46 protein-coding genes and 1 riboswitch (2 of these 47 running past the window's edge) are annotated in these 57,671 nt (G+C 64.1%); of the genes, 26 read left to right on the forward strand and 20 right to left on the reverse strand.

All coding sequences use genetic code 11. The features are described 5' to 3' along the window. The 3 genes from ligB to CAG34_RS02725 form a co-directional block, all read right to left on the reverse strand. Positions 1-364, reverse strand: partial view of an NAD-dependent DNA ligase LigB gene (gene ligB, locus CAG34_RS02715; RefSeq protein WP_085587834.1) — the start only. The gene continues 1,337 nt to the left of window position 1, outside the view; 364 of the gene's 1,701 nt are visible here — the first part of the coding sequence; it begins with the start codon at positions 362-364; its stop codon lies beyond the left edge, outside the window. A gap of 145 nt (positions 365-509) precedes the next feature. Beyond that, positions 510-1,700 (reverse strand): methionine adenosyltransferase, encoded by a 1,191-nt coding sequence (gene metK, locus CAG34_RS02720; RefSeq protein ID WP_015272060.1) that lies wholly within the window; start codon positions 1,698-1,700, stop codon positions 510-512. 18 nt (positions 1,701-1,718) lie between these two features. Beyond that, a complete protein-coding gene (locus CAG34_RS02725) occupies positions 1,719-2,711 on the reverse strand; it encodes a metalloregulator ArsR/SmtB family transcription factor (protein ID WP_085587836.1) in 993 nt (330 codons plus the stop codon). A 344-nt stretch (positions 2,712-3,055) separates the two neighbouring features. On the opposite strand from CAG34_RS02725, the gene tkt reads away from it, so the two are divergent. From tkt to CAG34_RS02770, 9 genes are all read left to right on the forward strand, one after another. Beyond that, positions 3,056-5,053, forward strand: a complete 1,998-nt coding sequence (tkt, locus tag CAG34_RS02730) for a transketolase (protein ID WP_085587838.1) — start codon at positions 3,056-3,058, stop codon at positions 5,051-5,053. 180 nt (positions 5,054-5,233) lie between these two features. Further along, positions 5,234-6,295, forward strand: a complete 1,062-nt coding sequence (gene epd, locus CAG34_RS02735) for an erythrose-4-phosphate dehydrogenase (protein ID WP_013974502.1) — start codon at positions 5,234-5,236, stop codon at positions 6,293-6,295. A gap of 12 nt (positions 6,296-6,307) precedes the next feature. Next, on the forward strand, positions 6,308-7,471 hold the full coding sequence (locus CAG34_RS02740) for a phosphoglycerate kinase (RefSeq protein ID WP_085587840.1): 1,164 nt from the start codon (positions 6,308-6,310) through the stop codon (positions 7,469-7,471). After that, entirely contained in the window at positions 7,471-7,722 is a 252-nt protein-coding gene (locus CAG34_RS02745; RefSeq protein WP_025340881.1) for a hypothetical protein, read from the forward strand. The genes CAG34_RS02740 and CAG34_RS02745 overlap by 1 nt, the downstream gene beginning before the upstream one ends. A gap of 160 nt (positions 7,723-7,882) precedes the next feature. Continuing rightward, complete coding sequence (locus CAG34_RS02750) at positions 7,883-8,212, forward strand: MliC family protein (protein WP_013974499.1); 330 nt, start codon at positions 7,883-7,885, stop codon at positions 8,210-8,212. 98 nt (positions 8,213-8,310) lie between these two features. Further along, the gene (gene fba, locus CAG34_RS02755) at positions 8,311-9,375 is read left to right on the forward strand and encodes a class II fructose-bisphosphate aldolase (RefSeq protein ID WP_016712383.1); all 1,065 of its coding nucleotides are present in this window, start codon (positions 8,311-8,313) and stop codon (positions 9,373-9,375) included. 323 nt (positions 9,376-9,698) lie between these two features. Then, positions 9,699-11,831 (forward strand): bifunctional diguanylate cyclase/phosphodiesterase, encoded by a 2,133-nt coding sequence (locus CAG34_RS02760; RefSeq protein ID WP_085587842.1) that lies wholly within the window; start codon positions 9,699-9,701, stop codon positions 11,829-11,831. A 39-nt stretch (positions 11,832-11,870) separates the two neighbouring features. Then, positions 11,871-12,371 carry a M48 family metallopeptidase gene (locus tag CAG34_RS02765; protein ID WP_084785286.1) on the forward strand — a complete coding sequence of 167 codons (501 nt, stop codon included), beginning with the start codon at positions 11,871-11,873 and terminating at the stop codon, positions 12,369-12,371. Between the two features lie 12 nt (positions 12,372-12,383). Then, entirely contained in the window at positions 12,384-12,680 is a 297-nt protein-coding gene (locus CAG34_RS02770) for a helix-turn-helix domain-containing protein (protein ID WP_085587844.1), read from the forward strand. Between the two features lie 86 nt (positions 12,681-12,766). On the opposite strand, the gene CAG34_RS02775 is transcribed toward CAG34_RS02770, so the two are convergent. Then, positions 12,767-13,219 carry a GNAT family N-acetyltransferase gene (locus CAG34_RS02775; RefSeq protein ID WP_075046569.1) on the reverse strand — a complete coding sequence of 151 codons (453 nt, stop codon included), beginning with the start codon at positions 13,217-13,219 and terminating at the stop codon, positions 12,767-12,769. Positions 13,220-13,374: 155 nt separating this feature from the next. On the opposite strand from CAG34_RS02775, the gene CAG34_RS02780 reads away from it, so the two are divergent. Next, positions 13,375-14,112, forward strand: coding sequence for an ABC transporter substrate-binding protein (locus tag CAG34_RS02780; RefSeq protein ID WP_085587847.1), 738 nt, complete (start codon positions 13,375-13,377; stop codon positions 14,110-14,112). 131 nt (positions 14,113-14,243) lie between these two features. Here CAG34_RS02780 and yccS read toward each other — a convergent pair whose 3' ends face one another. The 7 genes from yccS to CAG34_RS02815 form a co-directional block, all read right to left on the reverse strand. Next, positions 14,244-16,427, reverse strand: coding sequence for a YccS family putative transporter (gene yccS / locus CAG34_RS02785; RefSeq protein ID WP_013974492.1), 2,184 nt, complete (start codon positions 16,425-16,427; stop codon positions 14,244-14,246). Positions 16,428-16,662: 235 nt separating this feature from the next. Continuing rightward, positions 16,663-17,844 carry an NAD(P)/FAD-dependent oxidoreductase gene (locus CAG34_RS02790; RefSeq protein ID WP_085587849.1) on the reverse strand — a complete coding sequence of 394 codons (1,182 nt, stop codon included), beginning with the start codon at positions 17,842-17,844 and terminating at the stop codon, positions 16,663-16,665. A 145-nt stretch (positions 17,845-17,989) separates the two neighbouring features. After that, on the reverse strand, positions 17,990-19,327 hold the full coding sequence (dbpA, locus tag CAG34_RS02795) for an ATP-dependent RNA helicase DbpA (RefSeq protein ID WP_230396947.1): 1,338 nt from the start codon (positions 19,325-19,327) through the stop codon (positions 17,990-17,992). Positions 19,328-19,439: 112 nt separating this feature from the next. Further along, positions 19,440-20,867 carry a multidrug transporter subunit MdtD gene (gene mdtD / locus CAG34_RS02800; RefSeq protein WP_085587851.1) on the reverse strand — a complete coding sequence of 476 codons (1,428 nt, stop codon included), beginning with the start codon at positions 20,865-20,867 and terminating at the stop codon, positions 19,440-19,442. 137 nt (positions 20,868-21,004) lie between these two features. Beyond that, positions 21,005-22,330 carry a TldD/PmbA family protein gene (locus CAG34_RS02805; RefSeq protein ID WP_085587852.1) on the reverse strand — a complete coding sequence of 442 codons (1,326 nt, stop codon included), beginning with the start codon at positions 22,328-22,330 and terminating at the stop codon, positions 21,005-21,007. Beyond that, positions 22,330-23,772 carry a TldD/PmbA family protein gene (locus tag CAG34_RS02810; RefSeq protein ID WP_025340872.1) on the reverse strand — a complete coding sequence of 481 codons (1,443 nt, stop codon included), beginning with the start codon at positions 23,770-23,772 and terminating at the stop codon, positions 22,330-22,332. The genes CAG34_RS02805 and CAG34_RS02810 overlap by 1 nt, the downstream gene beginning before the upstream one ends. Positions 23,773-23,804: 32 nt before the next feature. Next, a complete protein-coding gene (locus CAG34_RS02815) occupies positions 23,805-25,607 on the reverse strand; it encodes an acyl-CoA dehydrogenase (RefSeq protein ID WP_085587855.1) in 1,803 nt (600 codons plus the stop codon). 368 nt (positions 25,608-25,975) lie between these two features. On the opposite strand from CAG34_RS02815, the gene CAG34_RS02820 reads away from it, so the two are divergent. Then, positions 25,976-26,539, forward strand: coding sequence for a hypothetical protein (locus CAG34_RS02820; RefSeq protein ID WP_085587857.1), 564 nt, complete (start codon positions 25,976-25,978; stop codon positions 26,537-26,539). Between the two features lie 362 nt (positions 26,540-26,901). Here CAG34_RS02820 and CAG34_RS28830 read toward each other — a convergent pair whose 3' ends face one another. The 3 genes from CAG34_RS28830 to CAG34_RS27485 form a co-directional block, all read right to left on the reverse strand. After that, positions 26,902-27,201, reverse strand: coding sequence for a hypothetical protein (locus CAG34_RS28830; RefSeq protein WP_158091088.1), 300 nt, complete (start codon positions 27,199-27,201; stop codon positions 26,902-26,904). Positions 27,202-27,570: 369 nt separating this feature from the next. Continuing rightward, positions 27,571-31,524 carry a trifunctional transcriptional regulator/proline dehydrogenase/L-glutamate gamma-semialdehyde dehydrogenase gene (gene putA, locus CAG34_RS02830; protein WP_025340865.1) on the reverse strand — a complete coding sequence of 1,318 codons (3,954 nt, stop codon included), beginning with the start codon at positions 31,522-31,524 and terminating at the stop codon, positions 27,571-27,573. 94 nt (positions 31,525-31,618) lie between these two features. Continuing rightward, the gene (locus tag CAG34_RS27485) at positions 31,619-31,807 is read right to left on the reverse strand and encodes a hypothetical protein (RefSeq protein WP_143493363.1); all 189 of its coding nucleotides are present in this window, start codon (positions 31,805-31,807) and stop codon (positions 31,619-31,621) included. A 74-nt stretch (positions 31,808-31,881) separates the two neighbouring features. On the opposite strand from CAG34_RS27485, the gene putP reads away from it, so the two are divergent. The 9 genes from putP (at position 31,882) to CAG34_RS02875 (ending at position 42,731) form a co-directional block, all read left to right on the forward strand. Beyond that, positions 31,882-33,360, forward strand: coding sequence for a sodium/proline symporter PutP (gene putP / locus CAG34_RS02835; RefSeq protein ID WP_085587861.1), 1,479 nt, complete (start codon positions 31,882-31,884; stop codon positions 33,358-33,360). Between the two features lie 185 nt (positions 33,361-33,545). Then, positions 33,546-34,382, forward strand: coding sequence for a 23S rRNA (adenine(2030)-N(6))-methyltransferase RlmJ (locus CAG34_RS02840; protein WP_025340863.1), 837 nt, complete (start codon positions 33,546-33,548; stop codon positions 34,380-34,382). A 211-nt stretch (positions 34,383-34,593) separates the two neighbouring features. Continuing rightward, the gene (locus tag CAG34_RS02845; protein ID WP_013974482.1) at positions 34,594-36,351 is read left to right on the forward strand and encodes a carbamoyltransferase; all 1,758 of its coding nucleotides are present in this window, start codon (positions 34,594-34,596) and stop codon (positions 36,349-36,351) included. Continuing rightward, positions 36,335-37,465, forward strand: a complete 1,131-nt coding sequence (locus tag CAG34_RS02850; protein WP_085587863.1) for a glycosyltransferase — start codon at positions 36,335-36,337, stop codon at positions 37,463-37,465. Before CAG34_RS02845 ends, CAG34_RS02850 begins: the two co-directional genes overlap by 17 nt. Next, a complete protein-coding gene (locus CAG34_RS02855; RefSeq protein WP_085587867.1) occupies positions 37,465-38,361 on the forward strand; it encodes an antimicrobial resistance protein Mig-14 in 897 nt (298 codons plus the stop codon). Before CAG34_RS02850 ends, CAG34_RS02855 begins: the two co-directional genes overlap by 1 nt. Then, positions 38,358-39,761 (forward strand): PIG-L deacetylase family protein, encoded by a 1,404-nt coding sequence (locus CAG34_RS02860; protein WP_085587868.1) that lies wholly within the window; start codon positions 38,358-38,360, stop codon positions 39,759-39,761. The genes CAG34_RS02855 and CAG34_RS02860 overlap by 4 nt, the downstream gene beginning before the upstream one ends. Positions 39,762-39,809: 48 nt before the next feature. Next, positions 39,810-40,766 (forward strand): glycosyltransferase, encoded by a 957-nt coding sequence (locus CAG34_RS02865; RefSeq protein ID WP_075046554.1) that lies wholly within the window; start codon positions 39,810-39,812, stop codon positions 40,764-40,766. A gap of 66 nt (positions 40,767-40,832) precedes the next feature. Then, on the forward strand, positions 40,833-41,606 hold the full coding sequence (locus CAG34_RS02870; protein WP_085587870.1) for a glycosyltransferase family 2 protein: 774 nt from the start codon (positions 40,833-40,835) through the stop codon (positions 41,604-41,606). A gap of 33 nt (positions 41,607-41,639) precedes the next feature. After that, positions 41,640-42,731 (forward strand): glycosyltransferase, encoded by a 1,092-nt coding sequence (locus CAG34_RS02875; protein ID WP_085587872.1) that lies wholly within the window; start codon positions 41,640-41,642, stop codon positions 42,729-42,731. 3 nt (positions 42,732-42,734) lie between these two features. Here the strand turns inward: CAG34_RS02875 and CAG34_RS02880 are convergent, their stop codons facing one another. Further along, positions 42,735-43,340, reverse strand: a complete 606-nt coding sequence (locus CAG34_RS02880) for a toluene tolerance protein Ttg8 (protein WP_015272032.1) — start codon at positions 43,338-43,340, stop codon at positions 42,735-42,737. A 101-nt stretch (positions 43,341-43,441) separates the two neighbouring features. Between CAG34_RS02880 and CAG34_RS02885 the strand changes: the two genes are divergently transcribed. The 3 genes from CAG34_RS02885 (at position 43,442) to hldE (ending at position 47,993) form a co-directional block, all read left to right on the forward strand. Continuing rightward, the gene (locus tag CAG34_RS02885) at positions 43,442-44,617 is read left to right on the forward strand and encodes an O-antigen ligase (protein ID WP_085587874.1); all 1,176 of its coding nucleotides are present in this window, start codon (positions 43,442-43,444) and stop codon (positions 44,615-44,617) included. A 15-nt stretch (positions 44,618-44,632) separates the two neighbouring features. Beyond that, positions 44,633-46,441: a lipid A export permease/ATP-binding protein MsbA gene (gene msbA / locus CAG34_RS02890; RefSeq protein WP_085587876.1), complete on the forward strand. Its 1,809-nt coding sequence runs from the start codon at positions 44,633-44,635 to the stop codon at positions 46,439-46,441. Between the two features lie 130 nt (positions 46,442-46,571). After that, positions 46,572-47,993: a bifunctional D-glycero-beta-D-manno-heptose-7-phosphate kinase/D-glycero-beta-D-manno-heptose 1-phosphate adenylyltransferase HldE gene (hldE, locus tag CAG34_RS02895; protein WP_061550410.1), complete on the forward strand. Its 1,422-nt coding sequence runs from the start codon at positions 46,572-46,574 to the stop codon at positions 47,991-47,993. 133 nt (positions 47,994-48,126) lie between these two features. Here hldE and CAG34_RS02900 read toward each other — a convergent pair whose 3' ends face one another. From CAG34_RS02900 to CAG34_RS02915, 4 genes are all read right to left on the reverse strand, one after another. After that, on the reverse strand, positions 48,127-49,095 hold the full coding sequence (locus CAG34_RS02900; RefSeq protein ID WP_075046548.1) for a metal ABC transporter ATPase: 969 nt from the start codon (positions 49,093-49,095) through the stop codon (positions 48,127-48,129). 48 nt (positions 49,096-49,143) lie between these two features. Further along, the gene (locus tag CAG34_RS02905; protein ID WP_085587878.1) at positions 49,144-49,956 is read right to left on the reverse strand and encodes an aldo/keto reductase; all 813 of its coding nucleotides are present in this window, start codon (positions 49,954-49,956) and stop codon (positions 49,144-49,146) included. Further along, a complete protein-coding gene (locus tag CAG34_RS02910; protein ID WP_085587880.1) occupies positions 49,953-51,128 on the reverse strand; it encodes an FAD-binding oxidoreductase in 1,176 nt (391 codons plus the stop codon). Before CAG34_RS02910 ends, CAG34_RS02905 begins: the two co-directional genes overlap by 4 nt. A gap of 161 nt (positions 51,129-51,289) precedes the next feature. Then, positions 51,290-51,622 carry a multidrug efflux SMR transporter gene (locus CAG34_RS02915; protein ID WP_085587883.1) on the reverse strand — a complete coding sequence of 111 codons (333 nt, stop codon included), beginning with the start codon at positions 51,620-51,622 and terminating at the stop codon, positions 51,290-51,292. Between the two features lie 87 nt (positions 51,623-51,709). Between CAG34_RS02915 and CAG34_RS02920 the strand changes: the two genes are divergently transcribed. After that, positions 51,710-52,600: a LysR family transcriptional regulator gene (locus CAG34_RS02920; protein WP_025340850.1), complete on the forward strand. Its 891-nt coding sequence runs from the start codon at positions 51,710-51,712 to the stop codon at positions 52,598-52,600. An 11-nt stretch (positions 52,601-52,611) separates the two neighbouring features. Next, a complete protein-coding gene (gene waaA, locus CAG34_RS02925) occupies positions 52,612-53,883 on the forward strand; it encodes a lipid IV(A) 3-deoxy-D-manno-octulosonic acid transferase (RefSeq protein ID WP_085587885.1) in 1,272 nt (423 codons plus the stop codon). A 152-nt stretch (positions 53,884-54,035) separates the two neighbouring features. Here waaA and CAG34_RS02930 read toward each other — a convergent pair whose 3' ends face one another. Next, positions 54,036-55,472 (reverse strand): TolC family outer membrane protein, encoded by a 1,437-nt coding sequence (locus tag CAG34_RS02930; RefSeq protein ID WP_085587887.1) that lies wholly within the window; start codon positions 55,470-55,472, stop codon positions 54,036-54,038. 160 nt (positions 55,473-55,632) lie between these two features. After that, positions 55,633-55,739, forward strand: a riboswitch (TPP riboswitch). Positions 55,740-55,894: 155 nt separating this feature from the next. On the opposite strand from CAG34_RS02930, the gene thiC reads away from it, so the two are divergent. Further along, positions 55,895-57,671: the 5' portion of a phosphomethylpyrimidine synthase ThiC gene (gene thiC, locus CAG34_RS02935; RefSeq protein WP_025340847.1), read on the forward strand. Its footprint extends 104 nt past the window's final position; the window shows 1,777 of its 1,881 coding nt (coding positions 1-1,777); its start codon is at positions 55,895-55,897; its stop codon lies beyond the right edge, outside the window.

Raw genomic sequence — 57,671 nt, forward strand, 5'->3', positions numbered from 1 at the left:
CCCAGACATCGGCCTTGCCGGCCAGCCAGCGTTCTACAGCCAGGCGGTCGGCCAGCTTGTCGACGCCGGTATGTGGCACCGGATGCGGGATTGGCCCGCCAGCGCTGGCCAGCGGGGACGGGGTGGCCGCGATGCCAAAGCACTGCTGCAGGTGCGCCAGGCGCTGGCGGCTCTGGTCATAGAGTTCATCGGGTACGAGCGCAATGCCCTGGCGATGGTAGTGGTCGTCCCAGTGGGCGAGCGTGGCACGCAGTTGGGCCACTTCAGTTTCAACTTGTTGCGGGTTCCACTTGGGGCATTGGCCGGCCCAAATCAGTGGGGCCTGGAGTGCGAGCAGTACGGCGAATAGCAGCATGAGCGGCATGGCCAGCATCCTTGCATGGCGGGTGGGAGCCCTCAGCCTAGGCAGGTAGCGTGAGGGTCGCCATGCAGCGTTTGTCAGCCCATATGTCACAAAAAAGCCCCTGCCGATTGCTCGGCAGGGGCTTTCGTCCAGCGCCGTAGGAAACTTACAGGCCGGCAGCGTCACGCAGCGACTGGGCGCGGTCGGTGCGCTCCCAGGTGAAGGTGGTGAAGGTGTCGTCGCCGACCGTCTTCTGCTGCGGGGTACGGCCGAAGTGGCCGTAGGCAGCGGTTTCCTGGTACATCGGGTGCAGCAGGTCGAGCATGGTGGTGATGGCGTAAGGACGCAGGTCGAAGCACTCGCGCACCAGCTGGATGATCTTGTCGTCGGAGACCTTGCCGGTACCGAAGGTGTTGATCGAGATGGAGGTCGGCTGGGCCACGCCGATGGCGTACGACACCTGGATCTCGCAACGCTCGGCCAGGCCGGCGGCGACGATGTTCTTGGCCACGTAGCGGCCGGCGTAGGCGGCGGAACGGTCGACCTTGGACGGGTCCTTGCCGGAGAACGCGCCACCACCATGGCGGGCCATGCCGCCGTAGGAGTCGACGATGATCTTGCGCCCGGTCAGGCCGCAGTCACCCACCGGGCCACCGATGATGAAGTTGCCGGTCGGGTTGATGTGGTACTGGGTGCCCTTGTGCAGCAGTTCGGCAGGCAGGGTGTGCTTGACGATCAGCTCCATCACGGCTTCCTGCAGGTCTTTCTGCGAAACCTCAGGGTTGTGCTGGGTCGACAGCACCACGGCGTCGATACCGACCACCTTGCCATTTTCGTAACGGCAGGTGACCTGCGACTTGGCGTCCGGACGCAGCCATGGCAGCAGTTTCGATTTGCGCGCCTCGGCCTGGCGCTCGACCAGACGGTGCGAGAAGCAGATCGGTGCCGGCATCAGCACATCGGTTTCGTTGCTGGCGTAGCCGAACATCAGGCCCTGGTCACCGGCGCCCTGGTCTTCCGGGCGGGAGCGGTCGACGCCCTGGGCGATGTCCACCGACTGCTTGCCGATGATGTTCATCACGGCGCAGGTGGCGCCGTCGAAACCGACGTCGGAGCTGTTGTAGCCGATGTCGATGATGACCTTGCGCACCAGCTCTTCCAGGTCGACCCAGGCGGAGGTGGTGACTTCGCCGGCGATGATGGCGACACCGGTCTTGACCAGGGTTTCGCAGGCTACGCGGGCGTATTTGTCCTGGGCGATGATGGCATCAAGGACGGCGTCCGAAATCTGGTCGGCGATCTTGTCCGGATGCCCTTCGGACACGGACTCGGAGGTGAAAAGGGAGTATTCGCTCATCTCGAAGGTTCCTGAAATTTACCGATGTTGTATGTCGCCAGCCGTCCGCTGGAAATGGCGGACCTGAATCTGGAAACCGTTACGCAAGCCCACGTACAGGCTGTCCCCGGGGGCCAGCCCGGCGGCGTTGGCCCAACGGGCCAGGTCGTCCTGTTCGAAGCCAAGCCACAGGTCGCCGCAGGCTTCGCGCGCCCACCCCTGGTCATGGCTGCACAGTTCGGTTACCAGCAGGCTGCCGCCTGCCTTCACCCGTTTGGCCAGCTGGCGCAAGGCCAGGGCCGGGTCGCTGAAATGGTGCAGCACCATGTTCAGCACAACGCAGTCGGCGGCCACATCCGTTGCACCCAGTGCATCGGCCAACTGCAGGTTCACGTTGTCGAGCCCTTCGCGCTGGCACACCTGGCGCGCCAGTTCGAGCATGGTCGGGCTGTTGTCCAGGGCGGTGACCTGGGCGAAGCGCCGGGCCAGGTCGGGCAGGAAGCCACCGTCACCGGGGCCGACCTCCAGAGCGCTGGCGGACGGGTCGAAATTCAGTTTGTCGAGCAACGCCAGCAGGCTTTCGCGGTACTGCGGCAGGCCGGCGATCAGGTCTTGCTGGGCGCGGAATTTCTCTTCCACGCGCAGGAAGAAGTCCTGGCTGGTGGCTGCGCGGCGTTGCTGCACCTGAGCGATGCGCGCCTGCACGTCAGGCGGCAGGGCCAGGTCGTCCACTTCTTCGAGCAGCGCCGCGTGCAGCCGACCGCCCAGGCGCAGGCTGTCGGGCAGGGCGCGGCGGTAGAAGATGGCATTGCCCTCGCGGCGGGTCGCCACCAGCTCGGCCTGGGCCAGTACCTTCAGGTGGTGGCTCATGCCCGACTGGCCCACGTCGAAGATCTGCGCCAGCTCCAGCACGCCGAACGAGTCGTTGGCCAGGGCGCGCAATACGTTCAGGCGCAACTCGTCGCCACTGGCTTTGCACAGGACAGCCAATGCTTCGCTTTGCTCGGGGATCGATTGCGCACGGAGGTTCATGGTGCGGCAGTCTAGACAGGCATCGTTGCCCTAGCAAGGCCAATATCAAAAAGTTTTGATATTGGCTGATGGGCGGAGTGCGGGGTTGCCCTTTCGGGCCTCTTCGCGGGTGAACCCGCTCCCACAGGTTCAGCACTGCCCTCAGCCTTGGTGCGACCCTGTGGGAGCGGGTTCACCCGCGAAGAAGTCGGCACCGATTTCCAGATTTTGCCCCGAAATCAGTGCCAATCAGAGGAAAATCCCCCGACTGCGACCATACGTCATTGCCCCAAGCCCCCCCAGTGGGCGAAAATGGCCGCCTTTTTTCGTGACACCACCTATTCAAGCCCCCCAGGAGATCAGCGATGCCCAGCCGTCGTGAACGTGCCAACGCCATTCGTGCCCTCAGCATGGATGCCGTGCAAAAGGCCAACAGCGGCCACCCAGGTGCCCCCATGGGCATGGCGGATATCGCCGAAGTGCTTTGGCGCGACTATCTGAAGCACAACCCGAGCAACCCGAGTTTCGCCGACCGTGACCGCTTCGTGCTGTCCAACGGCCACGGTTCGATGCTGATCTACTCGCTGCTGCACCTGACCGGCTACGACGTCACCATCGATGACATCAAAGGCTTCCGCCAGCTGCACAGCCGCACCCCGGGCCACCCGGAATACGGCTACACCCCAGGCGTCGAGACCACCACCGGCCCGCTCGGCCAGGGTATCGCCAACGCCGTGGGCTTCGCCCTGGCCGAAAAAGTGCTCGCTGCCCAGTTCAACCGTGACGGCCACAACATCGTCGACCACAACACCTACGTGTTTCTCGGCGACGGCTGCATGATGGAAGGTATCTCCCACGAAGTCGCTTCGCTGGCCGGCACCCTGGGCCTGAACAAGCTGATCGCCTTCTATGACGACAACGGCATTTCCATCGACGGCGAAGTGCACGGCTGGTTCACCGACAACACCCCGGCGCGCTTCGAAGCGTACAACTGGCAGGTGATCCGTAACGTCGACGGCCATGACGCCGACGAGATCAAGACCGCTATCGAGACCGCTCGCAAGAGCGATCGCCCGACCCTGATCTGCTGCAAGACCATCATCGGTTTCGGCTCGCCGAACAAGCAGGGCAAGGAAGACTGCCACGGCGCACCGCTGGGCAACGACGAAATCGCCCTGGCCCGCAAGGAACTGAACTGGAACCACGGCCCGTTCGAAATCCCGGCCGAGATCTACGCCGAGTGGGACGCCAAGGCTGCCGGTGCCAAGGCCGAAGCCGACTGGAACCAGCGCTTCGACGCCTACGCCAAGGCCTACCCGGAGCTGGCTGCCGAGTTCAAGCGCCGTGACAGCGGCGAACTGCCGGCCGACTTCAGCGAGAAGGCCCAGGCCTACATCAACGAAGTGGCCGCCAAGGGCGAAACCATCGCCAGCCGCAAGGCCAGCCAGAACGCCCTGAACGCCTTCGGCCCGCTGCTGCCAGAGTTCCTCGGCGGTTCGGCCGACCTGGCCGGTTCCAACCTGACCCTGTGGAAGGGCTGCAAGGGTGTAGAAGCCAACGACGCCAGCGGCAACTACGTGTTCTACGGCGTGCGTGAGTTCGGCATGACCGCCATCATGAACGGCGTTGCCCTGCACGGTGGCCTGGTGCCTTACGGCGCGACCTTCCTGATGTTCATGGAGTACGCCCGCAACGCAGTGCGCATGTCGGCACTGATGAAGCAGCGCGTGATCCACGTCTACACCCACGACTCCATCGGCCTGGGCGAAGACGGCCCGACTCACCAGCCGATCGAGCAACTGACCAGCCTGCGCAGCACGCCGAACCTGGACACCTGGCGCCCAGCCGACGCGGTGGAATCCGCCGTGTCCTGGAAAAACGCCCTGGAGCGCAAGGACGGCCCTTCGGCGCTGATTTTCTCGCGCCAGAACCTGCAGCACCAGGACCGCAACGCCCAGCAGATCGCCGACATCAGCCGCGGCGGCTACGTGCTCAAGGACTGCGCCGGCGAGCCTGAGCTGATCCTGATCGCCACCGGTTCCGAAGTGGGCCTGGCTGTTCAGGCGCACGCCAAGCTGACCGAACAAGGCCGCAAGGTACGCGTGGTTTCCATGCCGTGCACCAGCGTGTTCGATGCCCAGGACGCTGCCTACAAGCAGTCCGTGCTGCCGCTGGAAGTGGGTGCGCGTATCGCCATCGAAGCCGCTCACGCCGACTTCTGGTACAAGTACGTCGGCCTGGAAGGTCGTATCATCGGCATGACCACTTACGGTGAGTCGGCGCCGGCTTCGGCACTGTTCGAAGAGTTCGGTTTCACCCTGGAGAACATCCTCGGTACTGCCGAAGAGCTGCTGGAAGACTGATGTATCAATGGAGGGCAGTGACGCCCTCCAGGTCGTGCAAGGGGGAGGGCTTCGCCCTCCATCGCGACACAAGGCCGCTCCTACAGGGTACTGCGCATGCAGCTCCTTGTAGGAGCGGCCTTGTGTCGCGATGGGCCGCAACGCGGCCCCAACAGCCATCATGCGTTAGCGAGCCAACGAATGCCCCACCTGCGTCCCTACAAAGTTGCACTCAACGGTTATGGCCGTATCGGCCGCTGTGTCCTGCGCGCGCTGTTCGAGCGGGGGGCAAAGGCCGGTTTCGAGATCGTCGCGCTGAACGACCTGGCCGACCAGGCCAGCCTGGAATACCTGACACGCTTCGACTCCACCCACGGGCGTTTCCCCGGTGAGGTGAAGGTCGATGGCGACTGTCTGCATATCAATGGCGACTGCGTGAAGGTGATGCGCAGTGCCACCCCCGAAGGCATCGACTGGGCCGCCCTGGACATCGACCTGGTGCTGGAGTGCTCCGGCGCCTATCACACCCGCGCCGATGGCCAGCGTTTCCTCGACGCCGGCGCGCCGCGGGTGCTGTTCTCGCAGCCGATGGCCAGCGAGGCCGACGTCGATGCCACGGTGGTCTACGGCGTCAACCAGGCCTGCCTGACCGGCAACGAGCGCCTGGTGTCCAACGCATCGTGCACCACCAACTGCGGCGTGCCGCTGCTGCGCGTGCTGGACCAGGCATTCGGCATCGAGTACGTGCAGATCACCACCATCCACTCGGCGATGAACGACCAGCCGGTGATCGACGCCTACCACCACGAAGACCTGCGCCGCACGCGCTCGGCCTTCCAGTCGGTGATCCCGGTGTCCACTGGTCTGGCGCGTGGCATCGAGCGCCTGCTTCCGGAACTTGCCGGGCGAATCCAGGCCAAAGCGGTACGCGTACCGACCGTCAACGTCTCGTGCCTGGACATCACCCTGCAGACCGCCCGCGATACCAGCGCGGCCGAAGTCAACCGGGTGCTGCGCGAGGCGGCGCTGGAAGGCCCGCTGAAAGGCTTGCTGGCCTACACCGAGTTGCCCCACGCCAGCTGTGATTTCAACCATGACCCGCATTCGGCGATCGTCGATGCCAGCCAGACCCGTGTTTCCGGCCCTCGCCTGGTGAACCTGCTGGCCTGGTTCGACAACGAATGGGGGTTCGCCAACCGTATGCTCGACGTTGCCGAACACTATCTGCACGTCGTCCACCCAACCCGCAACAAACAGCCCTGAAGGACTGCATTCATGACCGTGTTGAAGATGACCGACCTCGACCTGCAAGGTAAGCGCGTATTGATCCGCGAAGACCTCAACGTGCCTGTGAAGGACGGTGTGGTAGCCAGCGACGCGCGTATCCTGGCAGCGCTGCCGACCATCAAGCTGGCCCTGGAGAAGGGCGCGGCGGTAATGGTCTGCTCGCACCTGGGCCGCCCGACCGAGGGCGAGTTCTCTGACGAGAACAGCCTCAAGCCGGTCGCCGACTACCTGAGCAAGGCCCTGGGCCGCGGCGTACCGCTGGTTGCCGACTACCTGGATGGTGTCGAGGTCAAGGCTGGTGACCTGGTACTGTTCGAGAACGTGCGCTTCAACAAGGGCGAGAAGAAGAACGCCGACGAGCTGGCGCAGAAATACGCCGCCCTGTGCGACGTGTTCGTAATGGACGCTTTCGGTACTGCCCACCGTGCCGAAGGTTCGACCCATGGCGTTGCCAAGTTCGCCAAGGTCGCTGCTGCCGGCCCGCTGCTGGCAGCCGAGCTGGACGCCCTGGGCAAGGCCCTGAAGGCCCCGGCCAAACCGATGGCAGCCATCGTTGCCGGCTCCAAGGTCTCCACCAAGCTGGACGTGCTGAACAGCCTGAGCTCGGTCTGCGACCAGCTGATCGTCGGTGGCGGCATCGCCAACACCTTCCTGGCCGCAGCCGGCCACCCGGTGGGCAAGTCGCTGTACGAGCCTGACCTGGTCGACACCGCCAAGGCCATCGCCGCCAAGGTCAGCGTGCCTCTGCCGGTCGACGTGGTGGTTGCCAAGGAGTTCGCCGAGAGCGCCGAAGCCACCGTCAAGGCCATTGCCGACGTTGCCGCTGACGACATGATCCTGGACATCGGCCCGCAAACCGCAGCCAATTTCGCCGAGTTGCTGAAGTCGTCGAAGACCATCCTGTGGAACGGCCCGGTCGGCGTGTTCGAATTCGACCAGTTCGGCAACGGCACCAAGGTGCTGGCCAAGGCCATCGCCGACAGCGCTGCGTTCTCCATCGCCGGTGGCGGTGACACCCTGGCAGCCATCGACAAATATGGCGTTGGCGCCGATATCTCCTACATTTCTACCGGTGGTGGCGCCTTCCTCGAGTTCGTCGAGGGCAAGGTCCTGCCGGCCGTGGCAATCCTGGAAGAGCGGGCCAAGGCCTGATGACGTCGGCGCTTGGCAAAGGGAGCGGCCTGATGGTCAAGCAATTGCCTGTGATGATGCTGGCTGGCCTGCTGAGCGCATGCGCCGGCAGCCCGGCCTCGGATGCCGACCCGGCGCAGCCGCCCAAGGGCGGTTGCTACCAGTCCGAGTGGCAGGCCGAGACCGTGCCGGTCATCAGCAAGCGCGTGGGCCCGGAAGGCCTGGAAAAGTACGACGAAGACCACCAGCGCAAGGCGCCGGGTTGCCCTTGATCGGGTAACAGGCAACCTGAAGGCTGATTTGTGGTCTTGAGGTAGGGGCCGCTGTGCGGCCCTTCGCGGGCTTGCCCGCTCCCACAGGTACAGCGCTTGACCTGTGGGAGCGGGCAAGCCCGCGAAGGGCTGCACAGCAGCCCCCAATCGAGGAAACTGAATGAAAGCGCTTTTGGCCGTGACGGCCCTGGCGACACTGGCAGGATGCTCGCTGCTGAAGCCGGCGCAACCCGCCCCGGCAGACGACTGGACCCGCTGGGTCTGCGACACCCAGGCTGAAGTGCTGTGGCGCTTCGCCGATGCGCAGCGCGACCAGGTCGATGTGCGCCTTGGTGGCGGCGACCAGGTCTACCGGCTCAAGGCCGAGCCGGGTGCCTCGGGTGCGCTGTACAGCGATGGCATGCTGGCCTTCCATACCAAGGGCGAAGAAGGCCTGGTGTACTGGGTGGCAACCAACGATCTGATTGGGCGGGGCTGCAAGGCACCGTGACTGGCCGGGCCGCTAGGGTGGCCCACTACTTGAACAGCAACCGCCCCTGCGGCAGGCTTGCACGAAACAAACGACGCTTGTCGGGAGAGAGATACACAATGGCACTCATTAGCATGCGCCAGATGCTGGACCACGCCGCCGAGTTCGGTTACGGCGTACCAGCTTTCAACGTCAACAACCTCGAGCAGATGCGCGCCATCATGGAAGCGGCCGACAAGACCGACTCCCCGGTGATCGTCCAGGCTTCGGCCGGTGCCCGCAAATACGCCGGTGCCCCGTTCCTGCGTCACCTGATCCTGGCAGCCATCGAAGAATTTCCGCATATCCCGGTGTGCATGCACCAGGACCACGGCACCAGCCCTGACGTCTGCCAGCGTTCGATCCAGCTGGGCTTCAGCTCGGTGATGATGGACGGCTCGCTGGGTGAAGATGGCAAGACCCCGACCGACTACGAGTACAACGTCCGCGTTACCCAGCAGACCGTTGCCATGGCCCACGCCTGCGGCGTTTCGGTAGAAGGCGAGCTGGGCTGCCTGGGTTCGCTGGAAACCGGCATGGCCGGTGAAGAAGACGGCATCGGTGCCGAAGGCGTGCTGGACCACAGCCAGATGCTGACCGACCCGGAAGAGGCTGCCGACTTCGTCAAGAAGACCCAGGTCGACGCCCTGGCGATCGCCATCGGGACCAGCCACGGTGCCTACAAGTTCACCAAGCCACCAACCGGTGACGTGCTGGCCATCGACCGCATCAAGGAAATCCACAAGCGCATCCCCAACACCCACCTGGTGATGCACGGTTCGTCCTCGGTACCGCAAGAGTGGCTGGCGATCATCAACCAGTACGGCGGCGACATCAAGGAAACCTACGGTGTACCGGTCGAGGAAATCGTCGAAGGTATCAAGTACGGCGTGCGCAAGGTCAACATCGACACCGACCTGCGTCTGGCTTCCACCGGCGCCATGCGCCGCCTGATGGCGCAGAACCCGAGCGAGTTCGACCCGCGCAAGTTCTTCGGTGAAACCGTCAAGGCCATGCGTGACGTGTGCATCGCCCGTTACGAAGCCTTCGGCACCGCTGGCAATGCCTCGAAGATCAAGCCGATCTCCCTGGAAGGCATGTACCAGCGCTACCTGAAAGGTGAGCTGGCCGCCAAGGTCAACTGATCTTCTGGTATTAATGAAAAAGCCCGCAGCGATGCGGGTTTTTTCATTTTTGGGTGTTAGAACCTTATGCCTGTGCCGGCCTCTTCGCGGGTAAACCCGCTCCCACAGGTTACTCGCTGGCCTGGAAAACAGTGAGGAACTTGTGGGAGCGGGTTTACCCGCGAAGAGGCCGGCACATATTCCCGGCAAAGCGACCGTTAGTCGGCTACCGTATAGTTGAGGCACTGATAGCGTTCTGATTGCATTGCGTGTTATCCGCTCAGGTCTAGAGTACTAGTGGATCCAACCGTATCTTGAAGTCGGTCACATAATAGAGAAGCAGCATGGATGGCGCTCACCCTCACCCCCAACCTCAGCCACTGGATGGCAGCTCGGTTCTTCTGGTGGTAGATGATTACCCCGAAAACCTCATCAGCATGCGGGCATTGCTGGCCCGTCAGGATTGGCAGGTGCTGACGGCAAACTCGGGGATGGAAGCCCTGAGCGCGTTGCTCGAGCACGATGTCGACCTGGTCCTGCTGGATGTACAGATGCCGGAGATGGACGGCTTCGAAGTCGCCCGGCTGATGCGCGGCAGCCAGCGTACCCGGCTGACCCCGATCATTTTCCTCACCGCCAACGAACAGTCCGAAGCGGCCGTGCTCAAGGGCTACGCCAGCGGCGCCGTGGACTACATGTTCAAACCGTTCGACCCGCAAATCCTCAAGCCCAAGGTCCAGGCCCTGCTCGACCAGCAGCGCAACCGGCGCATGCTGCAGCGGCTGACCCGCGAGCTGGAAGCGGCCAGGGCGTTCAATGCATCGATCCTGGAGAACGCCGCCGAGGGCATTCTGGTGGTGGATGCCCAGGGCATCATCAGCTTTGCCAACCCGGCCATTTCCCGTTTGTTGTCAGCGCCGGTGCAGCAGTTGCAGGGCGCCCATCTGCTCGACCTGGTGCAGCTGACCAGTGCCAGCCTGTGGAACGAATCGGACTTCTACCAGGCCTACCTGGGGCGGCGCATCTTCCGCGTGCACGATGCCCAGCTGCGTACCCTTGGCGGCGAGCTGGTGCCGGTGGCGTTGTCCTGTGCGCCACTGCCGGCAGAACAGCAGGCAATGGTGGTCACCGTGCTGGACATGTCGGTGGTGCGCAACCTGCACCAGCAGCTAGAGTACCAGGCCGTTACCGACCCGCTTACCGGCCTGCTCAACCGCCGCGGGTTCTACCAGGCCGCCGAAGGTGCGCTGCTGCGCAACGAGCGTTCGGACAAGGCGCAGGCGCTGATGTACATGGACCTGGATGGCTTCAAGCGCATCAACGACTCGCTCGGCCACGACGCGGGCGACCGGGTGCTGCACTGGGTAGCCGAACAGCTCAAGGATTGCCTGGGCAGTGAAGCGCTGCTGGCGCGCATGGGCGGGGACGAGTTCACCGCACTGTTCGACAGCCTGCCTTACCCGGAGCAGGCCGGGCGTTATGCCGAGCGGTTGCTGGAACGCATTTCCATCAGCCACCAGGTGGAAGGGCTGGATGTGAGCCTTGGGGTGAGCATCGGCATCGCCACCTATCCGGATTGCGGCGCCAATGTCGAAGGCCTCTTGCGTGCGGCCGATGCGGCGATGTACGCGGCCAAGCAGGCGGGGCGCCAGCAGTATCGCTTCTACGATCAGGAGCTCAACGGCCGGGCGCGTTCGCGGCTGATGCTCGAGGACAGCGTACGCACGGCCGTGGAGCAGCAAGACTTCACTCTGGTTTACCAGCCGCAGGTTGGCTTCAACGATGGCCGCCTGCGTGGCTTCGAGGCCTTGCTGCGTTGGCAGCATCCCAGTGTCGGCGACGTTCCGCCGGGGCTGTTCATCCCGTTGCTGGAAGAGGCGCGCTTGATCAACCGCCTGGCCAGCTGGATCTACCGCCAAGGCGCGGCTCAGCGCCAGGCCTGGTGCCAGCATTTCCCGGCGGACCTGGTGCTGGGTATCAGCCTGAGCCGTGCGCAGTTCGCCATGCCAAGCCTGGTCGACGAACTGCACCGGGTCATCCAGCTTTACCAGCTGGACCCGGCGCAGCTGGAAGTGGAGGTGGCGGAAACCTCGCTGATGTACAACATCGATGCGGCGGTGAAACAGATACACCGCTTGCGCGAGCTGGGTATGCGGGTGGCGCTGGATGACTTTGGTGCGGGCGACTGTTCGTTGCGCATGTTGCGCGACCTGCCGATCGATACCCTCAAGCTCGACCGCCACCTGGTCGCGCGCCTGCCCGACTCGGCGGTGGATGCCGCGCTGGTGCGCAGCGTCATCGGCCTGTGCGCCGACTACAGCATCACGGTGATCGCCGAGGGGGTGGAAACCCCGGCCCAGGCGGCCTGGCTCAAGGCCAATGGCTGTGAGTACGTGCAGGGGTTCCTGGTGGCTTACCCGATGACCGCCACGGATGCCAGCAGCTTCCCGGTGATTTTCTCCTGGGCGGGGCCATGATTGGCTAGAATCGGCATTCGTTACACCGAATGCAGCGCCATGACCGTATTACGATACTTGCAAGCCTACCCCCCGCACCTGCAGCAGCAGGTGCGGGAGATGATCGACAGCGACCGCCTGGGCGAGTACCTGCAGCGCCGCTACCCCGACCGCCATGACGTGCAGAACGACAAGGCGTTGTACGGCTATGCCCAGGATTTGCGCCAGCAATACCTGCGCAGCGCGCCGAACCTGGACAAGGTACTGTTTGACAATCGTCTCGACCTGACCCATCGGGCCCTGGGCCTGAATACGGCGATATCAAGGGTGCAGGGCGGCAAGCTCAAGGCGAAGAAGGAAATCCGCATTGCCTCGCTGTTCAAGGAGGCCGCGCCGCAATTCTTGCGCATGATCGTGGTGCACGAACTGGCACACCTGCGCGAGCGCGACCACAACAAGGCGTTCTACCAGCTCTGCCAGCACATGGAGCCGGACTACCACCAACTGGAATTCGACCTGCGCGTCTACCTGACCTATCGGGAGCTGCCGGGCAACTGTTAAGGACCACGCAGCATGGAAGTGAGCAAGACCAAGAGCAGCTTCTACCGCCGCCTGTACGTGGCCTGGCTGATCGACAGCCAGACCGCGACCAGCGTGCCGGCCCTGATGGAGGCCACCGGCATGCCCCGGCGCACCGCCCAGGACACCATTGCGGCGCTGGCCGACCTGGATATCGTCTGCGAGTTCGAACAGCTGGAAGGCGCGCGCAACCACGCCGGGCATTACCGCATTCATGACTGGGGGGCGATCGACAAGCAGTGGATCATCCGGCACCTGCGGCAGGTTCGCGAAGTGCTGGGGTATCCCTGATCCACTGGGGGCTGCTACAGGTAATCGCGTTCCCTTGTAGGAGCGGCCTTGCGTCGCGAAAGGGGGGCGAAGCACCCCCGGCGATCTCAACCCTTGCGCATCCCGATATGCGGAATGTCATCCTCAAGATATTCCTCGCCCACCACCGCGAACCCATGCCGGGCATAGAACCCCTGCAAATGCGCCTGCGCCGACAGATAGACCGGCACCCCCGGCCAGCAATGCTCCGCTGCCTCCAACCCCTTGAGCAGCAAGGTATGCCCCAGCTTCAGCTCGCGCGCCGCAGGTGCAGTCACCACCCGCCCGATCACCACATCCCCACCCTGGGATTGCGGGTCGAGCAGGCGCAGGTAGGCCACCAGCTTGTCATCCTGCCAGCCCATCAGGTGCAGGGTATCGCCGGTCAGGTCCTGGCCATCGACTTCCTGGTAGGCGCAGCGCTGCTCGACCACGAACACTTCAGTGCGTAATTGCAGAATGGCGTAGAGCTGGTCCTTGCTGAGATCGGTGTGGTGCTTGCAGAGCCAGTCGATGGACATTGGCGCGAACTCCTTGAGTGGGCCGTCGATCATCGCATGATGTATGGGGCACGGCCAAAATAGAGGCTAAATGACACTATTGGCCGCTGCCCTGTGCGACGGCTTTGTGTAATCTCGTCGGCAGTGTGTGCCCTCCATTGCGAAAGGACGTGAGCATGCGGCCACTGCTTTGTGTTCTGGGGTTGCTGGCAATGATACTTGCAACACCCGCATCGGGTTACGAAAAGCTACGCCTGGTGGCCGACAATTGGCCGCCGTTCACCGATGCCAGCATGCCGGGCGGTGGCCTGGCGACCAGCATCGTCACCACGGCGCTGGCCCGGGCCGGCTACACCAGTGGGGTCGAAGAGGCACCGTGGGCGCGGGCCCTGCTGGGGGTGAGCGAGGGGCGTTACGACGTGCTGATCAACGCCTGGTACAACGACTCGCGCGCCAGCATCGGGCAGTTTTCCAGAGCCTACCTGGTCAACCGCATTCGCCTGTTGCAACGCAAGGGCGAGGCGTTTCGCTACAAGCGCCAGTCAGACTTGTACCCCTACAGCATCGCTGTGGTGCGTGATTACGCCTATTCCCCCGAGTTCGACCGCGACACCCGCCTGCACAAGGTGGCGGTGCGCAACTTTCCCTCTGCGGTACGCATGCTGGCGGCGGGGCGGGTGGACCTGGCGGTGGAAGACGAGTACGTGGCCCGTTACAACTTGCAGCGCGAACTGCCGGAGGTGCGCGATGGGGTGATGCTGGTGGAGCCGCCGTTGGGGGAGAACACCCTGCATATCCTGGTCAGCCTGAAAAACCCGGAGCATGCGCGGATCGTCGAGCGGTTCGAGCAGGCGATAGCGGCGATGAAGGCGGATGGCAGCTATGCGCGGCTCATGCGTCAGCATGGCTTCTGAGCTATATCTTCTGTGCCGGCCTCTTCGCGGGTAAACCCGCTCCCACAGGTATTACACAGGTCTTGAAACTTGTGGGGTTCCTGTGGGAGCGGGTTCACCCGCGAAGAGGCCGGCACAGGCGATAGTACAACTCAGGCCGGTGCACCTTCCTTGATCAAATGCGCTGCCAGGGTCCGCAGCGGCCCCAGCTGCCGGCAGATCAACGCCAACTGCGTCTGCACCAGCCGCTGGTGCTCGTCCAGCTCTTCCGGCATCTGCTCCAGGGCATTGGCCAGCGCTTCTTCGGCATCACTGTGAATCGCCACCGGCAGCCGCGCGGCCAGGCCGTTGGCAATCTCGTCCAGGCTGCTGGCCAGGCTTTGCCCGGCACCTTCGATCAACTGTTCCTGCACCTCCGCCGGCAAGGCCGTGTCGCGGTGCGCGCCCAGCCCCGAGAGGTAGCTGAGCAAGGTATGCGACAGCACCAGGAAGCGGAAGCCGACGTCGGCCTCCTTCCGGAAATGCCCCGGCTCCATCAGCATGTTGGCCAGGGTGGTGGACAGCGCCGCGTCGGCGTTGTGGGCGTTGCGCCGGGCCAGGCGGTAGGCCAGGTCATCGCGCTTGCCGTGGGCATACTGCTGCATGATCTGCCGCAGGTACACGCTGGCGCAGGCCAGGGTATTGGCCAGCGCCTTGTTCAGCCGCCGCCCCTGCCAGTCGGGGAGGAACAGGAACACCGCGAGGATGGCGATCAGGCTGCCGACCAGGGTATCGAACAGGCGCGGCAGGAACAGGCCATAGCCATCGCCGATCTGGTTGAAGCAGAACAGCACCATCAGGGTGATCGCGGCCGTGGCCAAGGTGTAGCGGGTGGTGCGGTTGACGAAGAACACCACCCCGGCGACCACGGCGAACAACGACTGGATGACCGGGTTTGGGAACAGGTCGAACAATGCCCAGCCCACCGTCAGGCCGACGGCGGTGCCGGCTATCCGCTGCACCAGCTTGCGCCGGGTCGCACCGTAGTTGGGCTGGCACACGAACAGCGTGGTGAGAATGATCCAGTAGCCCTGGGTGGGGTGGATCAGGTGCACCATGCCATAGCCGATCGACAGTGCCAGCGGCAGGCGCAGGGCATGGCGGAACAGCAGCGAAGTCGGAGTCAATTGGGTGCGCAGGCGCGTCCACACATCCTTCAGCGAGCGTGGCGAGCGGTCGAGCAGGCTGCTATCGCTGGTGTCGGCCAGGCTGTCCGGGTTGCTGGCGGCGCTGAGCAGGCGGTCGAGCGTCGCCAGGTTGGCCGCCAGCGCCCGCAACGAGCGAAGCAGGCTACGCCAGGCCGGGTTGTTCTGCATGCGCAGGTGTTCCAGCGAGGCGTTGAGGTCTTCGAGGGCTTCGGGATAACCGCTGGCCAGCACGAACGGCTGGCGCAGGCGGATCGAGCGGGCCAGTTCCTGGCAGGACGAGCCCTGCTTGCGCAGCAGGCGCTGGCAGCGGAACATCACGTCGCTGTGGAAAAAAGCCTCGGTCAGGGCGTTGTAGGGATAGTGCGAGGCACTGACCCGTTCATGGATGTCCTGGGCCAGGAAGTACAGCTTGAGGTAGCGGCTGACCTTGGAGTTCGGCTGGCTGTTGCCCACCCGGTGCAGGATGATTTCCTTGGCTGCGTTGAGCGCCGCCACCACCTTGCCGTTCTGCTGCGCCAGTTCCAGGCGCCGGGCTTCGACGTCAAGGGTGCGGACGGGTTCGAACAGGCTGGCCTTTAGCTTGAGGTAGCTGCCCAGCTCGAAGAACAGCTTGGCCAGGCTCTGCTGCACCGGCTGGTTGGAAAACAGCGCCTGCCACAGCACCGACAGCAGCCCGTACCAGGCCGCACCCGCCACCAGCAGCAGTGGTTCGTGCCAGAAGTCGGTGACCTGGCCGCCGCGCTGGTCCACGCCGATCATGGTGTACACCGCAGTGATCAGGGTCGCTGAAGCGATGGCGCCATAGCGTTCGCCCAGGGCACCGAGCATGGTCAGGCCGAAGGCCGCCAAGGCCAGGGCAATGACGAATACCCACGGGTAGGGGAACAGCAGTTCGACCGCCAGTGCGGCGATGGCAAAACACACCAGGGTGACGGCCAGGGCGCTGAGGCGGCCTTGCCAGCTGTCATCGGTTTCGGCCAGGGCGCTGGCGATGATGCCGAGGAACAGCGGAATCAGCAGGGCCATTTCGTTCTGGTACCAGCACAGGGCCAGGCTGCCGGTGAGGGCGATGGTGACCCGGATGCTGTAGCTGAACTTGTCTTGGCCCCACAGGCGACGCAGTGACTGACGGAACGAGCTCGATGACATGATGGCCTGCTAGGCAGTGATCAGAGAAATACCGTTCGAGGCCGTGTCATTGGGGCCGCTGCCGCGGCCTATCGCCGGCAAGCCAGCTCCCACAGGTACTGCACAGAGCCGAGGGCTGTGATGATCCTGTGGGAGCCGGCTTGCCGGCGATGGGCTGCAAAGCAGCCCCAACTCTTTTCCGGCACTCCAGCACGGGCCAGCAAGAAGCGTTCCGTGCTGCTGAATGGATTCTACTCTACACGAACTGCGCCGCGGCGTTGGCGGAGGCCCAGGCCCACTGGAAATTGAAACCGCCCAGGTGGCCAGTCACATCCAGCACTTCACCAATGAAATACAGCCCGGGGCTCTTCAGCGATTCCATGGTCTTGGACGACACCTCGCGGGTATCCACGCCGCCCAGGGTCACTTCAGCAGTGCGATAGCCCTCGGTGCCGGCCGGCACCACTTGCCAGTTCGCCAGCTTTTCGGCGATCTGTGCCAGTTCCGCCGGGGTGTACTGCTTCATCGGCCTGGACTCGAACCACTGCTCGGCCAGCAGGTTGGCCAGCTTGCGGGTAAACACCTCACCCAGCACGGTCTTCAGCTCGGCGTTGGCGCGTTCGGCCTGCATCTGTTGCAGCCAGGTCAGTGCATCACGGTCGGGCAGCAGGTTGATCTCGACCGTGTCACCGGCTTCCCAGAACGACGAGATCTGCAAAATCGCCGGGCCGCTGAGGCCGCGGTGGGTAAACAGCAGGTTCTCGCGGAAGCTGGTGCCGTTGCAGCTGGCGGTGCAATCCAGCGAGGTGCCGGACAACTCGGTGCACAGTGCCTTCAGTTGGGGCTCGGTGATGGTGAACGGCACCAGCCCGGCGCGGGTCGGCAGCAGGGTGTGGCCGAACTGGCGGGCCACCTGGTAGCCGAAGCCGGTGGCACCCAGGGTCGGGATCGACAGGCCGCCGGTGGCGATCACCAGCGACTGGCAGGCGAACTGGCCGCCGCTGGTCTGCAGCAGGTAGCCGCCTTCGGTCTTCTCGATCTGCTCGATGCTGGTGTGCATGCGGATCTCGGCGCCGGCCTCATCGCATTCGGCCAGCAGCATGTCGAGGATGTCGCTGGCCTTGTTGTCGCAGAACAGCTGGCCGAGCTTCTTCTCGTGGTAGGCCACGCCGTGCTTGTACACCAGCTCGATGAAGTCCCACTGGGTGTAGCGGGCCAGGGCCGACTTGCAGAAGTGTGCATTCTGTGAGAGGAAGTTGCCCGGCTCGGTATACATGTTGGTGAAGTTGCAGCGGCCGCCGCCGGACATGAGGATCTTCTTGCCCGGTTTGTTGGCGTGGTCGAGCACCAGTACCCGGCGGCCACGGCGGGCGCTGAGCTGGGCGCACATCAGGCCGGCGGCGCCGGCGCCGAGGATGATCACGTCGGTGGAGTGCACGGTGTTACCTCATTGTTAGCTGGGGCCGCTGAGCGGCCCATCGCCGGCAAGCCAGCTCCCACAGGTACAGCACAAGCCTGGGGCCTGTGGTAATCCTGTGGGAGCTGGCTTGCCGGCGATGGGCTGCAGAGCAGCCCCAAAATCATCAGACGATGCGGACTTTCAGGGAGCGCCCCTTGATCTTGCCGCTGTTCAAGCGCTGCATGGCCTGCTTGGCCAGCGGCCGCTCAACGGCCACGAACGCCTGGAAATCGAAGATCGCAATCTTGCCCACCTGCTTGCCGGGGATGCCGGCGTCACCGGTCAGCGCCCCGAGGATGTCACCCGGGCGCAGCTTGTCCTTGCGCCCGGCGGCGATGCACAGGGTGCTCATCAGCGGCAGCAGCGGCTCGCCGCCCTTGTGCTTCAGGCTGTCCAGCTGGTCCCAGCGCAGCGGGCTCTTCTGCAGATCTTCGATGGCTTGGGCGCGGTGGCCTTCGGCCGGTGCCACCAGGCTGACCGCAATACCTTTCTCGCCGGCACGGCCGGTACGGCCCACCCGGTGCACATGGATTTCCGCATCACGTGCCAGTTCGACGTTGATGACCATGTCCAGGCCATCGATGTCCAGGCCGCGTGCGGCCACATCGGTAGCCACCAGCACCGAGCTGCTGCGGTTGGCGAACATGGTCAGCACCTGGTCGCGGTCGCGCTGCTCCAGGTCGCCGTGCAGGGCCTGGGCAACGATGCCCTTGGCGGTCAGGTGGGCGACCACATCCTCGCACTGCTGCTTGGTGAAGCAGAACGCCACGCAGGACTGCGGGCGGTAGTGGCCGAGTACGCGGGTGACGGCCTCGAGGCGCTGTTGCGGGTCGATCTCGATGAAGCGCTGCTCGATCTGGTTGTCGGCATGCAGGCTCTCGACCTTGACCTGTTGCGGGTTGCGCATGAAGTCGGCGGCCAGTTGCTTGATGCCGGCCGGGTAGGTGGCCGAGAACAGCAGGGTCTGGCGGCGCGACGGGGTCTTGCCGATGATGCTGGCGATGGCATCGAAGAAGCCCATGTCGAGCATGCGGTCGGCTTCGTCCAGCACCAGGGTGTTCAGCCCGTCGAGCACCAGGGTGCCCTTGTCCAGGTGCTGCTGGATGCGCCCTGGGGTGCCGACGATGATGTGCGCGCCGTGCTCCAGCGAAGCGATCTGCGGGCCCAGCGAAACGCCGCCGCACAGGGTCAGGATCTTGATGTTGTCCTCGGCGCGGGCCAGGCGGCGCAGCTCCTTGGCCACCTGGTCGGCGAGCTCGCGGGTAGGGCACAGCACCAGCGCCTGGCAACCGAAGTAGCGCGGGTTGATCGGGTTGAGCAGGCCGATGCCGAAGGCGGCGGTCTTGCCGCTGCCGGTCTTGGCCTGGGCGATCAGGTCCTGCCCCTTGAGGATGACCGGCAGGCTCTGGGCCTGGATTGGTGTCATCGAGGCATAGCCGAGGGCGTCCAGGTTGGCCAGCATGGCAGTGGACAGCGGCAAGGTGGCAAAGGCGGTGGATTCGGTGGTCACGAGGCGGGCCTGCGTTGCGAAGCGAAAAATGCCGCACAGTCTACCAGCCTCGTGGCCATTCGCCCTACGACTCCATGTGTTGTTCCGGACGACGGGCACGCCTTCCGTCCGTCGGCGACAGTTGCAGGAAGATCGCCGCCGCCAGCATGGCCATCACGCCGATGGTGACGAAGGTCAGCTGGAATGCGCCCAAGGTGGTTTCCACGCCGTCGGCGCTGCCGGCTGCGGTAAAGCCGCCGAGCAATGCACCCGCACATGCCACGCCCAGGCTCAGGGCCAGCTGCGCGACCACCGACAGCAGGCTGTTGCCGCTGCTGGCGCTGGCATCGTCGAGGTCGATCAGGGTTACCGTGTTCATCGCGGTGAACTGCATCGAGTTGACCGCGCCGAGCAGGCCCAGCTGAATCAGCAGCACGGCATAGGGCGTCTGTTCGTCGACCAGACCGAGGCTGGCCAGCAGCAGGCCCAGCAGTAGGGTGTTGCCGGTGAGGATGATGCGGTAGCCAAAGCGCTCGATCAGTGGTCGGGCAATGGACTTGGCCAGCATCGCCGCAGCCGCCAGCGGGATCATGCTCATGCCGGCCTGGGCCGGCGAGTAGCCCAGCGCCACTTGCAGCAGCAACGGCACCAGGAACGGCAGGGCGCCGCTGCCCAGCCGGGCGAACAGGTTGCCGAGGATACCGATGGCAAAGGTGCGCACGCGGAACAGGCTGGGCGAGAACAGCGGCTCAGGGTCGCGCCCGGCGCGCAGCCAGTAGGCCGCCAGGCAGGCCATGCCGGCGAACAGCAGCAACATCACCCGCAGGTGCGGCAGGTGCAGTTCGCCCAGGCCTTCCATGGCGATGGTGATCAATACCATCGCTGCGCCAAACAGCAGGAACCCGGGGCCGTCGAACGTGGTGCGCTCGGCGCCGCGCAGGTCGGGGATGAACTTCCACACGGCGTAGCAGCCGATCAGGCCGACCGGCAGGTTGAGCAGGAAGATCCAGTGCCAGCTCAGTATTTCCACCAACCAGCCGCCAACCGTCGGGCCCAGTAGCGGCCCGAGCAGGCCGGGGATGGTGATGAAGCTCATGATGCGCACCAGCTCGGTGCGCGGGTAGGCGCGCAGGACCACCAGCCGACCGACCGGCAGCATCAGCGCACCGCCCAGCCCTTGCACGACACGGGCAAAGATCAGGAAACCGAGGCTGTTGGCGGCGGCGCACAGCAGCGAGCCGAAGCTGAACAGCAGGATGGCGCTGAAGAAGATGCGCTTGGTGCCGAAGCGGTCGGCGATCCAGCCTGAGGCGGGGATCAGCAGGGCCACGGTGAGCATGTAGGCAATGATCACGCCCTGCATGCGCAGCGGGTCTTCGGCCAGCGAGCGGGCCATGGCTGGCAGTGCGGTGTTGAGGATGGTGCCGTCCAGGGACTGCATGAAGAAGGCGATGGCCACCACCCAAGGGATCCAGCGGGCGGTGACAGGGTCCAGCGGGGTGCGTTCGGGCATGAGGAACCTCAATGTTCGGCATTGCCTGTACTGGCCTCATCGCCGGCAAGCCAGCTCCCACAGGATTACCACAGACCTCAGGTTGGGTGCGGTCCCTGTGGGAGCTGGCTTGCCGGCGATGAGGCCGGAATGGCCTATCACAATGTCAGGGTCAGGCCTTTGACCAGTGCCCCCGGCAAATGACTCGACCCGGTACTGCGCTGTCCATAGGTACTGGTCGACAGAATCATCTCGCGCTCCTGCGTCAGGTCCTCCAGTTGGCTACCTAGCAAGCTGTACAGGCTGTCATCGAAGCGCATGGTGCTCACCGGGCCCTGGATCTGCCCGTTCTCCACCCAGAAGGTGGCGAAGCGGGTCAGCCCGGTCATGCGTGCCGCCGGCAAGTCGGAATAGTTCAGGTACCACAGGTTGCTGATGTACAGCCCGGTACCGAGCCGCTCCAGGATCTGCTCGCTCGGCAGGCTACCTGCTGCCAGGCTCAGCGCACACGGCGACTCGTAACTATCGGCGCCATTGGCCAGCAGCTCGAACTCGGCCGCACTGCGCGCACTGATCAATCGCTGCCGGGCCTCGCCTTGCTGGATCAACGGCACATCCAGGCGCGGCGAGCCTTCATCGGAAAACGCCGGGCTCAGCGAACCGCTGACCTGCTCGGTGAAGCTAACCAGCGGGCTCAGCCGCGCATCGCCGTTGTACAGGCGCTGCAGGGCGCTGTTGCCAGTGGCCAGGGCCTGTGCGGAAAAGCCGCCCCAGCACAGCATGCCGGCTATTTCGTCCATGGCCGCCGGGGCCAGGTAGGCGCGGTAGCTGCCAGGTTTCAGCGTGACGGCAGGGCGGCCAAGGAAGCCCAGCTGTTCCCGCGCTTGGCGCAGGCGTGCGGTGAAGTCGTCGGCGCTCCACACTTGCCCGGCGTAATTGGCCTTCACCGCCTCGCCGTTTTCGTGGAACAGGCTCCAGTCGAAGTTGAAACTGTTGGCCTGGTGCCAGCCGAAGGCCCCGAACGAGCTGGCGAAGCCCCGGCAGATGGGGCCGGCGGCGTAGATGCCGACAAGGTCCAGGTCGCCGGCTTCGCGCTCGAGCAAGGTCAGCACATCGCTCAGCTCGGGCAGCGGCTGCTCCTGCTGGCTGTGGCTGTGGCTGTGCCAGGCGCTTTCATCCAGGCGCAGGTACGGATCGACCGCCAGCAGTGGCAAGCTCTGGCGCAGTTGCTCCAGGGCTGTGAACAGGCGCTGGCTATCCAGTTGCGTGTCACCACTCAAGGTCACCTGTTGCTCTGCCTGGCGCCCATCGCGGATCAGCCGCAGTTGCGCGCCGGCCTGGTTCACGGTGCCGGCCTGGCGCACCTTGGCATGGTTGAAACGCACGAATTGCGACTGTTCGGCGCTGTAGCCGAGGGTGAACTGTTCGCCCGTCTGCAGGGCTTTGCGCACATCCCCGACCAGGGTTTCGAAAGCGTGTTTCATCAGGCGTCTCCTCCGAATACGTCAATCTGGCGGAACACGCAGGCCGGCGAGGCGTGGCCGACCCGCACCACCTGGTTGGGTTCGCCCTTGCCGCAGTTGGGCGTGCCCAGCACCTGGAAGGTGCTGCTGTCGCCGACCGCCGCCAGGTTGCGCCAGAACTGCGCGGAGATGCCGCGGTAGTTGGGGTTCTTGACGATGCCCTTGAGCTCGCCGTTTTCGATCAACTGCCCCCATTCACAGCCGAACTGGAACTTGTTGCGCGCATCGTCGATGGACCAGGAACGGTTGGTGCGCATCAGGATGCCGTGCTCGATGCCTTTCACCAGCTGATCCAGGCTCTGGTCGCCCGGCTCGATGTTGAGGTTGGCCATGCGGTCGATCGGCGCACGGTTCCAGCCGCAGGCGCGGCTGTTGGCCACGCCGTCGAGGCCGGAGCGGAACTGCGACAGCGCACCACCCAGCGGGCGCAGCAGCAGGCCATCGCGGATCAGGAACTGCTTGCTGGCCGGGGTGCCGTCATCATCGAAGCTGTAGCTGGCCAGCTCTTCGCCGATGGTCGGGTCGAAGGTCACGTTGAGCAGCGCGGAGCCGTACTGCAGGTGGCCGAAGTCACCGGCCTTGACGAAGCTGGTGCCGGCGTAGTTGCGCTCGTCGCCGAGAATGCGGTCCATCTCCAGCGGGTGGCCGATGGATTCGTGAATCTGCAGCATCATCTGGTCCGGCATCAACAGCAGGTCGCGCGGGCCGCTGGGGGTGTTCGGTGCCAGCAACAGTTGCAGCGCCTCGTCGGCCACCCGGCGGGCAGCCCCGACCAGGCCACAGCGCTCGATGATCTCGAAGCCGCCCTGCTGGCCGAAGTTGTCGCGGCCCAGGCTGCGGCTCTGGCTGTCCTGGCCATCGCTGGCGGTCACGCCCAGGCCCGGGAACAGGAAGCGCTGGGCGTGGCGCAGCTCGGCGCCGGCCGAGTTCAGGTAGGTCTGCTCGACCAGGCTCAGGCCCAGGCTGGCCTGCCAGTCCACCAGGCGGCTGTCCTTGGGCACGCTGGCCGATTCGGCAGCGAGCAGGCCAAGGCAGTCGGCGAGGTTGGGCACGGGTTGGTCGAAGTTGGGCGAAATGTGGTCGTGGCGTGCGCTGGTCACCGGTTGCTCGCGCAGGTCCAGCAGGTTGTACCGGGCGATCTGCCGGGCCAGCGCCTCGGCGTGCTCCAGGGCGCGCTGCAGGCCGGCCTGGGACAGGTCGGCGGTGGCGGCATAGGCTTCCACGCCATTCACCCGCACGGTGAGCATGGCGCCCTCGTCCTGGCTGAAGAAGGGTGGTTCCGCGACGTTGCGGCGAACCGACAGCGCCTGGTGCGACTGTTTCACATGGCGCAGTGAAAACAACTCGGCCGTACTGCGCAGCGCGGCAAAGCGCTGGCGCAGCAGGGCGCTGGTATCGAACATGTGGAAGCCTCCGTGTACACGGTGGCTCCCCCTTAGAACCACTCGTCCTGCATGGTGAGGCAAGTGTCGTCGCGCGCCTCGAGCAATGCCAGCTCATTATGGCAGCCAGGTACTTCCCAGGTCAGGAAATAACGCGCGGCCTGCAGCTTGCCAAGGTAGAAGTCGCGGTCGGCGGGGTTGCCCTTGAGCAGTCCGAGTTCGGCATGAATCGCCTGTTCCAGCCAGCGCCAGCCGATCACGCAGTGGCCGAAGGCCTTGAGGTACAGGGCCGAGTTGGCCAGGGCTCCGGCGACTTTGCCTTGGGCCAGGTCACTCAGCAAGGCCAGGGTCACACCTTGCAAGCGGTTGACCAGTTGCTCCAGCGGCTGGCGCAGCGGGTCGAGGTTCGGATGGTGGCTGGCGCGCTCGCCGGTGGCAGCGATCGACCGGATCAACTGCTTGAGGCCAGCGCCATTGTTCTGCGCCAGCTTGCGGCCCAGCAGGTCGAGCGACTGGATGCCCTCGGTGCCTTCATGGATCGGGTTCAGGCGGTTGTCGCGGTAGTACTGTTCAACCGGGTATTCGCGGGTGTAGCCGTGGCCGCCGAGGATCTGGATCGCCAGTTCATTGGCCTTCAGGCAGAACGTCGAGGGCCAGGATTTGACGATCGGGGTCAGCAGGTCGAGCAGCTCCTGCGCCTGCTTGCGGGCGCTGTCGTCGCTGGCAGTCTGGGTGTCGTCGAACAGGCGCGCGGCATACAGGCCCAGGTCGAAGGCGCCCTCCACGTAGGCCTTCTGTGCCAGCAGCATGCGTTTCACATCGCTGTGCTCGATGATCGGCACCGCGGGGCTGTGCGGGTCTTTGTTGTCCGGCAACCGACCCTGCGGGCGCTGGCGGGCGTACTCCAGCGAATACAGGTAGCCGGCGTAGCCGAGCATCACCGCGCCCATGCCGACACCGATGCGTGCCTCGTTCATCATCTGGAACATGCAGGCCAGGCCCTGGTGTGGCTGGCCGACCAGGTAGCCCACGCACTGGCCGTTGTCGCCGAAATTCAGCGCGGTGGAGGTGGTGCCGCGCCAGCCCATCTTGTGGAACAACCCGGCCAGCAGCACATCGTTGCGCGGGCCACGGCTGCCATCTTCGTTGACCAGGTACTTGGGCACGATGAACAGCGAGATGCCCTTCACGCCGGGCGGCGCATCCGGCAGCTTGGCCAGCACCATGTGCACGATGTTTTCCGACAACTCGTGATCACCGCCGGAGATGAAAATCTTGTTGCCCTTGAGCCGGTAGCTGCCGTCACCGGCAGGTTCGGCGCGGGTGCGGATATCGGCCAGTGACGAGCCAGCGTGGGGTTCGGTCAGGGCCATGGTGCCGAAGTAGCGGCCTTCGATCATCGGCTGCAGAAACAGGCGTTTCTGTTCATCGCTGCCGAAGCTCTCGATCAGGTTGGCCGCGCCCATGGTCAGGAACGGGTAGGCCGTGGTGCCGGCGTTGGCCGCCTGGAAGTGGGCGAAGCAGGCCTGCGAGACCAGGCTCGGCAGCTGCATGCCGCCGGCTTCGAAGTCGCGGTTGGCGTTGAGGAAGCCGGCTTCGAGAAAGGCGTCGACGGCGGGTTTCACTTCGGGGATCAGTTCGGCGCGGCCATCCACGTAGCGCGGCTCGTTTTCGTCGGCCTTGCGGTTGTGCGGGGCGAAGAACTTTTCGGCGATGGTGCGGGCAGTTGATAGCGCTGCATCGAAGGTTTCGCGGCTGTGCTCGGCGAAGCGCGGGCGCTGGGTCAGGGCCTCGGCGTCGAGGACTTCGTAGAGTTCGAAGGCGAGGTTGCGGGGGCTGAGCAGGGTCTCGGGCATGGTCGCGGTCCTGAGGCGGGATGCTGCGAGTGTAGGAGGGTGGTGGGGTGGGGGACAGGTTAATAGGTTTGGGTGATATGGGTTGAGAACACCGGGATGTCTGGTGGTTGGTCGCACAGCTCACGCGGGGGCAGTTGTTGTTTTGCCTGTTCGGGCCCTTTCGCGGGTAAACCCGCTCCCACAAGTACTGCGCAGCCGCGGCCATCAACGCTGCACCTGTAGGAGCGGGTTTACCCGCGAAAGGGCCGGAACAGGCGCAGGAAAATGTAGAGACGTTTCCTACAAGTCAGAGCGGAACTGGACTACTGCGGATCGAATGCCATTTGGCCTTGAATGCGTGCTTTGGTGTTCGCAATGAGGCTTTTCTGATGAGTGATGTCCACAAGAACGACTTGAATGATTTCGAGGGCAAGCAATTTCCCTTCTTCGTAGTCTCGCCCCTGAAGTTTGGCCTAATGACCTTCTTCACCCTTGGTTTTTACTGGCTGTATTGCTTTTATCAGAGCTGGAAGCTGCATGGAGTGAGGACAGGAGAAAAGGTCAGCCCATTCTGGCGAAGCGCTCTTGCAGTGTTCTTCATCTACCCGTTATTGAGAAGGGTGAATGATCATATTCGCGAGTCAGGCAGAACCTACCCTTGGTCCATTCTGGGGCTCACGCTGGGCTACTACGGTATGTGTGCTGCCTGGGTGGCTGCCAGTGTGATTCTGGATGATCAGTTGTGGGCGGCGTATTTTGCGGGTGTAGTCATTCAAGCAGCTTGGTTGGTCATTCTGGTGCCCATGCAGAAAGGCGCCAATTTCAGCGCGGGGGATGAGACAGGGGTGGCTAACAGCCGTTTCACGCTGGCCAATTGGTTGTGGATGCTGCTGGCTGCCGTAATTACAGCAGCGCAGCTGTTTGCTTTGGTCACACTTTCGTCCATGGTTTGAGCAGCGTGGCAGCAGAATTTGCCGGGGCCGCTTTGCGGCCCTTTCGCGGCGTAAGGCCGCTCCTACAAAGCTCGGTATTCCGGCGCGGTTCGAAGAGGGAGCATATTGAAGAACTCGAACTTGAGCTGGCATGCGATCGCTTTCCTGTTTTGGGGAGGCATGGACGCGTTCTACATCTGCCTTTGTGTCTTCCGCAGTACGGAGCGAGGTGCCATACCTTTCTGGACGGATTTCAAGGACGCATTGAGCAACATGCAGATCTGGGGAGGAGGGCTAGAGCTAATCGTCTGGCTAGGCCTGGTTCTGCAGCTTTCGTTGATAGCGACCTGCGCGTTGTTTCTTATGCGTTGCCGGTTGGCTGTCTACTTGGCGATGGTGCAGATCCCCTTTCGCATCTTTTTTATCGTTCCGTCGATATCCATAATCCTGTTGTTGCCGATGCTGGCTTCCAGTATCAGTAACTCGGTGTGGATTGGGCTGATGCTGACTTCGGAGGCTGGGAAAGGCTGGTGCCTATTGTGGCTCTGGCGAAAGCGCGGGTAACGGTGTGCGCCGGGTTTTTTGGATTTTTCTACCGGTCTGTCAACCCATGCACAGCTGCCACCCTCTTGTTTGACCGCAGGTGGTGATAGTTCCTGATCCACCCCTGAACGCAGATTCACTCGAAGATCCTAATCTAAGTCGCGAACTTCGCGCTGAGGCTTATTGATGTGTCGCCTGAGCCGGCCCTTTCGCGGGCATGCCCGCTCCCACAGGTACGGTGCAAGTCATGAAGCCTTTGGTGATCCTGTGGGAGCGGGCGCGCCCGCGAATAGGCCTGGCCAGGCACTCGAGAATTATCAGGGGATTGAACAATGACAACAGAAGACACCCAATCCGCATCGAGCCTGGCATCCCGTGCAGGGACGCCCGTGAGCAGTCGTCGGAGTTGATGGGTTATGTCCGCGAATTGAACACCTGTCAGCCAAACCCAAGCCCCCATAAAAAAAGGAGAGCCGAAGCTCTCCTTTTTTCGTTAACAACCCTCAGCCTCAGCCAATGGTCATCAGGCTGGCATTGCCACCGGCAGCAGCAGTGTTCACACTCACTGCCCGCTCGATCACCAGGCGCTCCAACGCAATCTGGTGGTCGCCGCTGGACAGCCCGTGCACACCCACGATCGCCCCGGCACGCTTGGCCACCTGCTGGCACACGCCGCGCAGCTGGTCCGAGTCGCCATGGTGGATCACGGCGTCGAACGCCACTTCATCCTTGTTCCAGTCCGCCACCAGCTTGACCTTGGCCTGCAGCTCTCGCGGCAGGCGGGCACGCAGGGCTTTGCCCGGCTCGCCGTCCGCCCATACCGCCGAGCTGCCAACGGCCAGCACTGCGGCGAACTGCGCCAGCAGGTCGGCTTCGTTGTCGGCCAGGCACAGCACGTGCTCACGTGGCAGGATGGTGTAGCTGTTGCGCTCGCCGGTCGGGCCTGGCAACAGGCGGGCGATGCCGCTCTGCGACTGGCTGGCGAACTGGCTGCACAGCGCGGCCAGGTCGGCCAGCTGGTTGCTCTCGGCCCAGGCCTTCAGGCCATGCAGTGGCTTGATCAGCTGTTCGTGCAGGGCGCGGTCAGGCTTGCCTTCGCCGTCCTGCTGCTGGAAGTGGCGGCCAATCGCGTCGGCCGGGCGGGTCGACAACAGGCGGTACAGGTACAGCGGGCCGCCGGCTTTCGGGCCAGTGCCGGACAGGCCTTCACCACCGAACGGCTGCACACCTACCACTGCACCAACAATGTTGCGGTTGACGTACATGTTGCCGGCGTTGGCGGTTTCCACCACTTTGGCGATGGTCTCGTCGATGCGGGTGTGCACGCCGAGGGTCAGGCCGTAGCCGGAGTTGTTGATCTGCTCGATCAGCTGGTCCAGGTTGCGACGGTTGTAGCGCACCACGTGCAGCACCGGGCCGAAAATTTCACGCTTGAGCTCGTCGAAGCTTTCCAGCTCGATCAGGGTCGGCATGACGAAGGTGCCGCGCTTGAGCTCGGCAGCATCGGCAATGGCCACCTGGTAGACCGAGCGACCTTTCTCGCGCATGCCCTGGATGTGCTTCTCGATGCCGGCCTTGGCTTCGGCGTCGATCACCGGGCCGATGTCCACGGCCAGGCGGTCCGGGCAGCCCAGGCGGCTTTCGGCCATGGCGCCCTTGAGCATTTCGATCACGCGGTCGGCGGAGTCTTCCTGCAGGCACAGCACGCGCAGTGCCGAGCAACGCTGGCCGGCGCTGTCGAAGGCCGAGGACACCACATCGATCACCACCTGCTCGGTCAGTGCCGAGGAGTCGACGATCATCGCGTTCTGGCCACCGGTTTCGGCGATCAGCGGGATCGGGCGGCCCTGGTTGTCCAGGCGGCCGGCGACGTTGCGCTGCAGCAGACGGGCCACTTCGGTGGAACCGGTGAACATCACGCCCTTGACGCGCTCGTCACCCACCAGGCCGGCACCGACGGTTTCACCGCGGCCTGGCAGCAGTTGCAGCACGCCTTCAGGGATGCCGGCTTCCAGCAGCAGGCGCACGGCCTGGGCGGCGATCAGCGGGGTTTGCTCGGCCGGCTTGGCCAGTACCGGGTTGCCGGCGGCGAGCGCTGCGGCTACCTGGCCGGTGAAAATCGCCAGCGGGAAGTTCCACGGGCTGATGCACACCACCGGGCCCAGCGGGCGGTGGGCGTCGTTGCTGAAGTCGTTGCGTGCCTGCACCGCGTAGTAGCGCAGGAAGTCAACGGCTTCACGCACTTCCGCGATGGCGTTGGCGAAGGTCTTGCCGGCTTCGCGGATGAGCAGGCCCATCAGCGGCTGGATTTCGGCCTCCATCAGGTCGGCGGTGCGCTCCAGAATGGCAGCGCGCTCGGCTGGCGGGGTGGCCTGCCAGATCGGTGCTGCATTCAGTGCGCACTGGATGGCGTTGTCGACGTCGGCGACAGTGGCTTCCTGAACATGGCCGACCACGTCGCGGTGGTCCGCCGGGTTCAGCACCGGTGCGGCTGCGCTTTCGCTGGCAGCGCAGGCCAGCAGTGGCGTGGCTTTCCAGTCGTTGTGAGCGGTGGCCAGCATGGCGCAGGACAGCGATGCCAGGCGGTGTTCGTTGGCCATGTCGATGCCGGCCGAGTTGGCCCGCTCGCTGCCATACAGTTCACGCGGCAGCGGGATGCGTGGGTGCGGCAGGCCGATGCTGCCTTCCTGGGTGCCCATGCGCTCGATGCTGGCGACCGGGTCGGCGACCAGTTCCTGGATGGAGATCGAGTGGTCGGCGATGCGGTTGACGAACGAGGTGTTGGCGCCGTTTTCCAGCAGGCGACGTACCAGGTAGGCCAGCAGCGTTTCGTGGGTGCCGACCGGTGCATAGACGCGGCACGGACGGTTCAGCTTGCCTTCGGAAATCTTGCCGACCACCTGCTCGTACAGTGGCTCGCCCATGCCGTGCAGGCACTGGAACTCGTACTGGCCCGGGTAATAGTTCTGACCGGCAATGTGGTAGATGGCCGACAGGGTGTGGGCGTTGTGGGTGGCGAACTGCGGGTAGATGGCTTCTGGCACGGCCAGCAGCTTGCGGGCGCAGGCGACGTAGGACACGTCGGTGTACACCTTGCGGGTATAGACCGGGTAGCCTTCCAGGCCTTCGACCTGGGCGCGCTTGATTTCGCTGTCCCAGTAGGCGCCTTTCACCAGGCGGATCATCAGGCGGTGGCGGCTGCGCTTGGCCAGGTCGATGACATAGTCGATCACATACGGGCAGCGCTTCTGGTAGGCCTGGATAACGAAGCCGATACCGTTCCAGCCAGCCAGCGAAGGCTCGAAGCACAGGCGCTCGAGCAGGTCGAGCGACAGCTCCAGGCGGTCGGCTTCTTCGGCGTCGATGTTCAGGCCGATGTCGTACTGCTTGGCCAGCAGGGTCAGCGACAGCAGGCGCGGGTACAGCTCTTCCATCACGCGCTCGTACTGGGCGCGGCTGTAGCGCGGGTGCAGCGCCGACAGCTTGATCGAGATGCCCGGGCCTTCATAGATGCCACGGCCATGGGAGGCCTTGCCGATCGAGTGGATGGCCTGCTCGTAGGACGCCAGGTACTTCTGTGCGTCGTGCTCGGTCAGTGCGGCTTCGCCGAGCATGTCGTAGGAATAGCGGAAGCCCTTGGACTCGAAGCGGCTGGCATTGGCCAGGGCTTCGGCGATGGTTTCGCCGGTGACGAACTGCTCGCCCATCAGGCGCATGGCCATATCGACGCCCTTGCGGATCATCGGCTCGCCGCTCTTGCCGATGATGCGGGTGAGCGAGGAGGTGAGGCCGGATTCGTTGTGGGTAGATACCAGCTTGCCGGTCAGCAGCAGGCCCCAGGTGGCGGCGTTGACGAACAGCGACGGGCTGTTGCCCAGGTGCGGCTGCCAGTTCCCGGTGCTGATCTTGTCGCGGATCAGCGCGTCACGGGTGCCTTTGTCGGGGATGCGCAGCAGGGCTTCGGCCAGGCACATCAGTGCCACGCCTTCCTGGGACGACAGCGAGAATTCCTGCAGCAGGCCCTGGACGATGCCGGCACGACCGCCAGCGCTCTTCTGGTTACGCAGTTTTTCGGCGATGCCGGCGGCCATCTTGTTGGTCGCTTCGGCCAGCGGGGCGCTCAGGCGCGCCTGCTCCAGCAGCATCGGTACCACTTCCTGTTCGGGGCGGCGGTAGGCGGCGGTGATCGCCGAGCGCAGCACCGACTGCGGCAGGATGCTCTCGGCGAACTCGAGGAAGCACTGGTGGCTGTGGTCGGGTTGGACCTCACCGGCGTCGTCGGCCAGGTTGCTGGCATGGCCGTTGAGTTCGGTCAGGGTGGCACCACCCTCGAGCTTCTCCAGGTAGTTGAAGATCGCTTGCTTGATCAACCAGTGCGGGGTGCGGTCAATCGACTGCGCAGCTGCCTTGAGTCGCTCACGGGTCGGGTCATCGAGTTTGACCCCAAGGGTGGTCGTCGCCATTTCTTATCCTCGTTATTGCCACGGTTGTGGCCTAAGCTGGCGCCAAGAGTAGCTGTAGGACAATTCGGGTGCAACCAGGTGCAACCCGAATTTTTCATGGAAAAGGTGCAACTCGTCCGACCGTCATTTCCATGCCCGGAAAAGGGTCGTTTTCGGTGCGTTTTATTCTGAAAAGCGGGGGTGTTGCTCCCAAAAGGAGCAAAAAATCAGATTTGTCTGAAAATGCACGAGAAGGTGCAACTTGCAAATGAAAAATGGTTGCACCCGCTTTGCGTTGTTGCATAGGATTCGCCGCCTGGGTGCAACCGCCATGGCTGCGGTTGTGCATGACATAAAAACAAACGCCAGGGCACACGCATGGGCAATCCACTAACGATCACTTTCGTGGTCTATATCGCGGCAATGGTGCTGATCGGCTTCGCCGCCTATCGCTCCACCAATAACCTTTCCGACTACATCCTCGGCGGTCGCAGCCTGGGTAGCGTGGTCACCGCGCTTTCCGCCGGCGCTTCCGACATGAGCGGCTGGCTGCTGATGGGCCTGCCGGGCGCCATCTACTTCTCAGGCTTGTCCGAAGCCTGGATTGCCATCGGCCTGACCGTCGGCGCCTACCTGAACTGGCTGTTCGTCGCTGGTCGTCTGCGCGTGCAGACCGAGCACAACGGCGATGCGCTGACCCTGCCGGACTACTTCTCCAGCCGCTTCGAAGACAACAGCGGCCTGCTGCGGATCATCTCGGCCATCGTGATCCTGGTGTTCTTCACCATCTACTGCGCCTCCGGCATCGTTGCCGGTGCCCGTCTGTTCGAGAGCACCTTCGGCATGCCGTACGAAACCGCCCTGTGGGCCGGTGCTGCTGCGACCATCGCCTACACCTTCATCGGTGGTTTCCTGGCGGTGAGCTGGACCGATACCGTGCAGGCTTCGCTGATGATCTTTGCGCTGATCCTCACTCCGGTGATCGTGCTGATCTCCACTGGCGGCTTCGATACCACCTTCGCTGCCATCGATGCGGTCAACCCGGCCCACTTCGACATGTTCAAGGGCGCCACTTTCATTGGCATCATCTCGCTGATGGGCTGGGGGCTGGGCTACTTCGGCCAGCCGCACATCCTGGCGCGTTTCATGGCCGCCGACTCGGTGAAGTCGATCGCCAACGCCCGCCGTATCTCCATGACCTGGATGATCCTGTGCCTGGCCGGTACCTGCGCCGTGGGCTTCTTCGGCATCGCCTACTTCTCGGCGCACCCTGAGCTGGCGGGCCCGGTCACCGAGAACCACGAGCGCGTGTTCATCGAGCTGGCCAAGATTCTGTTCAACCCGTGGATCGCCGGTGTGCTGCTGTCGGCCATCCTGGCTGCGGTGATGAGTACCCTGAGCTGCCAGCTGCTGGTTTGCTCCAGCGCCCTGACCGAAGACTTCTACAAGGCGTTCCTGCGCAAGAACGCTTCGCAGGTCGAGCTGGTGTGGGTCGGCCGCCTGATGGTGCTTGCCGTCGCCCTGATCGCCATCGCCATGGCCTCCAACCCGGAAAACCGCGTGCTGGGCCTGGTGGCTTACGCCTGGGCCGGCTTCGGTGCTGCCTTTGGTCCGGTGGTGCTGATTTCGGTACTGTGGAAAGGCATGACCCGTAACGGCGCACTGGCCGGTATCGTGGTGGGCGCACTGACCGTGATCCTGTGGAAGAACTTCGACACCCTCGGGCTGTACGAAATCATCCCGGGCTTCCTGTTCGCCAGCATCGCCATTTTCGTGGTGAGCAAGCTGGGCAGCCCGTCGCAGGCAATGGTCAAGCGCTTCGAGACTGCTGATGCGGCGTATCACGCTGACAAGTAATACCGCCTGATTCGGTGTTGCCTTCTTCGCGGGCTTGCCCGCTCCCACAGGTACTCCACAGGGTCTGAGATCTGTGCAGGCCCTGTGGGAGCGGGTTTACCCGCGAAGAGGTCACCGCCGATCAGCAGCCAGGCCTGACTCCGCCTGCAAGGCAAGGTAAACTTGCCACCCCCGCAGGAGTTGCCATGAACTATCGTCACGCCTTCCACGCCGGCAACCACGCCGACGTCCTCAAACATATCGTGCTGACCCGCCTCATCGCCCTGATGTCGCGCAAGGAGCAGCCGTTCGCCTATATCGATACCCATGCAGGGCTTGGCCTTTACGACCTGCAGGGCGACCAGGCAACCCGCACCGGCGAGTACCTGGAAGGTGTCGCCCGCCTGTGGAATCGCGATGACTTGCCGGCCATGGCTGACGACTATCTGCGTATCATCAAGCGCCTGAATGCCGATGGCGAGCTGCGCTACTACCCCGGTTCGCCCGAACTGGCCCGCCGCCTGATGCGCCAGCAGGACCGTGCCCTGCTCAACGAGAAGCATCCCGAGGACGGGCCGCTGCTCAAAGAGAACATGAAGAAAGACCCACGCGTGGTCGTGCACCTGGGCGAAGGCTGGCATGTGCCGCGGGCCTTGCTGCCCGTGCAGGAAAAGCGCGCGATCATGCTGATCGACCCGCCGTTCGAACAGGCTGACGAGCTCAAGCGCTGCACTACCGCCATGAAAGAGGCGATCAGTCGCATGCGCCAGACCGTCGCGGCCATCTGGTACCCGATCAAGGACCAGCGTTCGCTGACCCGCTTCTACCAGGACCTGACCAGCACCGGCGCACCGAAACTGCTGCGGGTCGAGTTGTATGTGCACCACCAGGACAGCCCGCAGGGGCTCAATGGCTCAGGTCTGGCCATCGCCAACCCGCCGTGGGGGTTGGAAGAAGAGCTCAAGGAGCTGCTGCCATGGCTGGCCAAAGAGCTGGCGCAAACCGCCGGCAGCTTCCGCATGGACTGGCTGATCGCCGAATAGGCAGTTGCCTTGGGGCATCTGTGGGAGCGGGCGTGCCCGCGAAGCAGGCGCTGCGGTGCATGGCACCGGCTTTGCCGGTGTTCGCGGGCGCGCCCGCTCCCACAGGTTAATGCAGTGCCTATCCTGATGTTTGCGTTATAATCCCGCCCTTTAGCCGCCACCCGCCCAAGAGGCCGCTGGCGCATTTCTACCGAATGAAGAGGCTAATCCCTTGGCATTGACGATTCTTGGCCTGTCCGGCGCCCTTAGCCATGACCCTTCCGCGGCCTTGTACATTGACGGCAAACTGATTGCCGCCGCCGAAGAAGAGCGCTTCGTGCGTGACAAGCATGCGAAGAACCGCATGCCCTACGAGTCGGCGAAGTTCTGCCTGGAACAGGCAGGCATCAAGCCATCCGACGTCGACGTGGTAGCCATCCCGTTCGCCCCGATCAGCCTGTTCGGCAAAGCGCGCTGGCACTATGCCAAGCGCTACTGGTACGCCCCGGACCGCGCCCTCGACGCCATCCTGATGGGCAACCGTCGCTACAAGCGCTACCGCAAGAAGATTGTCTGGTGCCTGGAACAACTGGGCTTCGACCCGAAAAAGGTCAAGATCGAGCCGGTCGAGCACCACCTGGCCCACGCCTCCAGTGCCTACCACTGCTCCGGCTTCAAGGAAAAAACCGCAATCCTCGGCATCGACGGTAAAGGCGAATACGCCACCACCTTCTTTGGCTACGGCGAAAACGGCAAGATCCACAAGATCAAGGAGTTCTTCGACCCGGACTCGCTGGGCGGCCTGTACGGCGCAATCACCGAGTTCCTCGGCTTCGAGATGCTCGATGGCGAGTTCAAGGTCATGGGCATGGCGCCGTATGGCGACGCCAGCAAGTACGACTTCTCGCGCCTGGCCAGCTTCGAAAACGGCGAACTGGTGATCAACACCGAATACGCCAACGTCATTGGCCTGCGCCGCTATAAAGAGAAGGGCAAGGGCTTCTACTTCTCGCCGAAGCTGATCGAATGGCTGGGCCCCAAGCGCGAAGGCGACATCGCCGACGAGCCGTACATCCATTACGCGGCCAGCATGCAGGCGCTGTTCGAGAAGATCGCCCTGCAGATGATCGATCACTACCTGGGCGACGTCCTGCGTGAAACCGGCAAGCTGGCCTTTGCCGGCGGTTGCGCGCTGAACGTCAAGCTCAACCAGAAGATCATCGCCCGCCCAGACCTGAAAGAGCTGTTCGTCCAGCCTGCTTCCGGTGACGCCGGTACCGCCGTGGGTGCTGCCGCCTACGTTTCCCACGCCCGTGGCGTGCCGGTCGAGAAGATGGAACACGTCTACCTCGGCCCTTCGTACTCCAACGAAGACGTGATCGCTGCCTGCGCCCGTCACCCGAACGCGCCGAAGTGGCGCAAGCTCGACGACATGCCGCAGCGCATCGCCAAAATCATGGTCGACGGCAACCCGGTGGCCTGGTTCCAGGGCCGTATGGAATTCGGCCCTCGTGCTTTGGGCGGCCGTTCGATCATCGGTTGCCCGAGCGTGCCGGGCGTAGCCGACCGCATCAACGAGCAGATCAAATTCCGCGAACGCTGGAGACCTTTCTGCCCGTCGATGCTCGACACCGTCGCCCCGCAGATGATCAAGGTCGATCACCCCGCGCCGTTCATGACCTTCACCTTCGAAGTGGCTGAAGAGTGGAAGACCCGCGTGCCGGAAGTGGTCCACGAGGACGGCACTTCGCGTGCCCAGGTGCTCAAGCGCGAGTACAACCCGCGCTACTACGACATGATGAAGGCGCTGGAAGACCTGACCGGCAACGGCGTGTCGCTGAACACCTCGCTGAATCGCCGTGGTGAACCGATGATCTGCTCGCCGACCGACGCCCTGAACATGTTCTTCGGCTCGGACCTGCAGTACCTGATCATGGAAGACATCCTGGTTGTGAAGGACGGCGCGGCCCCGTATGACCAGCCGCTCTGAACCGCGCATCCTGCAGTTCTGCCATGGCTATGACGGGCCGTTCCTGGACTGCGCCCGTCAGTACGCCAGCCTGTTCCAGGGGCGTGGCTACCAGGTCACCACGGTGTTCCTCACCGGCGCCGCCGACCCGCAGGTAGCGGCTGGCTGCGCGTCGGACGAGGTGCTGTTCCTGGAGTTCAGCTCCAAGGCCGTGCGCGGCCTGAAACTCGGCGCAATCCGTGCATTGCGGCGGATTGCGGCCGAACGCAATTTCGCCTTCTGCATTGCCCATCGCTTCAAGCCGATCTACGTGGCGTTGCTGGGCACCGGCTTGCCGGTGATCGGCGTGCACCATGCTTTCGGTGATTACGAGCGCAAGGGGCGACGCATCTTCGCCAACCTGTTCAGCAAACGCCTGAGCTTGCTGGGCGTGTCGGATGCAGTGCGTGACGACATGCGCCGCTGTCTGCCGCAGTGGCCGGCAGAGCGTATCCAGACCTTGTACAACCGCATCGACATCGACGCCCTGCAAGCGGCCCTGGTGCCACGCGCCGAGGCCCGCCAGGCCTTGGGCCTGGATGCGCAGGCGTGGATTGTCGGTAACGTCGGGCGCCTGCACCCGGACAAGGACCAGGCCACCCTGCTGCGTGGCTTTGCCGAAGCGCTACCGGGGCTGCCGGCGGGCGCCCGCCTGGCAATTCTTGGCAAGGGGCGGCTGGAAGCCAAGCTCAAGGCCCTGGCCGCCGAGCTGGGCATTGCCGGGCAAGTGGACTTCCTTGGCCAGGTGCCGGATGCGCGCCGTTACTTCCAGGCGTTCGATGTATTCGCCCTGAGCTCCGACCATGAGCCGTTCGGCATGGTCCTGCTCGAAGCCATGGTCGCCGGTGTACCGGTACTGGCCACGGCCTGTGGTGGTGCCCGCGAAGTGGTCGAGGGTGTTGGCGTGCTGTTCCCGCTGGGCGATGCCGGGCAACTGGCCCAGGGCCTGAAACACATGGCTGTGCTCGATGGGCAGCAGCGCCAGGCCTGTGCCGAGCACATGCTGCAGCGCCTGCGTGAACGCTTCTCCGACCAGGCGGTGCGCGAGGCCTTCTGGCAGCTGCCGCAAGTCCGCGCGTTGGTGGGGCAGGTCTGATGCTCAACCGTATCCAGGCCTTCCGCGAACGCGGTTGGCAAGTTATCGACGCCAAGGCCTACGCCGAGGCATGGGCCCGCTTTGGTGGCAGTGTCGCCACCCATCCTTTGGTGGTCGAGCAACTGGCGGACCTGGCACAGATCCCGGTGCGTTACCTGGGCTGGCATCAGGCCGGCGAGCTGAAGGCCGCCATCCCCACCTGGGGGCGTCACCTTGCGCTGTCCAAGGATGTGCTCAAGCGTGCCGGCAAAAAGGCCCTGTTCGACCTGGGCAACGCCGAGATCATCCTGCCGGCGGCGGCCGATGCCGCTGCACCGTTGCGCCATGCCGTGCGCTACCTGTCCGAACTGAACCAGGGCCGCTTCAGCGGCCTCAAGGCGCAGAAGGAACAGCTGGCCATGGCCCGCGCCCACGAAGACCTGTCGAAGAAGTTCCGCTACAACCAGCGCCGCGAACTGCGCCTGCTGGAAGAGGCGGGCGGTGTGGTGCGCCCGATCAGCGACTTCAGCGCGCAGGAAATCGCCAGCATGTACTGCGACCTGTTCCAGCGCCGCTGGGGCTTCCCTGCCACCGGTGCCGAGCGCATGGCCGAGGTGCTGGAACGCCTGCGCGAGCTGCTGATCGGCTCGGTGCTGCTGTTGGACGGCAAGCCGATTGCCATCCAGCTGGTTTACCGTGTCGAAGCGCCGGAATGGATCAGCGTCGAGTACATCAATGGCGGTGTCGACCCTGAAACCAAGGCCTTCAGCCCCGGCAGCGTGCTGAGCTTCCTCAATACCCAGGCCGCCTGGGAAGACGCTCGTGCGCGCAACAAGCCGCTGCGGTTCTCGTTCGGCCGTGCCGACCGCGAGTACAAGGACCGCTGGTGCAACCCCGTGCCGGTGTATCAGGCGTGAGTCGCAAGCAGCAGCTGCTCAAGCGCCACCGGCGCAACAAGCGCCTGGGCCTGCTGGCGGGCCTGGTCGCGCTGGTGGCCGTAGGTGTGTTCAGCTGGTGGTGGTTGCCACTGTTGCTGTTACCGCTGCTGTGGGCGGCCCATGAAGCCTGGTTTGCCGACCACCTGTTCTATGCGCCAGGCGAGGACTACGCCTACGACTTCGGCGAGCAGACCCGGCAAGCCCCTGCCAGCCTGAACGGCGGCCTGCTCAAGGCTGACTGCGCACTGCTGGGCAACGAAACCCTGGTCCTCGAGCTGCGGGTAAAAAGCAGCTGGCTGGGGCGCTTCCTCGACCCGCAGGTCGAGCTGATGGCTGGCGAGCAGGCCGATCGGCAAACCTTCGAGCGCGGCGTCGATGGCGTGCGCTTCCTCAACTTGACCGGCCTCGCCGCACCTCTGCAGGCTGGCGCGTTGCGCCTGCGTGGCCGGCATTGCCGGCTGTCGGGCCAGCCGCGCTTGTGGATAACCCCGGCGGTCGAGCTGCAACGGCGCCGGGTGATGGTGATCGCGCCGCATGCCGATGATGCCGAACTGGCCGCTTACGGGCTCTACAGCCAGGCCGACGAAACCTGGGTAGTGACCCTGACCGCCGGTGAGATCGAGGCCGAACACTATCAGCAGATGGGCCTGGCAAAGGCCGAGGCCGCGCGCCTGAAGGGCCGCCTGCGGGCCTGGGACAGTATCGCCGTGCCACGCTGGGCCGGTGTGGCGGAATCGCGTTGCGTGCAGCTGGGCTACTTCTGCCTGCAACTACCTGCCATGCAGGCTGCGCCAGACCAGCCGGCCGCTTCCCGGGAGGCCGACCTCGCCGACATTCGCGTATTCCGCCGGTTCAACCCGTTCCCGCTGCCGGCCGACGGCGATGGCGCGCCGACCTGGTGCAACCTGCTCGCCGACCTGCGGGCCTTGCTGGAAATGGCCAGGCCAGAGGTGCTGGTGATGCCGCACCCGCAGCTCGACCCGCACCCTGACCACATATGTGCCCAGGCAGCGGTGCTGGAAGCCTTGCAAGGCTTGGCCTGGCAGCCGCAAACCCTGCTGTGCTACGCCAACCACCTGCATGACAACGACCGCTGGCCGATGGGCGACAGTGGTGACGGCGTGGCCTTGCCGCCGCAGCTGAGCGCTGCCCAGGCGTGGGCACCTTGCAGCCTGGTACTGGACCTGGCAACCCAGCGCGACAAGGCCATGGCCCTGGGCATGATGCACGACCTGCAGCCGCCGGCGCCGTTCAAGCGCCGCCTGCGCCGCTTGTTGCAGCGCTGGCTGGCCGGGCGGCGGCCGTCGCCTTACGGCGAGAACGAATTCTTCCGCAAGGCCGTGCGCCGACATGAACTGTTCTGGCGGCGTGAGCTGTAGCCGCGCCCCATGGTTGACTGCGATGGCGCAGAGCGCCCAAGGAACCCAATGAAAGTCCTATTTCTGGTGCAGAAGGAACAGCGGGCGATTCTCGACCGCCTGTACGATGGCGTCGCGGCCAACTGCGAGTGCGACCTGCGCTGGTTGACCAGCGAAGACCAGCGCAACCTGCGCCGCTATTTCAAGCGTGAAGTGCAGGTCGAGCGCTATGACCGCATTGTCTTCTTCCTGCGTTTCAAGCAGGAGATCCGCCAGGCGGCGTTCATCCGTACCGTGCCGAACCTGGTCATCCTCGAGCACGATGCCTACCAGAACTACATCCCGTGCAAATACACCGGCAAGTTCAGCGCCCATTACCGCAAGCTGCCCTGGGCGCGGGTGATCAGCTCCGGCTACATGGTCAGCGAGCGCCTGCGCCAGGAAGGTTTCGACGCCGTGTTCGTGCCCAAGGGCTACGACGAGCAGTTGCTTGCCGACCAAGGGCGTGAGCGCGACATCGAACTGGCCTTCGTCGGCAGCACCAATAGCGTGGCCTACAGCGGCCGCAAGGCATTGCTGGACGAGCTGGGCCGCGTCGAGAACCTGGTGGTGACCCGTACCAAGTCGGGTGAGGACTACTGCAACACGCTCAACCGGATCCGCTTCTTCGTCAGTGCCGACGTCGGCATGGGCGAATACATGATCAAGAACTTCGAAGCCATGGCCTGTGGCTGTGTGTTGCTGGCGTATGACCAGGGCGAGGAAGAAAACCGCGCGCTGGGCCTGCAGGACATGCACAACGTGGTGTTCTATGACAGCATCCCGACCCTCCAGGAAAAGCTTCGCCGCTTGCGTGCTGAACCTGAACTGGCCCGGCAGATTGCAGAAAATGGCCGCCACCTGGCGGTTTCCCGTTTCAGTTTCGGCGCAGTTGGACGTAGCATCGTCGACCACATGCGCCCGGCGCTCAGGCCCCATCCGCCGTTGTCTGCATGGCAGCGGCTGCGCCTGAAGCTGGGCATCTAACATAAGAACTTTCGCGCCTGCGGAGCGGGCGTTGAAAGTCGATAGTCGCAATGCGGAGGGAGTCCGGTGCGCTTTTCTAATGAGAGTGACGTCACGCTCGTCGTGACCAGTTGTGGGCGGTTCGATCTGCTCAAAGATACCCTTGAGAGTTTCGATCGCTACAATACCGCGCCCATCCGCGAAGTATTCATCACCGAAGACTCCGGTGACGATGCCGTGCATGCCGCTGTGCCTGAGCACTGGAAACCGCACTGCAAGGTGTTCGTCAACCGGCCCAAGCTGGGCCAGCTGCCGTCTATCGACCTGGCCTACAGCCACGTCAAGACGCCCTACATCTTTCACTGCGAGGACGACTGGCACTTCTATCGCCAGGGCTTCGTCGAAGACTCCCGGGCCATCCTGGAGGTCAGCCCCGACCTGTTGCAGGTGTGGCTGCGCAGCCATGCCCATGACCTGGCCGTCCACAGCCCTTACATCCACCTGGGCGATCGCCAGGTGATCGCCGGGGTGCCTTGCTACCCGCTGCTGTCCGACAAGGCCGAGTGGCAGGCGTTTTCGCTCAACCCCGGGCTGCGTCGTTTGAGCGATTACCAGCGTTGTGCGCCATTTGCCGCCTATGCTGGAGAGAAGGCACTTTCCCGGCGCTATTCTGAGTTAAACCTGACAGCGGTCACCTTGGAGGGTGATGCAGTATTGCACACTGGATTTGGTAATCACGTGACCTTGCCCATCGAAGTGGAGCGCAAGGCCAAACGTCGTAAACGTGATCGGATAAAGTTGGCATTGACGCTGGTGGCGGGTGCCGTGATTGGCATGGGAATCACCATTTTTGTTCAATGAAGTGTCCCACCTGACATGAGCGGGAGAGGGCCCATGAACATCGTCAATATGATGTGGGCGGGTGGAACGCCGTACATGTCCATCCACAAGGTGCATCGGCAGGTGCTGTCGCATGCGGGTGCCGATGCCCGGATCAGTAACTGGCTGCTGCTGGGTAGCGGGCTCTGCTGTGGGCTTGGCTCGACCCGGGAGTGGCATATGCCGTCACGGGCGCTGAAAGGGCGGCACTTCTGGCGCCTGTTGCGCCCATGGTTGCGCATGCGCTTGCGCAAGGCGCTGAACGAGGCCCAGGCTGAAGTCGTGCTGCTCGACGGTGTCGGTGTGGCGCGGTTGGTGTTGCCGTTGTTGCAGCAGGTTCCGCAGGTGCGTGCCAAGGTGCTGTTCCACGGCAAGACGCGCCTGAGTGCCAGCGACGTTCGCCTGTTGCGCATGTTCCCGGCCGAGCGGCTGAGCATCGCCGCCGTTTCGCAGACACTTGCCACGTCACTCGAACACGACCTGGGCAGGCCGGTGCAAACCTTGCGCATGGCCCTCGACCCGCTGGCTTTCGCCGAACCGTTGTTGAGCCGGGACGCGGCCAGGCAGGCCCTGCAGTTGCCACAGGTAGCAGGGGTCATGCTGGGCGCGGTCGGGCGGCTGGTGGAGAGCAAAGGTTTCGAGATGCTGATCGAGGCGTTCGCCAAGGCCAGTGCGCGCCAGTCGGACCTGCAGTTGGCAATCATCGGCGAAGGCCCTCTGCGTGCGGTGCTGCAGGCTCGTATCGATGCGCTTGGCCTGGCTGGTCGTGTTCACCTGAGTGGTCACCGAGACGACCTGCAGCAGCTGTACCGGGCATTCGACTGGCTATTGGTGCCTTCGCGCTCCGAAGGCCTGGGGCTGGTGGTGCAGGAGGCGGTCATGGCCGACGTGCCGGTGGTGTGCAGCGACCTGCAGGTGTTCCGTGAGCAGTTGCAGGACACCGGTGGCTACCTGCCCGTTACCAATGAAAATGCCTGGGCCGAGGCGATCGAGCGTTGTGCGTCGCTCAGTGCCCCGGCGGTAGCCGCGCGGCAGCGCCAGGCGCTGGCCCCGGAGCAGGCCTGGCAGGCATTCTGCAACGGTTCGCAGAACCTGCTGCGCAGTTGACGCTCAACGCGCCAGCAGGGCTGCCTCGAAAGCGGCAAGGGGGAAGCGGTCGCCCAGGTTCTCCCGCTCGATGTAGCGCACCATATGCTGCACATTGCGCCGAATCATGCGCGCCGACAGCGGCGGGCGCAGGAAGCGCATGTCGGCCACGTCGATCAGGCCCAGTTGCTGGTCGGGGGTGACTACCACATTACCCAGGTGCAACGAGCGGAAGTACACGCCGCTGCGATGCAGCTGGCGGATCAGTTCGATCAGGCGCGGCAGGTAGGTGTCCCAGCTGAAACCCTCATCGCGCGACATCTGCAGCAAGGTGCGCCCTGGCAGCGGGCGGTACAGCACGGCGGTACGCCCTGGCAGGTCGAGCTTGTGCTGGCTGATCACCTCCAGGGTGGGGATGCCCAGTTGTGCAAGGCGTGCGGCGTTGTCGACGAAGCGCTGCGAGTACGGGCGTAGCAGTGCAGATGAAATCAGCCGCTTCCTACGAAAAACCTTGAGGAAATTACCATCCGCGAGCAGGTAGACTTTGGCGCCATGGCTATCTGCCTCAAGCACCTGTGCGCCTTGTGTCAGCTGGTCGAAGTCGACCTGGGGGAGCCGGGAGCATTGCATGAATAGAGCCTTGTCGTCGGGCGAACAGAATGACCGGCAATAATGCCGAAAATAATGTTGTAGCACCATTGGATGGTGTCTTTGATTCATCGGGGGAAAGGATGTTGTATCAAAAAAACTGGGCGCAAGCCTGGTTGGGGTTTGGTCTGGTCTGGTTCCTGGCAGCGATTGCCCTGGCACCGAGCAACAAGGTCTATCAGCAAGGCCTGGTGCTGTTCCTGTGGTTACCGACGCTGGTAATGGCGTGGTCCGCAAGGCAAGTAATAGTGCAGGCCTGGCGGCGTCAGCCGGCCTTGTGGGGGAGTGTGTTGTTGCTGCTGGCGTGGAGCGGGCTCAGCCTGGTCTGGTCGGCCGCAGAAAACCCGGAGCGCGAGGCCAAGCGCCTGCTCTACATCCTGGTATTCCTGCTGGCGTTCCCGCTGCTGGGCCAGCTTGGCCAGGCCCGCATTCGTCAGCTGCTGCTGGCCGGTAGCGCCTTGCTGGCCGTTGCCGCGCTGGTCTCGGTCATCCATTTCTACGGCGTGCTGGGCATGCCCTTGCTGGCCCGCCTGGAGGGCATCGGCGAGATATCGCACCCGATCCTGGGCGCCTACGTCATCGGTGCGGCCGTGCTCTTCCTGCTTTACGAGCCGCCGCGGCAACGTGGCCTGCAGTTATTGTGGCTGGCAGCGCTGGCGTGCCTGGGGTTGTTTGCCATGCTCAGCCAGAGCCGTGGGGCAATCCTGGCCCTGGTGCTCACCGTGATCCTGGCCCCGCTGTGGTTCCGTGACCGCCACAGCCGGGTGTTTGCCGTGCTGGCGGCCATCGCCACCGGCCTGGCCTTCTATCTCGTGTACGACCTGATCGCCCAGCGCGGTTCGTCCTACCGGCCGGAAATCTTCCATGCCGTGGTCGACATGATCGCCGCGCATCCCTGGACCGGCCTTGGCCTGGGCGCTGCCTACGATGTGAGTGCAGTGGGCAAGCACTTCGACCATACCCACAACATGTTCACTCACATCGCAGTGGAGATGGGCCTGCCCGGCATGCTGCTGTGGGTCATGGTGTGGCTGTACACCCTGGGCGAAATCGTCCGCGCACGCGGCACGCTGTTCGGCAAGATCCTGCTCGGTTTCTGGGTGTACTCCACCCTGGCCATGCAGTTTGATGCCGCCAGCCTTACCGGTACGCCACGTGCCGAATGGTTCATCAGCTGGCTGCCCGTGGGCCTGGCCATGTTGCTGCCATGGGGGCGTGCCGAAAATGATGCCTGTGGTAAAATTTCCGGTTCAACCTGAACAGCGAGCTTGATAATGGCCGAAACACCGCGACCGGCGGAACACACCTCCAGCCTGAAGATCTACTTCCGGCTGCTGAGCTATGTGAAACCCTATGTCGGCATTTTCCTGCTGAGCATCATCGGTTTCGTGATCTTTGCCTCGACCCAGCCGATGCTGGCCGGGATCCTGAAGTATTTCGTCGATGGGCTGAGCAACCCCGAAGCGGTGTTGTTCCCCAACGTTCCCTACCTGCGCGACCTGCAACTGCTGCAGGCTGTGCCGCTGCTGATCATCCTGATCGCCGCGTGGCAGGGCCTGGGCTCGTTCCTCGGCAACTATTTCCTGGCCAAGGTTTCCCTGTGCCTGGTGCACGACCTGCGTGTGGAACTGTTCAACAAGCTGCTGGTGCTGCCTAACCGCTACTTCGACAACCACAACTCCGGGCACCTGATCTCGCGCATCACCTTCAACGTGACCATGGTCACCGGTGCCGCCACCGATGCGATCAAGGTGGTGATCCGCGAAGGCCTGACCGTGGTGTTCCTGTTCGGCTACCTGCTGTGGATGAACTGGCACCTGACCCTGGTGATGGTCGCCATCCTGCCGGTGATTGCGGTGATGGTCAGCGTCGCCAGCAAGAAATTCCGCAAGCAGAGCAAGAAGATCCAGGTGGCAATGGGCGACGTCACCCACGTCGCCTCGGAAACCATCCAGGGCTACCGTGTGGTGCGCAGCTTCGGCGGCGAGGCCTACGAGGAGCAGCGTTTCGGCAAGGCCAGCCAGAGCAACACCGACAAGCAGTTGCACATGACCAAGACCGGCTCGCTGTACACGCCGATGCTGCAACTGGTGATCTACACCGCCATGGCCGCGCTGATGTTCCTGGTGTTGTTCCTGCGCGGTGACTCCACTGCCGGTGACCTGGTGGCTTACATCACCGCCGCCGGCCTGTTGCCCAAGCCGATTCGTCAGCTTTCGGAAGTCAGCTCGACAATACAGAAGGGCCTGGCCGGTGCCGAAAGCATCTTCGAGCAGCTGGACGAAGCGCCTGAAGTGGACAGCGGCACCGTCGAGAAGGAGCGGGTGGAAGGGCGCCTGGAAGTGCGCAACCTGAGCTTCACCTACCCGGGTACCGAGCGTGAGGTGCTGAGCGATATCAGCTTCGTGGCCGAGCCGGGCCAGATGATTGCCCTGGTTGGCCGCTCCGGCAGCGGCAAGTCGACCCTGGCGGCGCTGATCCCGCGCTTCTATCATCACGACCAGGGGCAGATCCTGCTCGATGGCGTGGAGATCGAGAACTATCGCCTGCGCAACCTGCGTCGTCACGTTTCGCAGGTGACACAGCATGTCACCCTGTTCAACGATACCGTGGCCAACAACATCGCCTATGGCGACCTGGCCGGCGCCCCGCGCGCCGACATCGAAGCCGCTGCGGCCGATGCCTACGCCAAGGAGTTCGTCGACCGGCTGCCAAAAGGCTTCGATACTGAAGTGGGTGAAAACGGCGTGCTGCTCTCCGGCGGCCAGCGCCAGCGTCTGGCCATCGCCCGGGCACTGCTGAAGAACGCGCCGCTGCTGATCCTCGACGAAGCCACCTCGGCGCTGGATACCGAGTCCGAGCGGCATATCCAGGCTGCCCTGGACCATGTGATGCAGGGCCGTACCACGCTGGTGATCGCCCACCGCCTGTCGACCATCGAGAAGGCCGACCAGATCCTGGTCATGGACCAGGGCCGGCTGGTCGAGCGCGGCACCCATGCCGAGCTGCTCGCGGCCAATGGCCATTATGCCCGCCTGCATGCCATGGGCCTGGATGAGCCGGCCAAGGCCGATATCACCTGACCCCTCGCTGATCGGGGCCATCGCGGCCCCGATTGTCACGGGAATTTTCCTGGGGTGATCTGGCCATAAAGCCGTCGTCTACCCTGTGCTAATATCCTGCCCCTGTTCATTATTTCCATATGGGTTGCCCATGAAGTTGTCCATGCCGCGTTTCGATCAAGCCCCGGTACTGGTGGTCGGCGATGTCATGCTCGACCGCTACTGGCATGGCGGTACTTCGCGTATCTCGCCTGAAGCGCCAGTCCCGGTGGTCAAGGTCGATCAGATCGAGGATCGCCCCGGCGGCGCGGCCAACGTTGCCTTGAACATTGCCGCCCTGGGCGCGCCGGCTTCGCTGATTGGCGTCACTGGCCAGGACGAGGCCGCCGACAGCCTGGCCAACAGCCTGCAGGCTGCAGGCGTGCGCTCGGTGTTCCAGCGCATCGCGCACCAGCCGACCATCGTCAAGCTGCGGGTCATGAGCCGTCACCAGCAGTTGCTGCGCATCGATTTCGAAGAACCGTTTGCCACCGACCCGCTGTCGCTGGGTGCGGAGGTCGACAGCCTGCTCGAGGGCGTCAAGGTGCTGGTCCTGTCCGACTACGGCAAGGGCGCACTGAAAAACCACCAGAGCCTGATTCAGGCTGCGCGGGCCAAAGGTATTCCGGTGCTGGCCGACCCCAAGGGCAAGGACTTTTCCATCTACCGTGGCGCCAGCCTGATCACCCCCAACCTCAGCGAGTTCGAGACCATCGTCGGCCGTTGCGCCGATGAGGCCGAGCTGGTCGCCAAGGGCCTGCAGCTGCTGCAGGACCTGGACCTTGGCGCCTTGCTGGTGACCCGTGGCGAGCACGGCATGACCCTGCTGCGCGTCGGCCAGCCGGCGCTGCACCTGCCGGCGCGGGCGCGTGAAGTGTTCGATGTGACCGGTGCCGGTGATACCGTCATCTCCACCCTCGCCGCGGCCATCGCTGCCGGCGAGGACCTGCCCCACGCCGTGGCACTGGCCAACCTGGCGGCGGGCATCGTGGTCGGCAAGCTGGGTACGGCTGCGATCAGCGCCCCCGAGCTGCGCCGGGCGATCCAGCGTGAGGAAGGCTCCGAGCGCGGCGTGCTGGGCCTGGAGCAACTGCTGCTGGCCATCGACGACGCGCGGGCGCACAAAGAGAAGATCGTCTTCACCAACGGCTGCTTCGACATCCTGCATGCCGGGCATGTCACCTATCTGGAGCAGGCGCGGGCCCAGGGCGATCGCCTTATCGTCGCGGTCAACGACGATGCCTCGGTCAGCCGCCTGAAAGGGCCGGGCCGGCCGATCAACAGCGTCGACCGGCGCATGGCCGTACTGGCCGGGCTGGGGGCAGTGGACTGGGTCATCAGCTTCCCCGAGGGCACGCCGGAGAACCTGCTGAGCCAGGTCAAGCCGGACGTGCTGGTCAAGGGTGGCGACTATGGCATCGACCAGGTGGTGGGTGCCGATATCGTCAAGGCCTATGGCGGTACCGTGAAGGTGCTGGGGCTGGTCGAGAACAGCTCGACCACTGCGATCGTCGAGAAGATTCGCAAGAACTGAGAAAGTTTGGGCCGCTTTGCGGCCCAATCGCCGGCAAGCCAGCTCCCACCCCGACCGCGCTGCTCTCAAGGCCTGTGCAGTACCTGTGGGAGCTGGCTTGCCGGCGATTGGGCTGCAAAGCAGCCCCAGGATGTCACTTGTGCAATGAGGTCCGCGCCCGCTCCAGCAGTTCCCGCGCCTTGTCGCCAAACCGCTGCAGGTGCGATGCCCGCACCGGCTTGTTCTCCACCAACCCCTGCTGCTTCACCCAATCCTTCCAGCGCACCCGCTCGTCCGTGACCACCCAGCCTTCCTGCCGGGCAAAACTTTCGGCCAGGTACAGCCCGCGCGTGCTCGCCGGCACCAGTTCATCCTTCTTTACGGTATACAGCTCAGCCAGTGGCTGGCCGTCCTTCAATGGCATCAGGTACAGGTCTGGCCGTTTGCGGTTTAGCCGCGCCACCAGTTGGTCGCCCTCCAGCCGCTCATCAACGTGGAACAGGCTGAGCTTCTTGGCGTCCCGGGGTACCTGCAGGCGCATGTCGTAGATCAGTTGCAGCGAGGCGGTGGGCAGGTGCACATACGCCCGTGGCCGTTCCAGCAGCATCAGCTTGCCGCAGTGCACCGGGCGCGCGGCACCGGACTCCGGGGCCAGCACGAAGTGCGGCGTTTCGCGGTAGTGCAGGGCGGCAGCGTAGGGCACCGGCAACCAGGTGTCGTTGAAGCGCCCGCCCAGCCAGCCTTCCGGGGTTTCCAGCAGGCATTCCTCGGCCACTTCCTGCACGGCCGTGTGCAATGGCAGGTTCAGCTCCTGCGCCGGCACATAGCCGGAAATCAGTTTCAGCACCACGTCGCCACGGTCTTGCCGGCGCTGACGTACCAGCACCCAATAATCGCGGTTCTGCCAATGCAGGGTCAGCCGCACCGACACGCCCAGGTTGGCCAGTTCGATCACGAAGCGCTGCACGTCGGGCAACTGGATGGCCTTGCGCCGTTGTTGGATCTGGGCAAAGTTCAGCGGCATGCCGATGCTCTGGTAGATCAGCCCTTCGGGCGTGGCCTCGACATGCAGCGGCAGTGTCTTGAAGTTGCTCGGGTTCTTGCGGATCAGCGTTCGCGCCACGAGGCTCCTCCTTGCGTCGGGTCAGTCCAGGCCCGTGGGCCGGGCAACTCAATGCTGGCCCAGGATACGGGCGACGGTGGCCACGTTGTGGGCCAGGTGCAACGGATTGATGGTGCCGACGATAGCACTGCTGACGCCCGGGTGGGCGAACAGCAGCTCGAAGCTGGCCTGCACCAGGTCAACGCCCGGGGCCAGGCAGATATGCCCGCTGGCCAGGGCCTTCTTCACCAGGATGGCCTTGCCGTGTTCGGCAGCGTAGTCCAGCACCGGGCGTTCTGCCTGTTCATTGAGGTTGTAGGTGACCATGGCGCAGTCGCCTTGCTCCAGCGCCTTCAGGCCGCCGGCGACGGTCTTGCCGGACAGGCCGAAGCCGAGGATCTTGCCCTCCTGCTTGAGCTCGGCAAGGGTCTGGTAGACCTCCTGCTGTTCCAGGATCGCCAGGTCGTTGCCGTCGGAATGCACCAGCACCAGCTCGATGCGGTCGGTTTCCAGGCGCCGCAGGCTGCGCTCCACCGAGCGGCGGGTGTGGGCGGCGCTGAAGTCGAAGTGCGATTGGCCATTGTCGAATTCTTCGCCAACCTTGCTGACGATCACCCATTCATCGCGCTGGCCGCGCAGCAGCGGGCCCAGGCGCTCTTCGCTGCGGCCGTAGGCCGGGGCGGTGTCGATCAGGTTGATGCCCAGCTCGCGGGCCTGGGCCAGCAGCAGGCGGGCTTCGTCATCGCCGGGGATGGTGAAGCCGGTGGGGTACTTCACGCCCTGGTCGCGGCCCAGCTTGACCGTGCCCAGGCCGAGCGGCGAAACCTTGAAACCGGTGCTGCCCAAGGGGCGATGGAAGTCGTGCAGGGTCGGCAGGCTCATGGCAGCAGTTGCTCCCAGGCCGGTACGCCCAGCGGTGGGCGTGGCAGGTCGGCCATGTCGGCCTGCGCCTGTGGGCGGATACTGTCGCGCTCCAGGTGGCTGATGACCCGGTCGCTGAAGTCCGGTGCCAGGGCCAGCTTGGTCGGCCAGCCGACCAGCAGGCGTTGCTGGTCGGCGAGGAAGGCGTTGTCTGGGCGGACCAGGCCCGATTGCGCCGGTTCCGCACGGTTGACCCGCAGGGTGGCCCAGCGCACCTGGCTCTGGTCGACCCATGGCAGCAGGCTGGCGATCTCTTTCTGTGCCGCGGCGATTTGCGCAGCCGGCTCGCGGGCAACGCCTTCGGCTTCGGCCAGGTCGCCGCCCAGGTACCAGACCCACTGGCCATCGGCGGCGGGGTGGGTGGTAACCGTCACCCGTGGCTTTGGCCCGCCACCCAGGCAATGGGCGTAAAGCGGTTTCAGGTTGGCACCCTTGGCCATCACCATATGTAGCGGGCGTGTCTGCATGGCTGGCTGGTTCTGGCCCAGGGCATGCAGCAGCTCTTCGGTGCCGGCGCCGGCGCTGAGCACGATGCGCTGAGCGCGGATGTCGCGCTCGTCGACGCGCAGGCCGACCAGGTCGTCGCCCTCGCGCAGTGGCTCGATGCGCTCACCGGCCAGCAGGCTGTCGCCTGCCAGTTCGGCCAGGTTGGCCAGCAGGCTGGGTACGTCGATGACCAGTTCGGCCAGGCGATAGACCTTGCCCTTGAAGGCGCGGTCCTGCAGCGCCGGCGGCAGTTGCTCGCCCTTCACCTGGTCGACCCGGCCGCGCACGGCCTTGCTGGCGAAGAAGCTGGTGAGGTTGCCGGCCAGGGTGCCTGGTGACCACAGGTAGTGGGCGTCGGACAGCAGGCGGGTGCGGGTCAGGTCCAGCTCGCCGCTGCCGCTCAGCGCTTCGCGCCAGCGTCGCGGCATGTCGGCGATGGCTTCCGAGGCGCCGGTCAGGGCACCGTGCAGGGCGTACTTGGTGCCGCCATGGATGATGCCTTGGGACTTGATGGTCTGCTCGCCGCCAAGGCTGGCGCGTTCCACCAGTACTGTCGAGTAGCCCAGCCGGCGCAGGCGGGCATTGAGCCAGAGGCCTGCGACCCCGGCGCCGACGATCAGCACGTCAGTGGAAATGGCGGATGGCATGGCGGTACCTCGAAGACTGGGACAGCTGGCAAGTATACAGGGTATACCTGTGATGGCCCTATCGCCGGCAAGCCAGCTCCCACAGGGATGGCGTTGACCCTGCGGCCTGTATCAACTCTGTGGGAGCTGGCTTGCCGGCGATGAGGCCCGTACAGGCTGCCTCAATGCCCAGCCGTCCTCGAAAACAACTGAATCACCACCACCCCACCCACGATCATCGCCATGCCCAGCATCGCTGGCACATCCAGCTTCTGCCCATAGATCACCAGCGCCGCCACACTGATCAGTACAATCCCCAGCCCCGACCAGATGGCATAGGCGATCCCCACCGGAATGCTGCGCACCACCAGGGTCAGCATCCAGAACGCAATGCCATAGCCAACCACCATCAGCAGCAACGGCAAGGGCGTGCTCAAGCCTTTCACCGCTTTCATGGAAGCGGTGGCGATGACTTCGGCGCAGATGGCGATGGCGAGGTAGGTGTAGGCATTCATGGCGGGATCCTCCGGTAACTGGTCGGGCATTCTAGACGGAACCTGGATGGGGTAAAGTCATTACCTATCACTATTGGAGATAGGTTGATGGCCGAGCAGTGGAACCTCGAACAGTTGCGTACCTTCCTGCGCGTTGCAGAACTGCGCTCGTTCTCTGCTGTGGCCCGCGAGCAGCGCAAGGCCCAGTCGGCGATCAGCAGCGCGATCGCCCTGCTCGAAACCGACCTGGGGGTCACCTTGTTCGAGCGCAGCAGTGGCCGGCAACCCAAGCTGACCGAGAATGGCAGCGCCCTGCTGGAAGATGCCCGCGAACTGTTGCGCCAGTGCGAGCGCCTGGATGGCCGTGCGTTGGCGCTGATGCGCGGGCAGGAGGCCTTGTTGCGGGTCGCCCAGGACGAAGCCATGCCCTACCAGCCGGTCATCGACAGCCTCGACGAGCTGGCCAGCCGCTACCCATTCCTGGAGGTGCAGCTGGCCAGCGGTGCCCAGGGCGATGTGGCGCGCAAGCTGGTGGAGCGGCGCGCTGATCTTGGCCTGTTCTTCCACCACGAGAGCATCCCGGCCTCGCTGGAGCGGCGCGCCCTGGGCAGTGTGGAAATGGTCACGGTGTGCGCGGTCGGTCACCCGCTTGCCGGCGAAGGCCGGGTTACCCGGCAGCAATTGGCGCGTCACCGACAATTGCTGATTGCCCCGCAGCAAAGCGGCTATCCCGGCGGGGAGGCGATCAGCCCGCAGGTGTGGCGCGCCGACAGCTTCTACGCCATGGCCGAACTGCTGATGCGCGGCCTGGGCTGGGCCTGGCTGCCGCGGCACGTGGTGCAGTACCCGACCTACCAGGCGCACATGGTCGAACTGGACAGCGAGTGGCGGCCACCGGCCTTGGTGGTGGAACTGGCCTGGCGCCGCGACGAGCCACTGGGGCCTGCCGCGCAGTGGCTGGCCGAGCGCTTTGCGGTGCACCTGCGCGCGATCGGGTAAACTCCGCGGCCATGAACAGAACACTCTATACCTTGTTGTTTCACCTGGGCCTGCCGCTGGTTGCGCTGCGCCTGTACCTCCGCGCGCGCAAGGCGCCGGCCTATGGTCAACGCATCGGCGAGCGCTTTGCTTTCAGGCTGCCGGCCATGCGCCGGGGCGGCATCTGGGTACACGCGGTATCGGTGGGCGAGAGCATTGCGGCGGCACCGATGGTGCGCGCCTTGCTCAAGGCCTACCCGGAATTGCCAATCACGCTTACCTGCATGACCCCGACCGGCTCAGAGCGTATTCGCGCCATGTTCGCCGACGAACCTCGCGTGCAGCATTGCTACCTGCCCTACGACCTGCCTTGGGCGGCAGGGCGCTTTCTCGACCATGTGCAGCCGAAGCTGGGCATCATCATGGAAACCGAGCTGTGGCCCAACCACATTCACCAGTGTGCGAAGCGCGGCATTCCAGTAGCGCTGGCCAACGCACGCTTGTCTGAGCGCTCGGCCCGTGGCTATGGGCGCTTTGCCAGGCTGACCCGGCCGATGCTGGCCGAGATGAGCCTGATTGCCGTGCAGACCGAAACCGAGGCCCAGCGTTTTCGTGACCTGGGCGCGCGTCCGGAGTGCGTGCAGGTCACCGGTTCGATCAAGTTCGACCTGAAGATCGATGAGCAACTGTTGCCGCGTGCCAAGGCATTGCGTGAACAGTGGGGGGCTGCACAGCGCCCGGTGTGGATCGCCGCCAGCACCCACGAAGGTGAAGATGCGTTGATCCTGCAGGCACATCGGCAATTGTTGCAGGTGCATGGTGATGCCCTGCTGATCTTGGTGCCGCGCCACCCCGAGCGATTCGCAGCGGTGCATACGCTGTGCAGCGAACAGTTCACCACCGTGCGGCGCTCTGCCGGCACGCCGGTCGATGCGCAGACTCGCGTATTGCTCGGCGATACCATGGGCGAACTGCTGTTCCTCTATGCCCTGGCCGACATTGCCTTCGTCGGTGGAAGCCTGGTGGCGACCGGCGGGCACAACCCGCTGGAGCCCGCGGCGCTGGCCTTGCCGGTGCTGATGGGGCCGCATGTGTTCAACTTCCTCGAAATCAGCGCGATGCTGCGCGAGGCGGGGGCGTTGCAGCAGGTGGACGATGCGGACGGGCTGGCCGAAGCGGTGCGGCGGCTGGTCGAGTTGCCGCAGGACGCGCAGCGCATGGGCGAGGCGGGCAGGGCGGTAATGCGGGCCAACCAGGGCGCGTTGCAGCGCTTGCTCGATGGCCTGGGTGCACTTATCCGCTGAGTTCTGTGTTGGGTTTTCTGGCCTCATCGCCGGCAAGCCGGCTCCCACAGGTACTGCACAAGGCTTAAGGCCAGTGGAGAACCTGTGGGAGCTGGCTTGCCGGCGATGAGGCCATCAAAAGAAACCCACCCTGCGGAAAATCCACCTCTATCTCAGGGGCGACGCTCGAAGTTCTTCGCCGCTGCAGCCGCCAGGTCCGGCGGCAGGAAGTCCTTGTCCGGGTTGTAGTCTGGCTTCAGGTACCGCTTGAGGTCCTGCAGGTCCTGCGGGCTCAAGGTGCCGGCCGCCTGTTTCAGGCTCAGGTTATCGAGGATGTAGTCATAGCGGCTGTTGTTATAGTCGCGCACCGAGGTGTACAGCTGACGTTGGGCGTCAAGCACGTCGACGATATTGCGGGTACCCACCTGGTAGCCGATCTCGGTGGCTTCCAGCGCGCTCTGGTTGGAGATGATCGACTGCTTGCGCGCCTGCACCTGTTCCACGTCGGTGTTTACCGCGCGGTGCAGGTTGCGGGTGTTTTCCACCACCTGGCGGCGCAGGCTTTCACGCTGCTGCTCGCTCTGGCTCAGGCGCTGGTAGGCCTCGCGCACCTGCGAACTGGTCAGGCCGCCGCTGTAGATCGGGATGTTCAACTGCAGGCCGATGCTGGTCTGCTCGACGTCGCCGCTATAGCGCGTGACGGGGGCCGGTGCGGGGTTGGTGAAACCGAAGTTGTCGTTGTCACCCTTCTGATACTTGGCAACTGCGTCCAGGGTCGGCGCGTGGCCGGCCTTGCGCTGGCGCAGGGTTTCCTCGGCAGCGACGACCGCGTGGTTGGTGGCCAGCAGGTTGAGGTTCTGGCGCCCGGCGGTTTCGACCCAGGCCTTGGCATCGTTGGGCGTAGGGACCTGCACCGGCAGGGTATGGACCACGCCTTGAATCGATGTGTATTCCCGGTTGGTCAGGGTCACCAGGGCCTCGAAGGCATCCTGTACCTGGCGCTCGGCAATGATCCGGTTGGCCCGCGCCGTGTCGTAGCTGGCCTGGGATTGCAGCACGTCGGTCTTGTCGGAGAGGCCGACGTCGAATCGTTCGTTGGACTGGTCCAGCTGGCGCTTGAAGGCAGCTTCCTCGGCCTTGGTCGCGGCCAGGTTGTCCTGGGCACGGAGCACGGCGAAGTAATTCTGCGCGGTTTGCAGGATCAGGTTCTGTTCGGTCGCCGACAGCTCCAGCGCCGCCTGTTCGTTGACCGCCTCGGCCGCCTGCAACTGGAACCAGCGGTCAGCGCGGAAGATAGGTTGCGCCAGGGTCGCGCTCCAGGTATTGCCGCTGCGGTTGCTGGTGGCCGATGGTTCGTCCAGCTTGGTGCGGGTGTTCAGCATTTCGGCACCGGCCGAAAGGTTGGGCAGCAACCCGGCGCGAGCCTGCGGTACCACTTCACGGCGGGCGCCGTAATCGGCGCGAGCCGCAGCCAGGTCAGCGTTGTTGTCGACCGCTTCCTGATAGACGCTGACCAGGTCGGTTTTCACTGTAGTGGGCACGTCCGCTGCCCAGACCACTCCGTTGGACGCACAAGACACGGCTATTGCCAGTGAGAGTTTGCGCAGCATAGAGGCAATCCTTGTACGAAATTTAATTACTGAACTGTTGAGTATCGAGCGATGGGCCAGTGTAGTGCCATGCGCACCCGGCAACAATCGCTCGGGGTGCCTTTCATCATCCGCGCATTTACCTGCTTGGCTTTGCCGACCACTCCAGTCTAGACTGCGCATGTTCTTGTCGGGGTGCCTTGAAGCAAAGGCTGAGATCGCAAAGTTGCGGATCCCGTTGAACCTGATCAGGTTAGCGCCTGCGTAGGGAACAAGATTGCTCGCCTTCCCGGGGAGCCTCTTGTGCCAGGTCCGGGAATGTCGCAGCTGCATGCAGCTTCAGGCACCCCCCATATCCGGCACTGCACCCATCAAGGGTGCGTCCGCGCCTTTCAGGTTCACCCCGACATTCCACTGCTAGGAAGCCGTCTGGAGAGCCTGTGATGACCAAACAAGAAAAAGCGATCAACCTCAGCGAATCGGCACAAGTCGATCAGCAGTCCGTGCAACCGTTCCCGCGTTCGCGCAAGGTGTATGTCGAAGGCTCGCGCCCGGACATCCGCGTGCCCATGCGTGAAATCAGCCTGGACGACACCCCGACCGATTTCGGTGGCGAGTCCAATGCCCCGGTGCTGGTCTACGATACTTCCGGCCCGTACACCGACCCCAACGTTGTCATCGACGTGCGCAAGGGCCTGGCCGACGTGCGTTCGGCGTGGATCGAGGCACGCGGTGACACCGAGCGCCTGGCCGGCCTGAGCTCCGACTTCGGCCAGCAGCGCCTGAACGATGCCGAACTGGCCAAGCTGCGTTTCGCCCACGTGCGCAACCCGCGCCGTGCCAAGGCGGGCGCCAACGTCTCGCAGATGCACTATGCCCGCCAAGGCATCATCACTGCCGAGATGGAGTACGTGGCCATCCGCGAAAACATGAAGCTGCAAGAGGCACGCGCCGCGGGCTTGCTCGACGAGCAGCACGCCGGGCACAGCTTCGGGGCCAACATTCCGAAAGAAATCACCCCCGAGTTCGTTCGCCAGGAAATCGCCCGTGGCCGCGCGATCATCCCGGCCAACATCAACCACCCGGAAGTGGAGCCGATGATCATCGGCCGCAACTTCCTGGTGAAGATCAACGGCAACATCGGCAACAGCGCCCTGGGTTCCTCGATCGAGGAAGAAGTGGCCAAGCTGACCTGGGGCATCCGCTGGGGTTCGGACACGGTCATGGACCTGTCCACCGGCAAGCACATTCACGAAACCCGTGAGTGGATCATCCGCAACTCGCCGGTGCCGATTGGTACCGTGCCGATCTACCAGGCCCTGGAAAAGGTCAATGGCGTGGCCGAAGACCTGACCTGGGAGCTGTTCCGCGACACCCTGATCGAGCAGGCCGAGCAGGGCGTGGACTACTTCACCATCCACGCCGGTGTACTGCTGCGCTATGTGCCGCTGACCGCCAAGCGCGTCACCGGTATCGTCAGCCGTGGTGGCTCGATCATGGCCAAGTGGTGCCTGGCGCACCACAAGGAAAACTTCCTGTACACCCACTTCGACGAAATCTGCGAAATCATGAAGGCCTACGACGTCAGCTTCTCGCTGGGCGACGGCCTGCGCCCCGGCTCGATTGCTGACGCCAACGATGCCGCGCAGTTCGGTGAGCTGGAAACCCTTGGCGAGCTGACCAAGATCGCCTGGAAGCACGACGTGCAGTGCATGATCGAAGGCCCCGGTCACGTGCCGATGCAGTTGATCAAGGAGAACATGGACAAGCAGCTGGAGTGCTGCGACGAGGCGCCGTTCTACACCCTCGGCCCGCTGACCACCGATATCGCTCCTGGCTACGACCACATCACCTCGGGCATTGGTGCGGCGATGATCGGCTGGTTCGGTTGCGCCATGCTCTGCTACGTCACGCCCAAGGAGCACCTGGGCCTGCCGAACAAGGATGACGTGAAGACCGGCATCATCACCTACAAGATCGCCGCTCATGCCGCCGACCTTGCCAAGGGCCACCCGGGTGCGCAGATTCGTGACAACGCCTTGTCCAAGGCACGCTTCGAGTTCCGTTGGGAAGACCAGTTCAACCTCGGCCTGGACCCGGACACTGCCCGTGCCTACCACGACGAGACCCTGCCGAAGGAATCGGCCAAGGTCGCGCACTTCTGCTCGATGTGCGGGCCGAAGTTCTGCTCGATGAAGATTACCCAGGAGGTGCGTGAAT

The sequence above is a fragment of the Pseudomonas sp. B14(2017) genome (assembly GCF_002113255.1).
GTDB lineage: Bacteria > Pseudomonadota > Gammaproteobacteria > Pseudomonadales > Pseudomonadaceae > Aquipseudomonas > Aquipseudomonas putida_Z.

Excerpts from the sequence above, each read along its gene's own strand:
- mdtD (WP_085587851.1), bottom strand. The coding sequence starts at position 20,867 with ATGCCCGAACGCACCCCGCTGGACCCTGTCACCGCCCGCTGGATCCCT.
- metK (WP_015272060.1), bottom strand. The coding sequence starts at position 1,700 with ATGAGCGAATACTCCCTTTTCACCTCCGAGTCCGTGTCCGAAGGGCAT.
- CAG34_RS02780 (WP_085587847.1), top strand. The coding sequence starts at position 13,375 with ATGCGGCCACTGCTTTGTGTTCTGGGGTTGCTGGCAATGATACTTGCA.
- fba (WP_016712383.1), top strand. The coding sequence starts at position 8,311 with ATGGCACTCATTAGCATGCGCCAGATGCTGGACCACGCCGCCGAGTTC.
- CAG34_RS02875 (WP_085587872.1), top strand. The coding sequence starts at position 41,640 with ATGAACATCGTCAATATGATGTGGGCGGGTGGAACGCCGTACATGTCC.
- CAG34_RS02920 (WP_025340850.1), top strand. The coding sequence starts at position 51,710 with ATGGCCGAGCAGTGGAACCTCGAACAGTTGCGTACCTTCCTGCGCGTT.
- CAG34_RS02885 (WP_085587874.1), top strand. The coding sequence starts at position 43,442 with ATGTTGTATCAAAAAAACTGGGCGCAAGCCTGGTTGGGGTTTGGTCTG.
- CAG34_RS02775 (WP_075046569.1), bottom strand. The coding sequence starts at position 13,219 with ATGTCCATCGACTGGCTCTGCAAGCACCACACCGATCTCAGCAAGGAC.
- CAG34_RS27485 (WP_143493363.1), bottom strand. The coding sequence starts at position 31,807 with ATGCAACAACGCAAAGCGGGTGCAACCATTTTTCATTTGCAAGTTGCA.
- CAG34_RS02930 (WP_085587887.1), bottom strand. The coding sequence starts at position 55,472 with ATGCTGCGCAAACTCTCACTGGCAATAGCCGTGTCTTGTGCGTCCAAC.
- tkt (WP_085587838.1), top strand. The coding sequence starts at position 3,056 with ATGCCCAGCCGTCGTGAACGTGCCAACGCCATTCGTGCCCTCAGCATG.
- CAG34_RS02910 (WP_085587880.1), bottom strand. The coding sequence starts at position 51,128 with ATGCCATCCGCCATTTCCACTGACGTGCTGATCGTCGGCGCCGGGGTC.
- hldE (WP_061550410.1), top strand. The coding sequence starts at position 46,572 with ATGAAGTTGTCCATGCCGCGTTTCGATCAAGCCCCGGTACTGGTGGTC.
- CAG34_RS02915 (WP_085587883.1), bottom strand. The coding sequence starts at position 51,622 with ATGAATGCCTACACCTACCTCGCCATCGCCATCTGCGCCGAAGTCATC.
- CAG34_RS02810 (WP_025340872.1), bottom strand. The coding sequence starts at position 23,772 with ATGTTCGATACCAGCGCCCTGCTGCGCCAGCGCTTTGCCGCGCTGCGC.
- CAG34_RS02740 (WP_085587840.1), top strand. The coding sequence starts at position 6,308 with ATGACCGTGTTGAAGATGACCGACCTCGACCTGCAAGGTAAGCGCGTA.
- epd (WP_013974502.1), top strand. The coding sequence starts at position 5,234 with ATGCCCCACCTGCGTCCCTACAAAGTTGCACTCAACGGTTATGGCCGT.
- waaA (WP_085587885.1), top strand. The coding sequence starts at position 52,612 with ATGAACAGAACACTCTATACCTTGTTGTTTCACCTGGGCCTGCCGCTG.
- CAG34_RS02765 (WP_084785286.1), top strand. The coding sequence starts at position 11,871 with ATGACCGTATTACGATACTTGCAAGCCTACCCCCCGCACCTGCAGCAG.
- msbA (WP_085587876.1), top strand. The coding sequence starts at position 44,633 with ATGGCCGAAACACCGCGACCGGCGGAACACACCTCCAGCCTGAAGATC.
- CAG34_RS02770 (WP_085587844.1), top strand. The coding sequence starts at position 12,384 with ATGGAAGTGAGCAAGACCAAGAGCAGCTTCTACCGCCGCCTGTACGTG.
- CAG34_RS02855 (WP_085587867.1), top strand. The coding sequence starts at position 37,465 with ATGCTCAACCGTATCCAGGCCTTCCGCGAACGCGGTTGGCAAGTTATC.
- CAG34_RS02725 (WP_085587836.1), bottom strand. The coding sequence starts at position 2,711 with ATGAACCTCCGTGCGCAATCGATCCCCGAGCAAAGCGAAGCATTGGCT.
- CAG34_RS02815 (WP_085587855.1), bottom strand. The coding sequence starts at position 25,607 with ATGCCCGAGACCCTGCTCAGCCCCCGCAACCTCGCCTTCGAACTCTAC.
- CAG34_RS02745 (WP_025340881.1), top strand. The coding sequence starts at position 7,471 with ATGACGTCGGCGCTTGGCAAAGGGAGCGGCCTGATGGTCAAGCAATTG.
- CAG34_RS02820 (WP_085587857.1), top strand. The coding sequence starts at position 25,976 with ATGAGTGATGTCCACAAGAACGACTTGAATGATTTCGAGGGCAAGCAA.
- CAG34_RS02865 (WP_075046554.1), top strand. The coding sequence starts at position 39,810 with ATGAAAGTCCTATTTCTGGTGCAGAAGGAACAGCGGGCGATTCTCGAC.
- putA (WP_025340865.1), bottom strand. The coding sequence starts at position 31,524 with ATGGCGACGACCACCCTTGGGGTCAAACTCGATGACCCGACCCGTGAG.
- CAG34_RS02760 (WP_085587842.1), top strand. The coding sequence starts at position 9,699 with ATGGATGGCGCTCACCCTCACCCCCAACCTCAGCCACTGGATGGCAGC.
- CAG34_RS02850 (WP_085587863.1), top strand. The coding sequence starts at position 36,335 with ATGACCAGCCGCTCTGAACCGCGCATCCTGCAGTTCTGCCATGGCTAT.
- CAG34_RS02880 (WP_015272032.1), bottom strand. The coding sequence starts at position 43,340 with ATGCAATGCTCCCGGCTCCCCCAGGTCGACTTCGACCAGCTGACACAA.
- CAG34_RS02750 (WP_013974499.1), top strand. The coding sequence starts at position 7,883 with ATGAAAGCGCTTTTGGCCGTGACGGCCCTGGCGACACTGGCAGGATGC.
- CAG34_RS02905 (WP_085587878.1), bottom strand. The coding sequence starts at position 49,956 with ATGAGCCTGCCGACCCTGCACGACTTCCATCGCCCCTTGGGCAGCACC.
- CAG34_RS02805 (WP_085587852.1), bottom strand. The coding sequence starts at position 22,330 with ATGAAACACGCTTTCGAAACCCTGGTCGGGGATGTGCGCAAAGCCCTG.
- yccS (WP_013974492.1), bottom strand. The coding sequence starts at position 16,427 with ATGTCATCGAGCTCGTTCCGTCAGTCACTGCGTCGCCTGTGGGGCCAA.
- CAG34_RS02840 (WP_025340863.1), top strand. The coding sequence starts at position 33,546 with ATGAACTATCGTCACGCCTTCCACGCCGGCAACCACGCCGACGTCCTC.
- dbpA (WP_230396947.1), bottom strand. The coding sequence starts at position 19,327 with ATGCTGGCCAACCTGGACGCCCTCGGCTATGCCTCGATGACACCAATC.
- putP (WP_085587861.1), top strand. The coding sequence starts at position 31,882 with ATGGGCAATCCACTAACGATCACTTTCGTGGTCTATATCGCGGCAATG.